This window comes from Neoroseomonas terrae, assembly GCF_018129025.1.
Lineage (GTDB): Bacteria > Pseudomonadota > Alphaproteobacteria > Acetobacterales > Acetobacteraceae > Neoroseomonas > Neoroseomonas terrae.
Window position 1 is genome coordinate 55983 of sequence record NZ_JAAEDI010000021.1, and the last position, 54495, is coordinate 110477.

Here is a 54495-nt window from a genome sequence, read left to right on the forward strand (position 1 = left end):
CGTGCCGCCATGTTCGAAGCGGCGGCGATAGTCGCCCGAGGTCGCGACGCCGAGATCGTGCAACGCCACCACATAGCCGGGTGATCCCTGCTGCCCCGGCCGCTCCAGCGCCACCCACCAGGGCGAGCCGTCCGGCTTCACGCCGCGACCGCCCAGCTCGCCGCCGATCTCCACAAGGTAGGAGGCCACGCCGACCGCCTCGAGCCCCTCGGCGACCAGATCCACCGCATAACCCTTCGCGATCCCGCTGAGATCGAGCGCGACCCTGCCGGGCTGAACCAGCCGCCCGGCAGCGTCGAAGCGGAGCCGCTGCCAGCCGACGCGGCCGAGCGCGGCGGCGATCTCGTCATCGGGCGGCGGGCCGTCATGGACCGTCGGCACGGCGCCGAAACCCCAGAGGTCCACCAGCGGCCCCATCGTCGGATCGAAGGCGCCGCCGGTCGCCGCCGCCGTCGCCAGCGCGCAACCGATGACGCTGCGGAAGCCTGCCGGCAGCATCTGGGCGCCTCCGGCCGGCAGCCGGTTGAAGCGGCAAAGATCAGAGCCGGCGCGCCAACTGCTCATCTCGGCGTTGACGCGTTCGAGCCGCCGCTCAATCGCAGGGCGCAGGCTGGCGACATCGTCGTCCATGACGCAACGCACCGACCAGGTCGTGCCCATCGTCTCGCCGTGCAGTGCCTGCACCGGCAGGTCGCGCGGCGGAGCCGGCGGGGCGAAGGCCGTCGGGATCAGAAGCTGATGCACGATGACCGTGTCAGCATCCGGACGGCCACGCCCCGCCGTGCATCACGGCAGCACCTCGAGCGTCGCGACGTAGCTGGCGTTGCGCTGCACGTTCGGGATGCCCGAGTTGCTGTCGCGCACCGAGGCGTTCACCCAGAACATGCCCGGCCCCGGCCAGGTGATGGCGAAGCTGCCGTCTTCGGCGGTGCGGATCTTCATCTCGCCGAGCTGATCGCGATAGCGGTTGCCGCCGGGGATGACGGTGACCTCGAGGTTCCCGGCCGGCTTGCCGTCCAGCATCATGCGGAAGCGCGCCGGTTCGCCCGCCACCAGGTCGTTGGGGTGGGTGATCGGCACCATCTCCAGCCCCTCGTTCAGCGGCTGCAACGCACGGTCGGTCGGCGCGCCTCGGGTGACGAAGAACTCGACGCGACGCTGGCCGTAGGTGACGCGCAGCCCCTCGGCATTCGCCGGCACCTCACGCGCGAAGGCTTCGCGCGTGCCGCGCCAGCGCCGCGGCTGGCCGTTCTCGCGCCAGGAGGCATTCAGTCCCTCGCCGGCGACCGCGATGCGATAGGTGCCGGGCTGCGTCAGACGCACGTCGAAGGTGCTGCGATAACGGCCGCGGGCCTGGTTCGCCGCCTCGCCGGCCGAACCGTCCGGCGTGACGACCGTCAGGCCTTCGAGCGGCATCGGGAAATGCTCGAAGTAGAACAGGTCGTTCGAGATCGCGGCATCGACCGTGATCCACGGGTCCTCGCCCGAGAGCACGGTGGCCGAGGGCATCATCCAGGCGCGGTGGGCAACCGCCGTGACGGGCACGGCCAGCATGGTCGCGAGCGCGACGCGCTGCAGAAGGCGGAGGTTCATGCGGATCTCCTTCATGTCACGGCGTTGATGGGGCGGATGGGGTCACGGGAGCACTTCGAGCGTCGCGACATAGCTTGCGCTGCGTTGGACGTTCGGGATGCCGGAGTTGGCGTCGCGGACCGAGGCGCTGAGCCAGAACATGCCCGGCCCCGGCCAGTTCACGGCGAAGGTGCCGTCCTCGGCGGTACGGATCTTCATCTCGCCGCGCTGGTCGCGATAGCGGTTGCCACCGGGAATGACGGTGACGTCGAGGTTCGCCGCGGGGCGGCCGTCCAGCACCATGCGGAAGCGCGCGGGCTCGCCCGCCACCAGGTCGTTGGGGTGGGTGATCGGCACCATCTCCAGCCCCTCGTTCTGCGGCTGCAGGGCACGGTCGGTCGGCGCGCCGCGGGTGACGAAGAACTCGACGCGCGGCTGGGTGTAGAAGACGCGCAGCCCTTCGGCATTGGCCGGCACATCGCGCGCGAAGGCCTCGCGCGTGCCGCGGAAGCGGCGCGGCTGGCCATCCTGCGTCCAGCGGGCGGTGAGCCCGTCGCCGGTGACGCCGATGCGGTAGGTGCCAGGCTGCGTCAGCCGCACGTCGAAGGTGCTGCGATAGCGCCCGCGCGCCTGGTTCGCCGCCTCGCCCGCCGTCCCGTCCGGCATCGTCACCGTCAGGCCGTCGAGCGCCATGGCGTTGTGGTCGAAGTAGAACAGCTCGTTCGACCGCGCGGCATCGACCGTGACCCACGGGTCCTCACCCGACAGCACGGTGGCCGAGGGCAACAGCCACGACCGATGGGCATGCGCCGCCACCGGCGCGACCAGCATGGCCGCGAGGGCGACGCGCTGGAGAAGTCGGAGCTTCATGACGATCCCCCTCCCGATCAGGGCGTGACTTGCACGGTGAAGGCGCCGAGCTCGTGGCTGCCCTGGGCGGAGCCGTTCTGCGGCGCGCTCGGCGGCCATTGGAACGGCACGCGCAGCAATTCGCGGCCCCCCACTTCGCGCGCGGCCTCGACGACGAGGTTGTATTGGCCCGGTTCCAGCGACGACAGCGGGCCGCGGGCGTCGAAGCGCACCGTATGGCGGCCGGGTGCACGCGTCGCGCCGGTGACGCCGTCGATCGGCATCTGCAAGGTGCGACCGGTGCGGCGCCACCACTGGCGCATGTCCTTCAGCCACTTCTCGCCTTCGCGGTTGCGCATGCCGACGTCGTACCAGACGGACAGGTTAGCCGCGGCCGACTGGTCGGGGCGCTCGACCCAGATGGCGACGTAGGGGCGATGATACTCCGCGACCGAAAGCTGCGGGATCTCGACCGTCACCGTGATCTCGGGGGCAGCCCAGGCCGCCGACAGCGGGGCCGCCGCGAAACCGAGCAGGGCCAGGGGGGAGGCGATGCGCATGAAGGTCCTCGGTCAGTGGATGAACAGGATGGCGAGCAGCAGCGGCGCCACCAGGCCGAGGCCCACCAGTGGCCAGGTGGCCGGCCGCGTGCGGGCATGCAGTTGCAGCAGCACGAGCCCGGTGATGCAGAAGACGAGGCAGGCGACGGCGAAGACGTCGATGAACCAGCTCCAGGCCTCGCCGGTGTTGCGGCCCTTGTGCAGGTCGTTGAGGTAGGAGACCCAGCCGCGCGTCGTCACCTCATGGGTGGCGAGGCCGCCGTCGCGCTCGATGGTCAGCCAGGCATCGCCGCCGGGCCGCGGAAGCGGCAGGTAGATCTCGTCGGGCGACCACTCGGCGGCGCGCTCCCCGGCCGTGACGCCGAATGCGGTGCCGATCCAGATGCGAAGCGCGGGGGGGAGGGGACGCTTCTCTTCGGCGGTGATCTCCGGCAGGTCGGCAAGCAGCGCCGGCGGTACCGTCGCGGTGCGGGTGGTGACCCGGGGCGAGCCCTCGATGTCGGCCGCGTGGTTCAGCGTGATGCCGGTCGCGGCGAACAGGATCATGCCGATCAGGCTGACGGCGGCGCTGATCCAGTGCCAGCGATGCAGGTGCTTCAGCCAGAAGCCGCGGCTGCTGCTGGCCCCGGCGAGCCGGCGCGGGGGAGGGGCCTGTTCCGCGGCCTGCGGCGCCGATCCATCCGGCGTGAAGGCAAGCCGCGTCACGGCTGTCCGGCCCGCGCGCAACGGCGACCTGCCCGCGTCACGCGGGCGCCGGGAAGGGTTCGCAGGGACACGGGCCGCCACATTCCATTGCCGAGGAGATGGACGCTCTTACGCGCAATTGCGAGTCAGTTGCAAGAAGGCCCGCGATGAATCACGTTGCTCCCGATATCCGCCAGCCGCGCGCAACCAGTCAGTGCCATGGCCATCTCGAACTCGGCCCGCAGCATGTGCAGCGCATGCGCAACCCCGGCCGGGCCGGCGACTGCCAGCGCGAAGACATAGGGCCGCCCGACCAGCACCGCCGTCGCCCCGAGCGCCAGCGCCTTCAGCACATCCGTGCCGCGGCGGATGCCGCCATCGACCAGCACCGGCACGCGCCCGGCGACGGCACGGGCGATGCCGGGCAGCACCTCGATCGTCGCCGGCAGCGTATCCAGCACGCGCCCGCCATGATTCGACACGATGATGCCGTCGGCCCCTTCCCGGACGGCCCGCTCGGCGTCCTCCGGCGTCATGATGCCCTTCAGCAGCAACGGCAGCCGCGTGACGGCGCGCAGGCGGGCGATATCCTCCCAGCGCGGGGCACCGGCGAGGAAGCCGTCGAACAGCAGGCTCGATCCCAGCGGCGCATGGGCGACCGGGCCAGGCTTCAGCCCGCGCAGATGCACCGCCTCGCCCAGGCTGCCGGGTGTGAAGCCGGCGCGCTGTTCGTCGTTGCGGACGCCACTGACCGGGGCATCGACGGTCACGACGATCGCCCGGGCGCCGGCCCGTTCGGCGCGGGCGGCCAGCGCGTGGGTGAAGGCGCGGTCATGCTGGATATACAGCTGGAACCACAGCGGCCCGGCCGTCGCCGCCGCGATGTCCTCGATCGCGGTATCCGATTCGGTGCTGACGACCAGCCCCGACCCGGCGGCCGCGGCGCCGATGGCCGTCGCGATTTCCCCATCCGCGCAGGCCAGCCGGTGATGCGCGACCGGTGCGAGCAGGACGGGAAAGGCGAGGGTGGTCCCGAGCAGATCCAGTCGCGTGCCCGCATCGCCACCGAACGCCGCGAGAACGCGGCCGTTCAGCGAAATGGCGTCATAGGCGCTGCGGTTCCGCCGCAGCGTCAGCCCGTCCGCCGCTGCGCCGGCGATATAGGCCCAGGCCGCCCGCGAGAGCAGCGCGCGCGCGTGGTCCTCATAGTCCGGGAGGCAGGTGACACCGGGGGGGATGGCGTAGGCGCTCGACATGATCGGTTCCTGGCGCCGCCGGATCGGGCGCGGCTTCGGATGGTGTTGCCGAAATGCCATCCGTTGCAAAGTTAGGTAACGAAGGCAGACATACCGTAATTCTATGGATTGATAGTGACTCGCAATTGCATATCCTGGCGCCGCATTGGCATCGCAGCGGCGTGAGCCGCGCCAGGAGATTAGTGACCGTGAATACCCCATCGACGCTTCGATCCGCCCTATCCGGCACAGCCTTCGGCGCGAGCCTCGCTGCCGGCTTTGCGCTGACCGCCGGCCCGGCCTCGGCGCAGACCGTGACCGCTCCTGCGCAGCCCGGAGCGCCGGTCGCCCTGCCGCAGATCAGCGTCCAGGGCCAGCAGCCCGAGAACACGCTGGAGGGCACGCTGGGCCTCGGCCGTATGCCGGGCCGCATCCAGGATCAGCCGCAGACCATCCAGGTCGTGCCGCGGGAGATCATGGATCAGCAGAACGTCACGACGCTCGGCGAGGCGCTGCGCAACGTGCCCGGCATCACCTCCTCGATCGGCGAAGGCGGCGGCGGCATCAGCGGCGACCAGCTCCGCATCCGCGGCTTCAACTCGCAGAATGACCTGTACGTGGACGGCCTGCGCGACTTCGGCTCCTTCCGCCGCGACAGCTTCACCTTCGAGGAAGTGCAGGCGCTGCTCGGCCCGTCGGGCGTGAACTTCGGTTCAGGCGCCGCGGGCGGCATCGTCAACATCACGAGCCGCACGCCGCATCTGGGCAACTCGCTCGGCGCGACCGTCACCGGCGGCATGGACTGGATGCTGCGCGCGACGGCCGATGCGAACTACCAGTTCAGCGAAACGGGCGCCTTCCGCCTGAACATGATGTACCAGCAGCAGCGCATCACCGATCGGAGCCTGCCGACGGGCGAGCGCTGGGGCATCGCGCCGTCGGTCGCCTTCGGCCTCGGCACCAACACGACGTTGACCCTCGAGTACATGTACTACCGCTATGACGAGCCGACTGATGCCGGCGTGCCGATCGTCTCGCGCGGCCCCGGGTTCATCGGGCAGCCCGTGACGGAGTACGGCGTGCCGCGCAGCACCTGGTACGGCAGCAACTTCACCGATCGCGACCAGACCACCGTCAACCGCCTGACCGCGCGCGTTCAGCACGTCGCCGCCGACTGGCTGACGGTCTACAACGACACCCGGCTCGGCTTCACCGACCGGTCCTTCAGCTTCTCCGTGGCGTCGTGCGACGCGACCTGCATCAGCCGCCTGTTCAATGGCGGCGGCACACCCCAATACGCCCTGAGCGGCGGCGGCTCGCCCTACACGCAGCAGGTCTGGGGCGTGCAGAACATCACGACCGGCGTGTTTCGCTTCAACACCTGGGCGCTTCGCCACGAGGCCACGCTCGGCGTCGACCTGTGGTATGAGAACTACGACCGGACGACCTACTCCTACACCACGGACTCCGGGCGCGGTAACTACCGCGGCAACCTCTTCGCGCCGAACAACGACCTGAACTTCGCCTATGCGCTCAGCACGGGTGCGACGGCGCAGCGCCAGAACGAGACGACGCAGGCCGCGATCTTCGCTCAGGACCGCGTCTGGTTCACGCCAGAGATCTCGGTGCTGGCCGGTCTGCGCTGGACGCGCCAGCAGTCGGACTATACCTCCTACGGCGGCACCAACCCGGTCAGCACGCTGAACGCGGACAACAGCTTCATCGACCCGCGCGTGTCCGTGATCTGGGAGCCGACGCCGGAGTACACGGTGTACGCATCCTATGCGCAGTCCACCTTCGCGCCGGGCTCGAACTGGGCCACGCAGCCGGGCCAGGCCAGCGTGAACAACTCGAACCTCGATCCCGAGCAGAACACGATCTATGAGATCGGCGCCCGTGCGAGCATCCTCGACCAGCGTCTCGGCCTCAGCGCGTCGATCTACCAGATCGAGAAGAACAACGCGACGGAGACCGACCCGGCGACCGGCGTCGTGTTCGGCTCGGGCGACCAGCAGCGCATCCGGGGCCTCGACATCGGCGTCACGGGCCGCATCACGCCCGAATGGCTGATCAACGCCCGCTACAGTTACATGGACAGCGAGACGACCTCGTCGCTGACCCAGGCCAATGTCGGCGGGCGCGTCCCGTACGTGCCGACCAACTCGGCTTCGCTGTGGACCAGCTACGACATCGCGCCGGGCACGCCGTACAACGTGACCGTCGGCGGTGGCTTCACCTGGCAGACCGATGTGTACACCAACTCCGCGAATACGTCGGAAGTGCCGTATGCCTTCTCGCTGGACGCCTTCATCCAGCACCGCATCAACGACCAGCTTCTGGTGCGCGTGAACGGCTACAACCTGACCGACAACCGCAACTACACGCAGGTCTGGACCAACCGCGCCGTCATGGGCCCGGGCCGGGCGGTGACCGCGAGCGTCGGCGTGAACTTCTGACACGCCAGCCCATCCAGGGGCACACAGGGGGAGCCGCCCGGACAGCGATGTCCGGGCGGCTTTTTTTCAGGTCGCGCCTGCCGGCCCGCCGGTGCATGACGGCGCGGCCGAAGGAGAGTTCCGCATGCTGATCCACGTTCCCAACGTCCTCACCGCCGAGGAGGTCGCCTTCTGCCGGCAGAAGCTCGACGCCGCCGAGTGGGTGGATGGCCGTGTCACGGCGGGCGACCAGTCGGCCAAGGTGAAGAACAACCTGCAGGTGCCGGAGAATTCCGCGGCGTCGCGCGAACTCGGCGACATCGTCCTGCACGCCCTCGCGCGCAGCCCGATGTTCACCTCGGCCGCGCTGCCGCTGCGGGTCTATCCGCCCATGTTCAACCGCTACGACGTGGGCATGACCTTCAACACCCATGTCGACAACGCCATCCGCAACGTCTCCGGCACGCGCATGCGCACGGATGTCTCGACCACGTTGTTCCTCAGCGCCCCCGAGGAGTACGATGGCGGCGAGCTGGTCATCGAGGACACCTACGGCGCGCAATCGGTGAAGCTGCCGGCCGGCGACATGATCGTCTATCCCGCGACCAGCCTGCACCGCGTGAACCCGGTCACCCGCGGCAGCCGCTGGGCCTCGTTCTTCTGGACGCAGTCGATGGTCGCGGATGAACGCCAGCGCCGCATCCTGTTCGAGATGGACATGTCCATCATCCAGATGCGGACGGTCGTGCCCGACGACCATGTGAGCGTGCTGGGGCTGGCCTCCTGCTACCACAACCTCATGCGCATGTGGTGCCAGGCCTGATCGCCGGCGGCGATCAGGCCTGAGTCTTGTCCTGCCCTCAGACGCCGGGCGCCGCGCATCCGCGCGGCTTGGCTTCGCGCCTTGCACTGGCAGGACGGGGATGACGCCTGGTCTGGGCGCGGTCGCGCTTCGCGCTCGCGGATCGTGGCGTGGCCGCGATCCGATCGATCCGCTCCGCGCAGTGTGATGCAGCACTTCGACGGCGTTCGGGCCGCGGCATACACTCCTGCCATGCCGCGCCCCACGCCCGCCATCGCGCGCCATCTGTTGCGCCGCGACGACGATTTCCCGCATCGCGCCGAATCGCTCGGCTTTCGCTTCCACAGCCCCGATGACCGCGAATACTGGGCGCGCGACGCCTGCTATGCCCTGACGCCCGAGGCCATCGACGCGCTGGAGGCCGCCGCGCGCGAACTCGACGGCATGATCGCCGCGGCGGTCGAACACGTCGTGCGACGTGGCGACTACGCCGCCTTCGGCTTCACCGACCGCCTCGCCGCGTTGGTCGAAGCCTCCCATCACGCCGCCGAGCCCTCGCTTTACGGCCGCTTCGACTTCCGCCTCGCTCCCGACGGCGGGATCAAGCTGTTCGAGTTCAATGCCGAGACGCCTGCCGCGCTGCTCGAAGCCGCCGTCGTCCAGCTCACCTGGTTCGAGGAGACGCCGACCGGACCGCAGACCCGCCCCGGTACCGACCAATGGAGCCGCATCGACGATGCCCTGGTGGCGCGCTGGCCCGCGCTCCGCCTGCCGAGCCTCATCCACTTCGCCGCGGAGCATGAGCGGGACGACGAGGTCGCCCAGGTCGCCTACCTCATGGCGACCGCCCGCGAGGCCGGGCACGAGGCCGCCTTCCTGCCCGTCGAGGACATCTCCTGGCAGCCGGAGGCCGGCTTCGTCACGCCGGGGGGCGCACCGTTGCGGGCCTGTTTCAAGCTTTACCCCTGGGACTGGCTGGATGCCGAGGAAGGCGGCCGGCTGCTGCCGCTCGGCCGCACCCGCTGGATCGAGCCCGCGCGGCGGATGCTGCACGCCAGCAAGGCGATCCTCGCGGTGCTCTGGTCGATGTTCCCGGGCCACCCGCTGCTGCTGCCGGCGTCGCTCGACCGCACGGCGATCGACGGGCCGGCGATCGGCAAGCCGGCCCTCGGTCTCGAAGGCCACGGCATGCGGGTGGAGGGGGTGCCGGGCGATCCGTCCACGGAGATCGCCGAAGGTTTGCCTTCCTCGCCCACGATCTGGCAACAATGGGCACCCTTGCCGGGGCATGCGACGCCGCAGGGTGACGCCTTCCCGGTGATGGGCGTGTGGATGGTCGGCGACGAGCCCTGCGGGCTCGGCATCAGGGAGGGGGAGGAGCTGGTGACGACGCTCGAGGATCGCTTCGTGCCCCATGTCGTGCTGTAGCCCGTCCCCCTGATGGCCTACCCGCCGTTCCAGCGCATTGCCGTGAAGACGCCTGCCGAAGCCGAGGCGCGGCTGCGCGAGCTCGGCATGCTCGCCCCGGCGCCGGACGGCCAGCCGTGGTGGGTGACCGACGCGGCCTATGTGATCGACGCCGCCCTGGTCGAGCGCGTCTTCACCGCCGCCACCGGCATCCAGCAGCGCTGCTACGCCGCGGTCGAGGCGCTGGTCTCCAGTGGCGACTACAATTATTTCGGGATCGCCAATCCGGCGATGCAGACCGCGATCACGCAGTCCTGGCGCGCCAAGGACTCGCCGCTCTACGGCAGGATGGACTTCTCCTTCGCGCCCGACGGCACGCCGATGCTGCTGGATTACGAGGCGGATTCGCCCTTCGGCCTCGCCGAGGCGTCCTACGTCCAGTGGGAATGGTTCGAGGCCTGGCAGGAGGCGAACCGTGCGAGCCGGGACAGCCAGGAGAACCTGATCTACGAGAAGCTGACCGCGCATCTGCCGCGCACCGGCCTGCCGCACCGCTTCGCCATCGCCTGCGGCGGCGAGACGATGGTCAACGGCAACCCGGCCGACACCGGCGAACGCTTCGATGCGGAATACCTCGCCGAGATCGCCCGCGAACTGGGCATGCGGCCCAGCATCTGCAGCATGGAACAGATCGGCTGGGACCTCGACGCCCAATGCTTCGTCGATGCGGCGGATGAGCCGCTGCAGGCGATGATCAAGATCTACCCTTGGGACTGGATGGAGGACGAGCCGAATGTCGATGTCCTCCCGCGCTGCCGCACCCGCATCCTGCCCGGGGCCTGGACGCGGCTCATGGCCGACAAGACCATGATGGCGCTGCTCTGGCACATGACGCCCGGCGCACCGAACCTACTGCCGACCTTCCTGGAACGCCCTGCGCAGCCCGGTGGTCCGCTCGTCGCGAAGCCGCGCCGCGGCTGGGATGGCGAGCATGTCACCCTGCCGGGCCAGACGCCGGGCGAGGTGCCGGAAGCCGCGATGGGCCCGCTGCTGTACCAGGCGCATTGCCCGCTGCCGGTCTTCGATGCCGGCCGCGGCCAGGTCCACGCCAACCTGTCCGTCTGGATCGTCGGCGGCGAGCCCGCCGGCATCGCCTTCCGCGAATCCTCGGGTCCGGTCACCGGGCCGGCTGCCCGCTTCGTCCCGCACATCCTGCGCGGCTGACACGCGCCAAGAAGGAACCTACCGCATGTCCGCCGCCGAGATCCTCGCCCTGTTCCCCGCCACCTTCCTGAGCTTCCTGGTCGCCTTCTCGCTCGGCGCGGTTTTCTGGGTGATCGGGCTCGTCGTCGTCTCGCTGATCACGCCGCATGCCGAACTGACGCTGCTGCGCGCCGGCAACACGCCCTGCGCGCTGGCCTTCGGCGGGAAGGCGCTCGGCATGGTCCTGCCGATCGCGGCCGTGGCGCGCACCGCCGCCGGGCCGCTGGACCAGATCATCTGGTGCATCGTCGCCGTCGCCGTGCAGCTCATTGTCCATCTGGTGCTCACGACGCTGCTGGAGGGCCGGCTGAAGGAGGAGATCGAGGCGAACGAGGTCGGCGGAGCCGCGGTCTTCATCGCCTTCATCCAGGTCGGCGCCGGCATTCTCAACAATGCCGTGATGTCGGGCTGAGCGCTGCCGATGTCCTCGTCGCCACCGCCCAGCCGCCGCCGATCGCGCACCATCCGCGCCGCGGCGCTGGTAACGATCGGCCTGGGTGCCGCCGGCTGCGACGAGACGCCGCCGGCCGACCTGCCTGACGCGACCGAGGCGCGGCTGGAGGCCTGCCGCGCCGCGCACCGCCGGCTCAGCGAGGACCCCGCGCGCTGCGACGCCCTCGAACAGGTGCTGTCACGCGAACAGGCGGAGACACGCCCGCGCTTCACGACCATCTCCGCCTGCGAGACGCTGTTCGGCCGCGGCGCATGCGAGGGCGAGACTCTCGCCGCGACCGGCCCGGGCTGGCGGCCCGCCCTGGCCGGCTGGGTGCGCGCGCCAGGGGAGATGGGCGTCGTGCAGCCGGTCGTGCGAGACAGGCAGGGCCAGGACTGGGCGCTGCCCGAACCGACGCGCCCGACGACCACCGGCGCCGTGGCTGTCCAGGCCGCACCCCGGCAGGTGTCGGCACTCGACTACAACGCGGCGTCCCGCGCGCCGCTGAATGTCAGCCTCGCCTACTACCGCCTCGCGCCCGTCTACCCCGACGACGCCGCCTGCAGCGCCGAATGGCAGAGCTGCGAGCGCTTCGACCTGCCGCTCCCGACGCGCTTCGGGACGCAGGAAGCCTGCCGCGCCACCTGGTCCCAATGCATGGAGGTTGAACTGCCGCCGGCGGCCTTGGCGATGGCGACGACCGAGGAACAGCAGCAGCAGGGCCAGTCCGGCGGCGGCACCTCCTCCGGCAGCGGCGGCCGCGTCTGGTGGGGCGGGTACAATGCCTTCTGGTACCGCAATTACGGCGGCGGCATCGGCCCCCGCTACCAGGGCTGGACCTGGACGGCGGACCGCCAGCCGACCGCGGCCTATCGCCCTGCCGTCGGCGCCGGTCCGCTGCGGGCCTGGGACAGCAGGAGCCGCTCGCTCGGCCAGGCGAGCCGCATGGGCTTCTATGGCGAGGGCACCAGCGCCCGGACGTCGGGGCCTACCGTGTCGCGACCGGCCTCGACCATCACCCGCGCGGGGTTCGGCTCGACCGGCCGCGCCTATTCATCGGGGGGCTGAGCCATGGCCGCTGCGAGGGCCCGCGAGGCATCGCCCGAAACACTTCTGACCGACGGCCAGCGCGGCATCGTCCTGGGCCTGTTCGCGGCAGGTATCGCTTTCCTGCTGGTCGGGCTGCTGCTGCGCGCCGGTGGCGCGGTGTTCTGGGCTGCCTTCGTGCTGCTGCCGCCGGTGGTGGGCGCGGTCGTTGGGCTGGTCGGTGGTGGTGTTGGCCGTCGCCTCGATGCCTGGCTGCGCGCGGGTGGCGCGCCGAGGCCGGCCGCGCAGCCCGTGCCGGCCTCCGCACTGCCGGAGCCGGTGCGCGCCGCCCTGCAGGTCGCCGCCGTGCCGGCGCTGCTGGGTGAGTTGCACCGCGCCGCCGCGACCATGCCGCGGGAGGAGAAGGCGGCCGCCGACCAGCTGCTCGGCGCCGCGGTCCGGGCCTGGAACGGCGGGGCCGGCAAGGTGGCCCTGGCGGCGCAGCTGCCGCATCTGGTGGCCGGGCTTGTGGCCGGCGGCCCCGAGGGCATCAGGGCGGCGCAGGATGCCGCCGCCCGGCTGGGAGACGCGCCGTGAACGCCGTCATCCTGCGTGCCAGGCTCTATGTCATCGGCGCGGCGGTGCTGGTCCTGCTCGGCGGGATGATGTTCGCCATCGGCCGATGGAATGCCGCCGAGAACGACCGCGCCTTCGTCGAGGCCGCGGCGCGCGCGGCCCGCATGCCCGCCCCGACCCCGCAGCCGCCGCGATACTGGGCGCCGACCGCCGGCGCGCGGCCGGGGGCGGAGGCGACGGTGCGCATCGAGGCGGCTGAGCGGCTGCGAACCATGCCGAATGCCTCGCCGTCCTCGCGGCCGCCCCAGGCACCGCAGGCGCCGCGGCCGCCGGGCAACAAGCCGCCAGTGACCACGCCATGATCCTCGCGACGCTGTTCCTCCTTGGCGCTCTGGTACTGCTGGTCCTCGCCTGGCGCGCGCTGCGCCGGCTGAATGGCGCCGCCGCGGCGGACGGGCCCGGCATGCGGATCGTGCTGAAAGCGCGGCCGGGGAAGGAAACCCCGGAACTGACGCTCGAGAGCAACGGCACCGTGATGTTCGGCCCGGTCACGGCCTCCTGGGCGCCGGACCCCACCCTGGCCCGCGCGCTTGACAATGCGGAGGGTGCCCCCGGCCGGGCCGGCGGCGCGGTGGCGGCGGGCAGCTGGCGTGTCGCTGCACTCGTGGACCTCGCGGCGGCGGATGCGCTCGGCAGCGGCCAGCCGGCGCTCGATGCGCGGCTGCGGCGCAGCCTTGGCGATTCTGCCCTGCTGCTCGAACGGGTGGATGGCGGCGCCCCGCCGGTCCTGCTGCATGGCCGGTCCCGTGAGGCCATCGGCAGCCTTGGCGGCATCGGAATGCAGCGCGAGCGTTTCGTCGACCTCCTGGCCCGGCTGGGCGAGCCGCGCGGCTTGGCGGTCGAGGTCCTGCGCCGCCGCATCCAGCGCGCCGGCTGGGGCGGTGAGCGGGCGCAGCGGCGAAGGGCCGGCTGACCCCGCCGCCTTGGAAAGCTCCGCCCCGTCCGGTAGACCCGCGGTCATCACACCCGCCACAGGCTCGGCCGGATAGAGCGCGATGCACGTCACTGAAACCGAGACCGACGGCCTGAAGCGTGGCTACGCCATCGCCATCCCGGCAGCCGAGATCGCCGGCCGGCGCGACGCGCGCCTCGCGGAGATCGCCGCGGGCGTTCCGATCGCCGGCTTCCGGCGTGGCGAAGCGCCCCGGGCCGTCATTCTGCAGCGCTTCGGCGCCTCGGTGCTGGGCGAAGTGCTGGAGGACGTCGTGGCGGAAGCGGTCCGCCGGCTGATCGCCGACCGGCGGCTGCGCCCGGCCATGCCGCCGAAGGTCGAGGTCGGCGCCTTCGCGGAGGACACCGACCTCGTCATCAACGTTGGGCTGGAATTGCTGCCCGACGTGCCGCTGCCGGACCTGTCGGACCTGCACCTCGAAAGGCTGCGCGCGCAGCCCGGCCAGGCGCATCTGGATCGCGCCCTGGCTCGGCTCGCGATGCGGCATGGCAGGTTCGAGGACCTTGCCGGCGAGCCTGCCGCGCGTGGCGACATCCTGGTCTGCGACGTGGAAGGCGGCGTCCTTCACGACCTGCTCGCGAATGGCGTGGCGCTCGGCGCGCGCGTGGGCAGCCCGGGCCTGCCCCCGACGAGCTGGTCGCTCGATGCCTCCCCCGGCCTGTCCTGCGACATCGTCGCGACGGGCAGTGAGAACGGCCTGATCTGCTTCGATGCGCGGTTGCGCGGCATGACGGGACGCGATGCCTTCCTGCGCCTCTTTCCCGCCCGCCCCAAGGAGCAGAAGGCCGCGCCGGGGCAGGTCCTGACGCTGTGCATGCGCGCGCGGGTGCTCACCGGCGAGCTTCCCACGGCCGCCCGGGTGCGGCTCGGCTTCAACGAGCGGGCGGAGGATGATTTCCTGCGCAGCGTCCGCGCCCCGGCCCAGTTGGGCGATGCAGAGATTCGCGGCAGCTTCGTGCTGACGGACGATGAGCGCCTGGCCTATGCGCGGCCGTTGTTGGACATCGGCTTTCCGCCGGGCATCGAGGTCGATGTCACCTTCCGCATCGGGCCGGCCCGCATCTTCGCCGGCGCCGAGGAGCCGGAAGCGCTGCTGTTCGCCGGCGGCAGCATGATCGCGGCGCCGATTGAGGTCGGTGCCGCCGGCGTCGGTTTCTCCAGCCAACTCGAAGGGCTCGCGCCCGGCGAAACGCGGGTGGTCGAGGCGATGCTGCCCGCCGACCACGCCGTCAGCGAACTCGCCAACCGTCGCGTGCGCCACGCCGTGACGGCCACGGGGCTGAAGCGCCGCCGCCCGCTGGCACATGGCGAAGAACTCGCGCGGGCGCTCAAACTGCCGGATACGGCGGCCATGCGGGTCGCGGTCATGCAGTCCCTCCAGCGGGAATGCGACGCGCGGTCCGGCCAGCGCCTTCGCATCGCGCTGCTTGACCGGCTGGCGGCCGGCGCGTCTTTCCCGGTACCGGAATGCTTGCTGGGGGCCGAGTTCGACCAGATCTGGCAGCGTGTGCGGCCCGGGCCGGCCGAAGGCGCGGGCGACGAGGCGCTGCGCGCGGATTACCGCGTGGTCGCGGCGCGGCGCGTCCGGCTACGGCTGCTGGTGACGCGCCTGGCCGAGGCGCATGAGGTGCAGGTGACCGAGGCGGAGATGGCCCGCGCCATCCGCCGCGACGCCGCGCGCTATCCCGGGCAGGAACGCCAGGTGCTCGACTTCTATCGCGGCAACGCTGCAGCGCTGGAGGCGCTGCGCGCGCCGCTGGTCGAGGCAAAGGTGATCGACCTGCTGATCGCGGGCGCCGCAGTGACCGACCGGGTCGTGACGCCTGAGGAACTCGGAATGGAGTAGGGGGGCGGCGCGGCCACCATGGGAGGGGACGCCGCGCCCGACGGGCCTACGCCGCGCGGACGGCTTTCAGGAACCCATCCGCCCGTTCCCGCAGCGTCGTCGCATCCCCGGACAACGCGCCGGACGCCTGGAGCACGGCGGCTGCGGACCCGCCGGTTGCATCCGCCGCCGACCGGATCCCTTCGATCCGTTGTGCGACCGTTCCGGTCGCCTCCGCGACTTGCGCAGCGGACCGCGCTATCTCCCGCGTCGTGGCCCCCTGTTCCTCCACCGCCGCGGCGATCGCTGTGGCGATGTCGGAGGTGCGGTCCACTGTGGTCCCGATGGCGCGGATCGCCTCGACCGCCTGGTTGGTCGCGCCCTGCATCTCGCTGATCTGGCGGCCGATCTCTTCGGTCGCCTTGGCGGTCTGACCGGCGAGGTTCTTCACCTCGGACGCCACCACCGCGAAGCCTTTCCCGGCCTCGCCAGCCCGGGCGGCCTCGATCGTCGCGTTCAGCGCGAGAAGGTTGGTCTGCCCGGCGATCTCGCCGATCAGGCGCACCACGTCGCCGATGCGCGACGCCGCCTCCGCCAGGCCGCGCACCGTGGAATCGGTCGCCTTGGCCTCGGCCACCGCGCGGCGCGCGACGTCCGCGGCCTCGGCGACGCGCCGGGTGATCTCCTCGACCGACGCAGCCATCTCCTCCGCCGCCGCCGCCACCGCCTGCACATCGGCATTGGCCTGCATGCCGGCCTCGGACACGGCGACTGCCTCGCGCCCAGCCTCCGCCGCTGCATCCGTCAGCGTCCGCGCGGCGTCCTGCAACTGCCCGGCGGAGGTCGCGACGGAACCCACCACCGCGCCGATATCCGCTTCGAAGGTGTCGGCAAGGCGCGCCTGCTCGGTCACGCGCTGCCAGGCGAGCATGGCGCCGACATACTGCCCCGCCGCGTCGCGCAGCGCGGAGACGTTGAGGTCGAGCATCTCCGGCCCCATCGCGACGCGCGCCTTGTGCGGCAGGTTCGCGGGGTCCGCTAGGAGCGTCCGGACCCGGTCCGGCGCCTTGTGGAACATGTCGATGCTGTTCCCCACCACGGTATCGACGGGTGCGCGGAGATGATCCTTCGTCGCCGCCAGCAGCTCGAGTGAATAGCCGTTGGCGTAGGTGATGCGGAAGTTGTCGTCCGGGTCGGCCACCATGACGCCGATCGGCATCTGCTCGATCATCTGGCCGCGGCTGAACGCCTGCCGCACCGTGACGCGCAGCTCCTCCAGCGCCTCGGCGATGCGGCCGATCTCGTCGCGCCGGCCGCGATCGGTGACGGTGACGGCGGCTTCGCCGGCCGCAATGGCGCCGATCGTGCCGGCCATGCGCCGCAGTGGCGCACCGACCGACCGCGTCAGCGCCCAGGAGGATAGCAGCAGCACGAGCGCGATGGCGCCGGCGGCGATAGCCACCAGCCTCGTCTGTTCGGCCAGCGCTTCCTCGACCGCGGCGCCGGCCTCCCCGGCGAGGCCGACCAGCCGCTCATTTGCCGCGGTGACGGCGGCAACGACCGCCTCGCGCGCCGGTGTGGCGCGCTCCGCGGTGAAGCGGTCGAGCGCGATGCCGGCATCGATCATCGCGAGCGCGCCCTGGGCGGCCTGCTCGGCGATGCGGCCGATGCGCTCCAGCTCCTCCTTCACCCGCTCCTGCGGGCCGGCGGAGGAAACGGCGCCGCGCAGATGCACGCGGGACTGCGCGGCGGCCCGGCGCGCCCGTTGTGCCTGCGCCGCCTCCCCGGTCGCGAGGTAGCGCAGCGTGGAGGCGCGCATGTCGTTCGCCCCCTGGTGGAAGGCGATGAAGCGGGTGCGGGCATCCTCCCGCACCTCGCCAGCCAGGTCGAACTCGATGGCCGCGTTCGCGCCCTCGAAGGCCTGGTCGTATTCCGAAGCGCGGGCGAGGAAGGCCTCGTCACGCGACCGGATGATGGCGATGCGCTGCTCCGCCTGCGCGCGGATCGCCGCGGCATAGGCCGTCGCGGCGTCGAGCAGCCGGTTGAGCCGCGCGCCGGAGGATTCCTCGCCGGCCGACTCGGCCGCGCGCCGGGCCAGCGTCGCCGTCTCGTCCAGCGCGGCGAGCGCGCGGTCGCGCGATGCCTCCACCTCGGCCGCGCGGTTCGCCGCCAGCATGGCCTGCACTTGGGACGGCGCCTCCGCCACCGTGCCCATCGCTTCGGTCAGTAGGCCGGAGGCCTCGCTGAGCCGCGTCTGCCGGCCCATCGTCTCGGACAGGTGTCGTCCCGTCAGTGCGACGGTGGCGGCGATGCCGCCCAGCATGGCGAGGGCGAGCAGGCTCGAGGTCAGCAGCTTCAGGCCGACCGACAGGTTCAGGAAGGCGCGCATGGAGGCCTCTCGGACGTGGGGTTTCGCCCTTGTCGCCCGGCGTGCCTTAAACGGCCGTGAAGCGCGTGGCCTCCCGCGCCTGCCAGCGGCGCCCGGCGAGCAGGAAACCCAGCACCACCAGCAGGGTGCCGCCGCCATGCCAGAACAGCACCATCAGCGCGGCCTCCAGATGATGGAACAGCGACAACCCCGCCGACGACAGCGCCGCGCCGGCCAGCCCGCCGAGAACCGCGACCGGCACCGGCCGCACCGGCCCCGCATGGCGCAGCATCCACACCATCGATGCCGCCAGTGGCACGCCCATCAGCACGATGAATCGGAAGCAGCTCCAGGCCGTGCCGAAGGCGAGCGCTTCCGGCCCAAGCCGTGCCACCTCCGCCATGCAGCCCATGCCGAGACTGCCTCCCCACAGCAGCGCGGCGGGCAGCGGCAAAAGGACCCAGTGACCGGACCGGTCGGGCAGGGCGAGCTGGAAGGCCGCCACCGCCGACAGCACCCCTGTCGCCACCATGAAGGCGAGCTGCATGGCCTCATGCGGATCCGACAGGTAGTCCATCAGGTCGTGGCGCGGCCCGACGGCAATGGTGAAGGCGCCGATCACCAGCGCCGCGAAGCCGAGCCACAGCGCCGCCCGCCGCCCTGGGGACGAGAGCCGGCGCACCGGCTGCAGCTCCGTTGCGAGCCGGCCGATCAGCTCGTCGGTCCTCACGGCGTGTCCTCCCCCGCCAGGCGCCGGCGCAGCGCCTTGAGCGCACGATGCGTGGCGATCTTCAGCGCCCCGACCGACAGGCCCGACCGTCGCGCCGCCTCGGCGAGCGGCAGATCCTCGAGCTTGGCGAGGCGCAGCGCGGTGCGCTGGCTCGCCGGCAGCGCGGCCACCGCCTCGCGCAGCTGGCCGCCGGCGATACGCGTCTCGCCGGTCTCGCCCGCGGGTGCCGCCAGCGTCTCCGCATGATCGTCGATCGGTGTTTCCCGCCCGGCGCCGCGACTGCGCCGCCGCAGCCGGTCGATGCTGCGCCGCTCGGCAATCGCGACGATCCAAGGGCGCAACGGACGAGACGGGTCATAGGCGGCGAGCGTCCGATGGATGGTCAGCAGCGCATCCTGCACCGCATCCTCGGCGTCCTGCGGGTCGCGCAGCCGCCGGCGCGCAACGGCGCGCAGCAGCGGCAGGCAATCCCGCAGCAGCCGGTCATAGGCGCGGGCATCACCCGCCTGCGCGGCGGCCATCCATGCTTCCCAACGGCCATCACTGTCGCCGGCCACGGCGCGTCCCCGATGCTGCGCCGGCAGCCTAGGCCCCGCCGATGCGGCGATGAAGGGCGGCGCCGCAGGGCAACAGGCCGCGGCGCTCATGGGGGCGGCTGGTGGTGGGATCGCGCGGTGCGGGCGCTGGCCATGGTGGTGAGGATCTCGCCATGCCGGGCCATCGAGGCCGGCTTCCTGACGTGTTTCGCCGTCACGTGCCGGGCGGTTACGCGGCATCGGTGGTTGGGCAGTCGGAAGGCCTTGCCGACTCGACCGCCAAGACGACATGGATAGGCCGTGCTGCACCTCATCAAGCTGTCTGTCGGGCCCAAGGATGTCACCGCGCTGGCGGCGCTGCAGGCCGAACGCCTGCGGACCGACCCGCCCCTGCGGGCCTGGACCCGCATGTTCCCGAAGCGGATCGACGAGATAGCCGATGGCGGCTCGATCTACTGGGTCGTCGGCGGCTTCGTCCGCGTGCGCCAGCGCGTCCTCGGCCTGCGGGAGGAGCAGTGGGACGACAACACCCCCTGCGCAGCCCTGCTGCTCGACCCCGCCCTGGTGCCTGTCGAGGCCCGGCCGATGAAGGCCTTCCAGGGCTGGCGCTACCTGAAGCCCGAGGAAGCGCCGGCGGATGTGACGACCGCGCGCCCGGCTGCGACGGGGCTGGACCGGTTGCCGCCGGCGTTGCGGCGTGATCTCGCGGAACTCTGCCTTATCTGACGGGCCTTAGGCCGTCGCGCGCCGCGGAGAGCCTGTGGTTGCAGGAATTATCCTATAACAACCAAAACGCGTTGCTATTTGTTAAGGTTCCTTCCACGGACGCGAGAGGCGGTACCTGCCAGGGTCTGTCTGTCGCAGCGGCTTATTCCCGGCAGGCCGCTGCCTGACTGACCCTTCCGCTAGGCGGGGTCTTTGGGCCCGGCTGGAGCAATCCAGCCGGGCCGATTTTATGTCTGGCGCGGGTCCGGCGCCGCTTCCGCCTCGAGCAGCGACAAGAGGCCCTCCAGCAATTGCTCGGGAGAGGGCGGGCAGCCCGGGATCAGCAGGTCCACCGGCAGCACGGCCCCGACCCCGCCATGCACGGCGTAGGAGCCCTTGAACACACCGCCATCCACGGCGCAGTCGCCCGCCGCGACGACCCAGCGCGGTTCCGGCGTGCAGGCGAGGGCGCGCTCCATCGCCTCGGCCATGTTGCGGCAGGCGGGGCCCGTCACCAGCAGCACATCGGCATGCTTCGGCGAAGCGACGAAGCGAAGCCCGAAACGCTCGAGGTCGTAGGCGACGTTCTGCAGCGCGTTCACTTCGAGCTCGCAGGCGTTGCACGAGCCGCTGTCCACCTCGCGGATCGCCAGGCTGCGGCCGAGACGGGCACGCGCCGTCGCGGCCAGCCGCTCGGCCAGCGCCGCGACGGTCGGCTGCGGGATGCCGGGGGACGGGCCGGTCAGTGGCCGGCCGACCAGCGCGCGGGCGAGGCGGGGCCAGAGCATCAGTCGCACTCCGCGATGCGCTCGGAGAAGACGAGCGTGTTGCCGAAGGGGTCGCTGATGGTCATGTCGCGCCAGCCCCAGGGCCGGTCGTGCAGGCCCGGGCGCGCGTGGCGATAGCCTTTCGCGAGCAGCTCCGCATTGAAGGTATCGACGCCCGTCATGCGGATGATCACCTTGCTGCCCGGCGTGCCGTCGCCGAAATGCTCGCTGAGGAACAGCAGAAGCGACCCGCGCGAGACTTGCGCGAAGACCGGCAGATCCGGTTCGAAGCGATGTTCCCAGTCCCAACTCATGCCGAGGAAATCGACATAGAACTCACGGGCCTTGGCGAGGTCGAAGATGCGCAGGATCGGGATGGTCTGGTCGAAGCCGATGCTCACAGGTCCACCCCCGCATAGGAACAGTTGAAGGATTTGTTGAGCAGCGGGAAGTCGGCGACGATGTTGCCCTCGATCGCCGCTTCCAGCAGCGGCCATTGCAGCCAGGACGGGTCGCGCAGGAAGACGCCGCGGATCAGCCCGCCTTCGTCCAGCCGCAACCAGGCGAGGCATTCGCCCCGGAAGCCCTCGATCAGCGCGCTGCCCTCGCCGGCCTGGGCAGGCAGGGCGACGAGCGTCTCGCCGGGCGGCAGCTCCGCCAGCAGCCGACGGACGAGGCCGATGGAGGTGCGCAGTTCCGCGATGCGCACTCGCACCCGCGCATCGACGTCACCGCCCGCTTCCACCGCGATCGCCGGCAGCAGCCAGTCATAGGGCGGATAGGCCGGCCGCAGGCGCGAATCGAAGCCGCGCCCCGATCCGCGGCCGACGAAGCCGCCGGCCGCGAAACGCGCCGCATGCGCCGGGTCGAGGTAGCCCGTGCCGACGACGCGGTCCTGCAGGCTGGCATGGCCGTCGTAGATGCGCTGCAGCACGGGGACCTCGGCCTCGACGGCGCCGAGGGCGCCGAGGATCAGCTCCGCACCGCCCGGCGCGATGTCGGGCGCGACGCCGCCGGGCAGGACGCGGTCCATCATCAGCCGATGGCCGAAGGCCGCTGCGCAGGCGCGCAGCACGTTTTCGCGCAGCAGCCCGCAGCGCGCATGGGGGAAGGCGAAGGCCGCGTCGTTGCAGACGAAGCCCCAGTCGTTCAGGTGGTTGTGAATGCGCTCCAGCTCCGCCATCACCGCGCGCAGCGCGATGGCGCGCGGCGGCGCGACGACGCCAAGCGCTGCCTCCGCGGCGGTGGCGAAGGCCCAGCTATGGGCAACCGTTGAATCGCCCGACAGCCGCGCGGCGAAACCGGCCGCGGCACGCGGCGTCCGCGCCTGCATCAGCGCCAGCAGCCCCTTGTGCTTGTAGCCAAGCCGCGCCTCCAGGCGCACCACGACCTCCCCCTGGACGTGGAAGCGGAAATGGCCCGGCTCGATCACACCGGCATGGATCGGGCCGACCGCGATCTGGTGGATGCCCTCACCCTCGACCGGCAGGAATTCCGGTTGGGGCGGCTCCGAATGCGGCATGGCGAGCGGCGCGCCAGACATCGGCCCGGCCAGTTCCCAGCGGCCATGGTCCAACCAGGGGCGCAGATCGACGGCGTCCTCGGCGGTCAGCCCCCAGAGGTCGCGGATCATGCGTTCGAAGCGAATGGCACCGGGGCGGGCAGGGGAGAGGGCCGCGTAGCGCCCGCCCTCCGCCGGCGCGGACGCCAGCAGCACGGCGCCGGTGGCGTCGTCGAGGAAGGCCGAATGCACCATGGCCGGTTCGGCCCAGAGCGCGAGCAGTGCCAGGCTTGGCTCGGCCATGAGCGCCGCCGGCAGGCGTGACCACGCTTCGGTCGTCAGCAGGAACCGATCGAAGGGCTGCGCGCCCTGAGCCTTGCCGGAGCGGATCAGGTCCTGCGCCGTCATCCGATGACCTGCGCGGCCATGGCGAGCATGCTCGCGAACCCCGCGGGCATGGCGATACCGAGCGCGGCCGCGGCCGCCAGATGCAGCCACAACGGCGTCGCCGCCGCCGCCTTGCGCCAGCCGCCCGGCGTCGCGGGCACATCCGGCGTCCGCTCCCCGAAGCACATAGCCTGCAGCACCGTGATCAGCGCCGCGAAGGCCGTCAGCATGCCCAGTGCAAGCAGCAGCGCGAGCCACGGCCATTCCGCCATTGCCGCCGACAACAGGCGGAACTCCGACGCAAAAAGCAGGAAGGGCGGCATGCCCCCGATGGCCAGGATGGCCAATGCCAGGCCCCAGCCGAGCGCCGGATGGCTCGCCACGAGACCGCTGACCTCAGCGATCTTCTGGCTCCCCTTCACCTGCGCGGCGCGTCCGACGCCGAAGAAGATCGCGCTCTTCACCAGCGAATGGCCGATCAGATGCAGCAGCCCCGCCAGCGTCGCCGCGGCACCACCGATCCCGAAGGCGAAGGCGGCGATGCCCATGTGCTCGATGCTCGACCAGGCGAAGAAGCGTCGCGCATCGCGTCGCTTCCATAACGCCAGCGCCGCCAGCAGCACCGAGGCGAGGCCGAGCGCCATCAGGAACGGCCCTGGCGCGACCGTATCGGGGTGCCCGTCGACCACCGCCTTGGCGCGCAGGATGGCAAGCATCGCTGCGTTCAGCAGCAGGCCGGACAGCACCGCCGAGATCGGCACCGGCCCTTCGGCATGCGCATCCGGCAACCAGGAATGCAGCGGCACCAGCCCGGCCTTGGTGCCGTAGCCCAGCAGCAGGAAGGCGAAGGCAAGGTTCAGCGTGGCGGGGTCGCAGCGCGCCGCCACCCCCATCAGCGCGTTCCAGGAGAGCCCCGTCGCGTCGTCGAGCAGCGGCTGCGCGGCGAGGTACAGCACGATGGTGCCGAACAGCGCCAGCGCGATGCCGACGCCGCAAAGGATGAAGAACTTCCACGCCGCCTCGAAGGCCGCCGGCGTGCGGTGCACCGCGACCATGGAGACGGTCGCGAGCGTCGCGATCTCGATCGCCACCCACATCACGCCGAGATTGTCGGCGAGCAGCGCGAGAAGCTGCGCGCCCATGAAGACCTGATAGGCGGCATGATAGGCGCGGATGCGCCAATGGTCGAAGCCTTCCCGGTCGAGCGTCGCCGCCGAGAACACCGCCGTGGTCAGCCCGATGAAGGTCGAGACCAGGATGAAGGGCAGGTTCAGCGTGTCCGTATGCGTCCAGCCATGCTGGGCATAGGGCTCCGAGGCCATCGCCAGGGCCAGCATGAACGTCATGCCGCTGACGACGACATTGGCCAGCGTCGCATGGCGGAGGTTCGGGACAGCCGCCAGTGCGGCCGCGCCGCCCCAGGCGAAGAACACGATCAGCCATTGCAGGGGCATCAACGCTGCTCCCCGCGATGTTCTTCCAGGCTGCCTGTGTCGAGCGTGTCGAAGCGCTCGCGGATCTGGAAGGCGAAGACACCGGCGACCAGCGCGATCATCAGCACCAGCGCGGCGGTGGACAGTTCCACCACCAGGGGCATGCCCGCCACGCCGACCGCGGCGAGGATAAGCCCGTTCTCCAGCGAGAGCAGTCCGACCACCTGGCTGATGGCGTTGCGCCGCGTGATCATCATCAGCATGCCGAGCAGCACGACGGACATGGCGAGCGCCAGCGTCTCCCGCGACAGCAGCCGCGCACCCTCGGTCGCCGGCAGCGTCACCAGGATGCACAGCCCGACCAGCGCGACGCCGGCGATCATCGACGGCCCGACCCCCAGCGCCGTCTCGACCGTGCGGTGCAGGTTCAATTCCCGCACCAGCCGGTGCAGCGCGAGCGGGATGAGCACGCCCTTCACCGCCAGGGCCAGCAGCGCCGTCAGGTAGAGCCCCGGCGTGCCCTGCGCATAAGCCGCCCAGGCCGCGGCCATCGCCAGCAGCGTGCCCTGCGTCGCGAAGGCGTTGATCACCGCCCCGATGCGCCGCTGGTACAGCAGCACGAATGACAGCAGCAGCACCGCCCCGCCCAGCAGGTGCGACAGATCGTAGGAGAGCTGACCGAACCTCACGCCAGCCCCGTCGAGACGAACAGCAGGACCGCGCCGAGCAACCCGAGCAGCAGCGCCGCGCCGAGGAATTCCGGCACGCGGAACACGCGCATCTTCGCGATCGCGCTTTCGAAGGCCGCCAGCCCCAGGGCGAGACCGCCGATCTTCACCGCCCAGGCCCCGAGCCCGACGATCCAGAGATGCGGCGCCGACCCCGCCGGCGCCTGGCCGAGGGGCAGGAACACCGTGGCCAGCAGCCCCAGCCACAGCAGCAGGCGGAGCTGCGCCGCATACTCCCACAGCGCGAGATGCCGGCCCGAGGACTCCAGGATCATCGCTTCATGGACCATCGTCAGTTCCAGATGCGTGGACGGATTGTCCACCGGGATGCGCGCGTTCTCGGCGATGGCGACGGCGAGAAGCGCGACCAGCGCGAGGCCGAGCGAAACCCGCAGTCCTAGTCCGCCATCGCGGAAGGACCCGCCGATGGCATCGAGGTTGGTGGTGCCCGCAAGGATCGCGAGCGTCAGCACCGCCATCACCAGCGCCGGCTCGGCCAGCGCCGCGAAGGACATCTCCCGCGACGCGCCGAGCCCGCCGAAGGGCGAGCCGACATCCATCCCGGCCAGTGCCATCGCGACGCGCCCGAGCGCCAGCAGCCCTGCGATCAGGATGAGGTCCGACAGCGGCGCCAGCGCCATGCCGCGCGCGAAGGACGGCACCAGCGCAATCGCCGCGACCGCCGCCCCCGCGGCCAGATAGGGCGCAGCGAGCGACACGGCGGAGGCGTTCTCTGCCAGCACGGGCCTCTTGCGCAGCAGCTTCAGAATGTCCCGCAAGGGCTGCAATGGATGCGGACCGCGCCGCCCCATCATCCGCGCCTTCAGCCAGCGCACGACACCCGTCAGCAGCGGCGCGGCGGCCAGCGCCAGGGCGACGTGCAGCAGCTGCGACAGGACGGACCAGACCGCTGCCATCTCAGCGCGCCCCGATCCAGGCGAGCAGGGCCAGCATCAGGACCACGGCGCCGAAGGTCAGGCCCAGGCATTGGCGGATCGAAAGGGCACGCAGCCGCTCGGCGCGCGCCGCGGCGGCCTCGCGCCAGCGGGGCAGGGGGCCTTCCAGCGTCTCCAGCGCCGGATCGGCGAAGCCGGATCGCAGCACGGCTGCGCGGGTCTCGCCCGGGCCGGGCATGGTGACGGTCTCATGCGCGGCCAGCAGCCCTTGGCCCAGCATCCGTCGCAGCGGCTGGGCGAAGCCCGCGGCACTCGGCTGGCCGGCGGGATCACCGAAGGGGAAATGCGGCGGCGCGGCGATGAAGCCACAATCCCAGGCGGGTCCGCGCTGCACGCCTGCCGGGGCGCGTCGCCGCACCAGCCAGACCGCCAGTCCCACGGCAGCCGCGACAAGCAGCGCCACCGGTACCGGCCAGTACCGCGCCCCGCCATCGCCGGCGCCGATCGCGAACCAGCCCGCCCGCGGCGCCGCGGTGCCCGAGACCAACCGCAGCGCCGGTTCCGCGAGGTCCAGCACCGGGCCCGGGAACAGTCCGAGCAGCAGTGTCAGCCCCGCCGGGACCAACAGGGCGATGCGCGCGGCACCCGTGCTCTCCTCGGCCCCTGCCGCGCGCGGGGTGCGCGGCCGGCCAAGGAACACCAGTCCCCAGAACCGCACCATCGCCGCCGCGGCCAGCGCCGCGGCCAGTGCCGCCAGTGTCGTCGCGGCCGCCACGCCCATCTGGAAGGCGATGTCGCCCACCCGCCAGGCCGTGAGCAGCGCCTGCAACAGCAGCCATTCGGACGCGAACCCTGATAGCGGCGGTAGCGACGCAGCGGCCGCCGCCCCGATCAGCGCCGCCCAGGCGGTGACCGGCATGCGGTGGATCAGCCCGCCCAGCCGGTCGAGCCGCCGCGACAGCGCGCCGTGCAGCACCTCGCCCGCCACCAGGAACAGCAATGTCTTGAACACTGCGTGATTCAGGGCGTGCAGCAGCGCCGCGCCGCCCGCGAGCGCCGCCAGCGCCGGCAGGTCCGCCCCCCGGAAGGCCAACGCCAGGCCGAGTCCCACCGCGATCAGCCCGACATTCTCGATCGTCGAACAGGCGAGCAGGACCTTGCTGTCCTCCTCGAGCGCCGCGCGCAATGCGCCGATCACCGCCGTGGCGGCGCCGAGGGCGATCAGCGGTGTGCCCATCCAGAAAGGCTGTGCCGGCCCCATGAGGTCGAAGATGAAGCGCGCGATCACGTAAAGCGCGACCTTGGTCATCGCCCCGGACATCGCGGCTGATACGTGGGTCGGCGCCGCCGGGTGGGCGAGCGGCAACCACACATGCAGCGGCGCGAGCCCGGCCTTGGAGCCCGCGCCGGCCAGCAGCAGCGCCAGCACGGCGGCGGCGCGCGCCCCTTCCGGCGGGTCGTCCCGCAGGGCCGCGAAGGCGACGTCGCCGGCCCCGCCGGCCAGCAGCCCGAAGCCCAGCATGAGGCACAGCCCGCCGAGCCCCGCGAAGCCCAGATAGATCCGCGCCGCGCGCTGGTTCTCCGCCCCCGCCCCGTCACGCGCGACCAGCGCCCAGGAGGCGAGGGACATCGCCTCGAACCCCAGCAGCAGCGTGAAGCCATCAGCAGCCAGCAGGGTCAGCACCATGCCGGCGACGAAAATCGGCCAGGGCAGGAGGTCGCGGGCCGGCACCGGACCGTATGCCCCGCCCAACGCGAACAGTCCGGCGCAGCCGACCGACAGCCCGACCGGCAGCAGGAACCATGACGACAACGCATCGAGCGCCAGCCGCATCGGTCCCCATGGCGGTCCGAAAGGCAGGTCCAGCGTTGCTGGTCCGCCCAGCAGCCCGACAACGCCGCCCGCCGCCAGCAGGAAGCCCGCAAGCGCCGTCGCGCCATGCAGCAGCCTGCCACCATTCGCCGCTCGAGCAAGCGGCACCGCCGCGGCACCAAGCGCGGCGAGCAGGCCGACCAGCAGGGCAAGGGCCGTCAGCATGGACGGCGATGGTCCCGAGTCACCCGTGGAGAATAGAACCCCCCGACCCCCCGCGGCCAGCCCGATGCAATTTGCATCGTCCCGCCGCCGGGTCTAAGGGGGCTGGCTTCACGATCCGCCGAATCCGAGTGAAAAATGGGGGAGACGGGTACCATGCGTCGCCAGGGGGGGCCGCCGCGCGGCTCCGTCGAACAGTAGAATGCGCGCATTGCTGGCCTTCAGTCGCGGCGTTGACGCGATGAACGACATCTTCGGCCGCATCGCGGACTGGGCGGTGCTCGCCGCCTGCGCCATCAGCGCCGGCAACGCTTTCATCCGCTACGGCCTGTCCATGTCCTCCAATGCGTGGCTCGAGGTGCAGTGGTACCTGTTCGCCGCGACGGTCATGCTGGGCGCGGCCTATACGCTGAACCGCAACGAGCATGTCCGGGTGGACCTCGTGTATGGCAGCGTCTCGGCACGGGCGCGGCTGTGGATCGACATCCTCGGCATCATCTTCTTCCTCCTGCCAGGCATGGTGCTGCTCGCCTGGATGACCTTCCCGTTCTTCTGGGATTCCCTCATCCGCGGTGAGGGCTCGCCCAATGCCGGCGGGCTGCTGCGCTGGCCGGTGAAGATCCTCATGCCGATCGGCTTCGCGCTGGTCAGCCTGCAGGGCCTGTCGGAACTGGTGAAGCGCATCGCCACGCTGCGGGGCGTGGACCCCGCGACCGCCCATCTCGCCGAATACCACCGGCCGGAGCAGTGATCCCATGCTGAGCCTCGAGATCATGCCGCCGCTGATGTTCGGCGGGCTGGTGGTGTTCCTGCTGATGGGCTTCCCGGTGGCCTTCTCGCTGTCCGCGGTCGGCCTGTTCTTCGGCTTCCTCTCGATCGAGATGGGGTTCTTCACCACCGCGTATCTCGGCAATCTGCCGCTGCGCGTCTTCGGCATCCTGTCGAACGACCTGCTGCTGGCGATCCCGTTCTTCACGCTGATGGGCGCGATCCTCGAACGATGTGGCCTGGCGGAGGACCTGCTGGAAGGCACCGGGCAGCTATTCGGAAAGGTCCCGGGCGGGCTCGCCTACGCCGTCATCCTGGTGGGCGCGGTGCTCGGCGCGATCACCGGCACCGTGGCCGCGAGCGTCATCGCGATGGGCATGATCTCGCTGCCCATCATGATGAAGTACGGCTACGACATGCGCATCGCGACCGGTGTCATCGCGGCGTCGGGCACCATCACGCAGGTCATCCCGCCATCCCTCGTGCTCATCGTGCTCGGCGACCAGCTCGGCAAGTCGGTCGGCGATATGTATGCCGGCGCGATCGGGCCGTCCTTCCTCCAGATCTTCCTGTTCATCGCCTTCATCGCCGGCGTGTCCTTCTTCGCGCCGCACAAGGTGCCGCCGCTGCCGCCCGAGGCGCTGGCCCCGCGCGGCTGGTCGCTGTGGTGGCGCGTGCTGAAGGGCATGGTGCCCTCGATCGTGCTGATCTTCCTCGTGCTCGGCACCATCTTCATGGGGCTCGCGACGCCGACTGAGGCCGGCGCGATGGGTGCCGTCGGCGCCGTCGTGCTCGCCATGATCAACCGGCGCTTCTCCTGGCGCCTGCTGCGCGAGGCGATGTCGAATACCATGCGCATCACGGCGATGGTCATCTTCATCCTGATCGGTGCGACCGTGTTCTCCCTGGTGTTCCAGGGCGTGGATGGCAGCCACTGGATCGAGTACCTGCTGTCGCACCTGCCGGGCGGTCAGACGGGTTTCCTGATCTTCGTCAACGTCTTCATCTTCTTCCTGGCCTTCTTCCTCGACTTCTTCGAGATCGCCTTCATCGTCATCCCGCTGCTGGTGCCGGTGGCGACCAAGCTCGACATCGACCTCGTCTGGTTCGGCGTCCTGCTGTGCATCAACATGCAGACCTCGTTCATGCATCCGCCCTTCGGTTTCGCGCTGTTCTACCTGCGCGGCATCGCGCCGAAGACCGTGCTGAGCCGCGACATCTATTGGGGCGCGGTGCCCTGGCTGTGCCTGCAGCTCCTGCTCGTCGCCATCGTCATCGCCTGGCCGCAGAGCGTCACCTACTGGCTCGACCGCGGAACAGGCGTCGATCCGTCCACCGTGCGCATCGAGGTGCCGCTGCCGGACAATACCGACGACGGCGCCGTGCCGGTGTTCCGATAGCCGGGATCGTGATGACGCAGGGGCGGATCGACCGCGCGCTGTCGATCGCGTCCTATTGGTCGACGCGAGACAGCTTCACCGGGGGACGCGCGCTGCCGTAGCGGCGTTCCCCACCATCAGGCATTCGCCCGGGAAGCCATGACTGCCGTACCGCTGGCCGGGACAACCAGATTCCGCATAGCCAGCTTGCCGGAGGCCGACCTCGCGCGGTCCGAATAATTGTTGGGCAGGTGCGGCACCCAGCACTCTGCCGCTGCCGTCATCCGCGCGGGGTCGATCGGGATGGCGTAGCGCGAGCGGAACCCCGGCGGCACGTTCTCCCAGCACAGGCCCATCGCCGATCTCTCGCGTGTGCCGACGCTGCGAACCTCCGCGCTCGTCGCCAGGCCGAAGGACGCCGTCCCGACGTACTCGGCAGCAAGTCCGTGGTCGAGGACGTAGATGGCGCAGTAGGGGTTCCGATGCGTGACGAAAAGGTAGGGCCCGAGCTCGATCGTCCTGAGCTGCTCGAACGGCATGGCGCGCTGGACGTCGGTGCAGCGCATTTCCTGTCCTTCGATGCTGTACTCCACCCGCACGAAGGACGGAATGAGCCCGAAGCCGGCGAGTGCTGGCCGAGCCTCCAGGAAGTAGCGGAAATTCGCGAAGCCGAAGCGCATATCGTCTTCGAGATAGACGAAATGCGTGTATGGCGATTCCGGCCGCAGGAAGACGTCCTGGATCAGCGGCTTGTGCGCCCAGGCGAGTTCGAACGGGTGAGCGAGGTCGCGGCAGCGCTGAAAGGTCACGCTCGCGTGGCGCGGCAGCGTCCCGGCCAGGATCTCCCGCAGCTTGCCGAGCGCGTCGTCGGGAACGTCGTTGATCATGACCCGGATATCGATGCGACGGACGGCGAAATCGGCCAGTGCCCGCACGACGTCCAGCAAGTAAACCACGCGCTGCGGAACGAAATGAAAGGTGATGGCCACGAGGAGCGAGCAATCCCCGGGCATCCGCGATTCGGCCATCGGCACCTTCCGACCCTGCGCAGCGCACTCGGCCGCGTGATGCGACCAGGCGTTCATGCTAGTCGCCCGGCCCCGCGGGGGACAAGCTGGCGGCGCTGCTACCAGCGGGGGCCGCGTGGCTCCGCGAGCCTCGCCAGCGCCGGGGCCACGTAGGCCGCGACTTCATCGTAGTTGCTGATCAGGCGGCGCTTGTCGGGCGCGGTCGGCCGCATGCGGATCGGTCCGAACAGCCCCGCCGCCGCGTCGGCGTCGAGCCCGAGCGCGTCCCCGAGCTTCTCGACGGCCGCAGGCGCGATCCGGTCCCCGTCGATGAAGTGCGGATAGGTCAGTTCGATGCAGCGCCGGTTGCCGCGGAAGGCCTCGCGCACCAGTTCCCGCGTACGGGCGACCGGCAGCACGTAGTGCAGCGCCCGCTCAGGGTCGAGCACGATGGGCGCTTCCTCCCGCGCCGCGATGTCCTGGTCGGTGTGATAGAGGTTGCGGGTCTGCGCGATGATGTTGCTGGCGAAACAGGCCAGGATATCCTCGCGGACCAGATGCACCACGAGGAAGCCGCGGGCGCGGAAATAGCCCATCAGGAAGTTCCGCCACGGCAGCCCAACCGGATAGGTCCACAGCGGCGATAAAACGCCGAGATTGTCGTACATCACGTCGAAGTGCAGCCAGTCGCGGTCGATTGCCGCGTGCAGCCCGGCGAAGTAGTCGTCGAGGAAGGCGGTCATCTCCTCCTGCGAGAAGCCGAAATCCGGGCGGGCGCCGAGATGCGCCGCCCAGGCGCGGGTCACGCTCGACACCGGGTTGTTCGGCAGGAATATCTCGTAGACCGAGCGCACCAGCGCGCCGGCGTTGAGCGACTGCGCGAAAGCCTTTGTGCCGCTGCGCTGGGTGGCGATGGTGACGACGGTCCGCGCGGCGAGGGGCTCCGGCAGGGTCAACAGGTCTTCTCCCGAGGTGGTGAATGCTCTCGTCCGCGCCGGCCGCCGGTCACGCATGGGACAGCCGCGCCGGACGCAGGGGCCGCAGGATCGCACGCCGCGTGCAGCGGCGAAAGCCGCCGACGCCGTGCTTAGGGGTAGGCGCCAGCCGGCCCATCCCGCATAGTCCGGCCCGTTGTGCGGTGCATCAGGACCCGCGCGGAGCAGCAGCAGGGGAACAGGGTCGGCGCGTGGCAAGGACCGTCGTCCATCTGAGCACGACCGCCGGTGGCGGGGCGGGGCGGGCGGGACGGCGGGCGCATCTCGCCGCGCGGCAGGCCGGCCTGCTCTCCGCCTTCGCCTTCACCGACGGTTCCGCCACCGCGCCCGACGACGTCGTGCTGCGCCCCGTGCCCGCCGAGGACCCGGGCGAGGCCGCGCTGGCGGCCGTGCTGCGGGACCGGGTGCAGTGGGGCGTGGTGCAGACCGCCCGCTCCGATGCCGGCAACACGCTGTTCTCCATCGCCCATCCCGGCCTGGCCGTGGACCGGCAGGCGCTGGTCGCGGCGGCCGACATCCTGCACCTGCACTGGACCTCCTGGTCGGTCCAGCCGGCGACACTAAGGCGGTGGCTAACCGAAGGCCGGGCCGTGGTCTGGACGCTGCACGACCTCTGGCCGATGACCGGCGGCTGCCACTACCCGGCGGGCTGCGAGCAGTACCGCACCGCCTGCCTGACCTGCCCGCAGCTCCATGATCCCTGGTCCCTGGCACCCAATGCCTTCGCCGAGAAGCGCGCCGCCTGGTCGGCCCCCGGCCCGCTGATCGTCGCGCCCTCGCGCTGGATGGCGGAGCGCGCGGCGGAAAGCGCGATCCTCGGCGGCTGCCGCATCGCCGTTGTCCCGAACGCGATCGAGACGGAGCATTTCGCGCCGCGCGCCGATCGACAGGCGTTACGCGCCGCCTTCGGCATCGGCCCGGCGGATCTGCTGCTGGTGCTCGGCGCCTACGACAATCGCGAACACCGCAAGGGCGGCGCGCTGCTGGTCGAGGCGCTGCGCCGGCTGCACGAGGATGGCCGCCTCGCCGCCGCACTGCCGCCCGGTGCCCGGGTGGCGCTGGCCGGCTTCGGCCGCTCGCCGCTGCCGGCCTGGGAAGGATTGACCACCCTGGCCTTCGGCGAGGTCACCGAGGACGCCGTGCTCTGCGACATCCTGGGCGCGGCCGACCTCGCCTGCATTCCCTCGCTCGAGGACAATTACCCGAACATCGCGCTGGAGGCGCTCGCCTGCGGCACGCCCTGCCTCGCCACGCCGGTCGGGGGGCTCCCGGAAATGGTGCGCGAGGGCAGCAGCGGTCTCATTGCCGCCGCCGCCGACCCGGATGCGCTGGCCGAGGCGCTGCTGCGCTTCGTCACTAGCCACCATCGCGATGCCGGCCTGCGCGCCGGCGCCCGCGCGCAGGTGGAGGCCGAGAACGCCCTTCCGGTAATCGGCGCGCAGCTTGCCGAGTTGTACGAATCCGTCGCCGCCCCGCGCCGCCTGCCGCCGCCGAACGCCGCCGCCCATGCGCGCGCCGTCCACGCCTTCGGCCAGGCGCCGGTCGCTGTCTGCGCCCGGCCGGCCGCGCCCTTCCTCCGCTTTCCGGCCAACATCCTGCTGCGCAAGGAAGGTGGCCCGGCCGTTGCCATGATCGAGGCCCCCCCCGACCCGCCGACCCGCACCGGCATGCGGCTGCTCGCCCTGCATACGATCCACGGCCATCACGGTGCGCGATCCGGCCCCTATCAGTTCCTGCGCCATCTGCCCGAAGGCATCGCGGCTGAGATCCGCGCCACGCCGCTAGGCGCCGGGCTCGCCGGCCCGCAGGCCGAGACCTACCGCGCCTGGGGCCGGCTGCTCGGGGCCGTGCCCTTCGGCCAGCAGGGCAACGCCTGGCTTGCCGAGGCCGAGCTGCTTGCCGCCTGCGCCGCGACGCCGACCGACGTAATCCACGCCATCGACGGCGAACTCGCCCTGTCGCTGCTGCCGCGGCTTCCGGCGCACCTTTTCGCCGGCGCCCGGCGACCCGCCATGGCGGCGACGTTCCACCAGCCGCCGGCGTTGCTCACCGGCATGGTGAACGCCGCGCTGCTCACGCGGCTCGATGCCATCATTCTGCTTTGCGAGGCGCAGCGCGAGGCCATGCCCGCGGCCGTGGACCCCGCCCGGGTCCACATCCTCCCCCACGGCATCGACAGCGGCTTCTTCACCCCGGGTCCGCGTGCAGCCGGGCCGGGTTTCCGCCTCCTCATGGTCGGCCACTGGCTGCGCGACCACGCCGCCGCCTTCGCGGCGCTCCACCTGCTGCGCGGGGCCGGGCTCGACGCCAGCCTGCGCCTGATCACCCATGCGCCGCCCGGCGGCATCCCTCCCGGCGTGACGGTCGAGGCCGGGCTGACCGACGAAGCGCTGCGCCAGGCTTATCGCGATGCCGACGCGCTGCTGCTGCCGCTGACGGATGCAACGGCCAACAACGCCATCCTCGAAGCCATGGCCTGCGGACGGCCGATCGTGACGACCGATGTCGGCGGCGTGGCGGAGATGACGGCCGGCGCCGCGCTCCTGGCGCCTCAGGGCGATGCGCGGGCGCTGGCCGACGCGGTGCTCGGCCTTGCGGCCGATGCGGGGCGGGCCGGGGCAATAAGCGTGGCGGCGCGGGTGCGGGCGGAGGCGTTGGACTGGCGGCATGTCGCGGCGGGGCATGCGCGCGTGTACGCGGCACTGGCCGCGGGGGGGCGGTGATGCGCGACGGGCGATCGGAGAGGGGCGTCGCCCCTCTCCGGACCTCTCCCCACCAAAGGCCGAAAGGCCTTTGGAAACCTCCATTTGCCGCCCGGCGAGGCGGTGTGGCTGTCGTGGGTGACGCCAACCGGGCCCGGCGCGGGGAATGGGGTTCAATCTCTTGCATCTCCGTGAGTACCACCATTCGCGAAGCCGACACCTGGCACCAGGCCCTGCGGAGACGTGATTCCCGCGCTGCGGCCCCAATGCGCAGGTGCTCGTCTCGCGCCTCCGTTCGCCCGTGTCGCCAGGCGCCATGTCAAGGTTTCCAAAGGCCTTTCGGCCTTTGGTGGGGTGGGGTTCGGGGAGGGGCAAGGCCCCTCACCGTCTGCCCGTGACCGGTCTCCTCGTCCTCCCGCCCGCCTCCTGGCGCCCTGCCGCAGCAGGCGTCGCCGCCACCTTCCGCCCACCTGTCACGGGTGGCTTCGCTGTCATTGCCGCCGGCTGGCCGGAGCCCGGCGACGCCCGGCTCATCGCCTCCGACGCGCCTCCCACGCCGTTCCGGCCCTTCGCGGCGGCCGCCTTCTGCGCGGCCACCGCCGAGGAAGGTGCGGTCTTCACCATCGAGGCGCCGGCACCGCCGTCGCAATGCCGGGTGCTGTTCGTGCCGCGCCCGCACAACTCGCCGTCCCTAGCGCTCCTCGCCCCGCGGGCCGTTCGCAGCCCGGCGCACGGGCACGCCTACGATCTCGATGCCGGACGAGCGAGGGTCGGGACTTCGCTGGCGGCGCAGGAGATCGACACCGCGCTCGGCATCGCGGCGGAGATGCTGCTCGCGGCGCGGGATGCCGAGGCGACGCGGCAGGCCGTCATTGCCATCCTCGCGCATCTCGCGCGGTATCCGCTGGCGCGCAGCCCGGCGCTCGGCGCCTTCGCCGCCGCTCTTGTCGAATAGGTTCCATGGCCCTCGTCATTCTCGACCCCAACCTCGAAGGCGAAGCCGGGCACCACCTGGCCTACGACATGGCGATCGCGCGGGAAGCGATGGCACGCGGGGAGGCAGTGTCGATCGTCGCCAACCGGCGGTTCACCACCGCGGCGATCGACGGCGTGCGGTTCCTGCCGCATTTCTCCACGAGCACCTATGCCGAGCTGCACCCCGACCCGGTCACGGGCGCGGCGGATGACTGGCGGTTGCTCAACGACCTGTTGCAGTCGGAACTCGCGCTGCTGCCGCGCAGCGAGTTCCGGCCCGGCGACGCGGTGCTGGTGCCGACGGCGACCGAGAATCATCTCGCCGGCTACATCGGCTGGATGAAGGGCTTCGATCCGCTGGAGGCGCCGCTTTTCTTGCTGCACCTGATGTTTTCCTCAGGCGTCACGGTGGACGCCGAGGGAAGGCAGGTGGTCGAGGAGCCGCTCCGCGCGCTGTTCTACCGCCTGGCCGAGCGGGCGGCGCTGGAGGCCGGGCCGCCGGTCCATCTGTTCGCCAGCGGCGGGCAGCATGCGGCGGAATTCAGCGCGCTGTTCGGTCGCCCGGTGCCGGCGCATCCGCTGCCGATCTGCCCGCAACCCGGTCCCGACCACCCGGAGCCGCTGCGGCGGGCGCTGCTGTTCGCGGGGGATGCGCGGGTGGACAAGGGCGTGGCGCTGCTGCCCGACCTGATCCCGCGCCTCGCCAGCGAGCATCCGGACTGGCGGCTGGTCGCGCATGTGAACGGCAACTCGGCGTGGGGCGAGGCACGGGCAGCCGTCGCCGCGCTGCAGGCTCTGCCCGAGCATTGGCCCGCGCTTGAACTCGCCGGCGGACGGCTCGCGCGGGATGATTACCGTGCCCTGACGCGGGACGTGGGGATCGCGCTGTTCCCCTATGATCCGGTGCTGTACCGGCGGAAATCCTCGGGCGTGCTGTGGGAGGCGATCAGCCTCGGCACGCCGGTCGTCGTCCCCGCCGGCACCTGGCTGGAGAACGAGGCGCGCTACTGGGGTGCTGGCCATGTCGCCTATGACGGCGACAGCGCCGAGGCGATCGCAGCCGCCTTTGCCACCGCTCTGCCTCGCATCGGGGAGTTGTCGGCGCTGTCGGCAGAAGCCGGCAGGCGGTATCGGGCGGCGAACGGCGCCGGCGCCCTGATGGACCAGATCGCCGGGCTTTGGGTGCGCCAGAAAGCCGCGGCGAGCCTTGTCGCCCGGCCGGCGACGATGGCCGTCGACCTGGCGCGGCTCGACGGCGGCTGGCACCGCATGGAGCAGGTCGAGGGTCGCCCGGCGCGCTGGGCGACGCAGGAGCCCGTCATCGCCTTCGATTGGCCCTTCGATATGCCGTGGCAGCTCGACCTCACCCTTCTGTCCTTCTTCGGCGCCGAGCAGTTGGACCGCACCGAGGTTCGTTCCGGTGACCAGCCCATTGCCGTGACGTGGCAGCGGGAAGGTCGCGGCGCGCGCCTGACGCTGCGCGGACCGGGGCCGGGGCGGGCGAGGCCGCGCATCGACCTGCGGCTGCGCCTGCCCTTCACCTACCGGCCGCAGAATGAGGCCCGGGATCTGGGCGTGTTGGTCGGGGACATGCAGGTGGGTCCTGCGCCGGGCAGCGGCGGCGCGAACGACGCCACGGCGCTGCCGGCGATGCGCGTCGATGGCATGGCGGCGGCTGGCGGCGGGTGGGCGGTGGCAACGGGCATCGGCGGCGAGCTGATGGCCATGCCGGACCGTCCCTGCCTGGTCGCCTTCCGCCTGCGCTGCGACCCGGCGTCTCCGCCGCCGGAGGTGAGGGTGCACCTCGCCGGCGCTACGGCGGCGCTGCCGCTGTCGGCGGAAGCCGGCGGGTGTTGGCTCGGTACCGTCACGCTGCCGCCGGCGCTGCTGCGCGCGGGGGGCGAGCGGATGCGCTGGAACCTCCAGGCTGAGCCCGTCGATGGGCAGGCGGTGACGCTGCTCTCGGCCGAGGTCTCCGTGCTGGCCGGCACGACGCGGCCGGCTGCCGCGGCCGGGATGGCGTTGCCCTCGCCGGCGCCCGAACCACCCCTGACCGGGCCGCGCTTGCGGTGGGACCTGTCGGAGGGCGTCGGGCCGGTGGAAGGGCCGTTCGCGGAACTGGGCGTGCCCGCCGGCGTTCGCTGGATCGTGGCCCGCACGGCGCAGCTTGCCGTGGAGACGAATGCCGCGGGACCGGCGCGGCTGACGCTGCGCTATCGCTGCCTGCTGCCGCGCCTGGGCATGCGCGTCACGCTGGATGGCGGTGCGACGAGCCTCGTCGATATCGAGGGCGGCGGTTTGCGGCAGGCGGGCGAGATCGAGCTGGACGTCACGCTGCGCGGGGGGATGAACGAGATCGCGCTGGCCTTCGATGGCGCGGTGCGGGAACCGGGCACGGGGCGCGACCTCGTGCTGTTGATCGAGCAGGCGCGGTTCGGCACTTGAGAACTTACCGCATCGCCCCCTTCAGCACCGTTCCCACCTCCTCGAGGATGGTTGGGTCGTCGATCGTCGGCGGTACGGCGTAGTCGTCGCCATCGGCGATCCGGCGCAGCGTCGCGCGCAGGATCTTGCCGGAGCGGGTCTTCGGCAGGCGGATGACGACGCGGGCTTCCTTGAAGGCCGCGACCGGGCCGATGCGGTCGCGGACCATGGCGACCAGCTCGCGGCCGATCTCCGCTTCGGCCTTCGTCACGCCGGATTTCAGCACGACCAGGCCGAGCGGCACCTGCCCCTTCAGCGTATCGCGCACGCCGACCACGGCGCATTCGGCAACATCGGGATGCGCGGCGAGCACTTCCTCCATCGCGCCGGTGGACAGGCGATGGCCCGCGACGTTGATGATGTCGTCGGTGCGGCTCATCACCCAGACATAGCCGTCCTCATCGATCAACCCGGCATCGGCGGTCGAGTAGTGGCCCGGGAAGGCCGAGAGATACGCCTCGCGGAAGCGGTCGTCGGCGTGGAACAGCGTCGGCAGGGATGATGGCGGCAGGGGCAGCCGAACGGCGAGGGAGCCGATCTGGCCGGGCGGGACTTCCCGGTTCGCCTCGTCCAGCACGACGACGTCGTATCCCGGCGCCGGCTTGCCGCCGGAACCCGGCTTCGTCGGGAACAGGCCGAGGCCGCGGAAATTGCCGGTGATGGTCCAGCCCGTCTCGGTCTGCCACCAATGGTCGACGACCGGCTTGCCGAGCAGGCGCTGCGACCAGGTGACGGTGTCCGGGTCGCAGCGCTCGCCGGCGAGGTACAGCGCGTCCAGTCGAGACAGGTCGTGGCGCCGCATCAGCGCGCCGTCCGGGTCTTCCTTCTTGATGGCGCGGATCGCGGTCGGCGCGGTGAACAGCACCTTCACGCCATGCTGCGCGCAGACGCGCCAGAAGGTGCCGGCATCGGGTGTGCCGACCGGCTTGCCCTCGAACAGCACAGTCGTGCAGCCGGCGAGCAGCGGCGCGTAGACGATGTAGGAATGGCCGACGACCCAGCCGACATCGGAGGCCGCCCAGAACACGTCGCCGGGCCCGACGCCGTAGACCAGGGACATGGAGTTGTGCAGCGCGACCGCGTGGCCGCCATTGTCGCGCAGGATTCCCTTCGGCGCCCCGGTCGTGCCGGAGGTGTAGAGGATGTAGAGCGTGTCCGTCGCCTCGACGGGGACGCACGGGTGTGGCGCGGCTGCGTCCATCGCGGCGAGCAGATCGGCATCGCGACCGGGCGTCAGCGCGCAGGGGTGTTCGGCGCGCTGCAGGATCAGCACCGCATCCGGCTTGTGTGGCGATAGGCCGATCGCGGCGTCGATCAGCGGCTTGTAGGCGACGACGCGGCCGGGTTCGAGCCCGCAGGACGCGGTGACGATCGCCTTCGGCGTCGCATCGGCGATGCGGGTGGCGAGCTCGGCCGCCGCGAAGCCGCCGAACACCACCGAATGCACGGCACCGAGACGCGCGCAAGCGAGCATGGCGATGGCCGCTTCCGGCACCATCGGCATGTAGACGATGACGCGATCGCCCTTGGCCACGCCGCGTGCCGCCAGCGCGCCGGCCAGCCGCGCGACGCGGTCGAGCAGGTCGGCATAGGTGATGGTCTCGACGCGCCCGGTCATCGGGCTGTCCCAGATGATGGCGGGCTGCAGCCCACGGCCGGCGGCGACGTGACGGTCGACGGCGTTGTGGCAGGTGTTCAGCTGCCCGCCGGGAAACCAGCGGCCATAGACGCCGAGGGAGGGATCGAAGATGCGCGCGGGCGGCGTGTCCCAATCGATGCCGCGTGCGGCGGCGGCCCAGTAGCCCTCCGGGTCGCGGCGCCAATCCGCGATGGTCGCATCGTAGCCTGCGGCGGCATCCATGGCGGCGTTTCCTGTCGTTGTCATCCCCGTCCCGCCGAGCCTGGACCGGCCGGCGCCGGGCAGGCAAGGGCCGGCAAAGAAAGGGGCGGCGCCGGTTGCCCGGCGCCGCCCCCTTCACGTCCGCACGGCCATCAATGCCGGACGGTGTCGCCTGCGTAGATGTCGCGATCCTTCGTCTCGGGTACGAAGAAGATGCCGATCACGACAGTCATCAGCGCGATGACGATCGGGTACCAAAGGCCGAAATAGACGTCGCCCGTCTGCGCGATCATGGCGAAGGCCGTCGCGGGCAGCAGCCCGCCGAACCAGCCATTGCCGATGTGATAGGGCAGCGACATCGAGGTGTAGCGGATGCGCGTGGGGAACAGTTCCACCAGTGCCGCCGCAATCGGGCCGTAGACCATGGTCACGTAGATGACGAGCAAAGTCAGTACGCCGATCAGGACGGCCGGTTGTTCGCGGAAGATGTCGAAGGGGTTCGACATCCGGACCACCGACGGGTTGGCCGCCGCCGGATAGCCGGCGGCCGTCAGCGCCGCGGACACCTGGCGGTTGAAGGCCGCCGCCGCGGGCCCGCGCTCGGCGGGAGCCATGTTACGCAGCTGCGGCGCCTCGATCATCGTGTTGTTGATCCGCACGCCGGCGCCGGCGCGCCCCGCCGCCTCCTCGACCGAATAGTTTACCGACGCGCGGGCCAGGGCGGCCTTGGCGATGTCGCAGGCATTGGTGAACTGCGCCGTGCCGGTCGGGTTGAACTGGAAGGAGCAAGTGGACCGATCCACGACAACCTGTACGGGGATGGTCTGGTGTGCGCGGTGCAGGTCCGGATTGGCTTCCGCGCTCAGCAGCTTGAACAGCGGGAAGTAGGTTAGCGCCGCGATCAGGCAGCCGCCGAGGATGATCGGCTTGCGGCCGATCTTGTCGGACAGCCAGCCGAAGAACACGAAGCCGCCCGAACCGAGCAGCAGCGACCAGGCGATCAGCATATTGGTGGTGAAGCTGTCCACCTTCAGCACCTGGCCGAGGAAGAACAGCGCGTAGAACTGGCCCGTGTACCAGACGACCGCCTGGCCGGCGACGAGGCCGAGCAGCGCGAACAGCGCGATCTTCGCATTCTTCCACTGGAAGAAGGCTTCCGTCAGCGGCGCCTTGGAATGCGTCCCTTCCGCCTTCATGCGCTGGAAGGCCGGGCTCTCCTCCATCTGGAGCCGGATCCAGACCGAGATGCCGAGCAGCAGGACGGACACCAGGAACGGAATGCGCCAGCCCCAGGCGGCGAAGGCCTCGGGGCCCAGCGCGATCTGGGTGAACAGGATCACGAGCAGCGAGAGGAACAGACCGGCCGTCGCCGTGACCTGGATGAAGGAGGTGTAGAAGCCGCGCCGGCCCTGAGGCGCATGTTCCGCCACATAGGTCGCCGCGCCGCCGTACTCGCCGCCTAGGGCGAGCCCCTGGAGCATGCGCAGGAGAATGAGGATGACCGCGGCCGAGATGCCGATGCTCGCGGAGGTGGGCAGGATGCCGACCAGGAAGGTCGAGGTGCCCATGATCACTATGGTGATGAGGAAGGTGTACTTCCGCCCCACCAGGTCGCCCAGCCGGCCGAACACCAGAGCCCCGAAGGGCCGCACCAGGAAGCCGGCGGCGAAGGCCAGCAGCGCGAAGATGTTGCGCGTAGCCTCGTTGAACATTGGCTGCCCGTCAGCGCCGAGCGGATTGAAGAAGTTCGCGCCGATCACCGCCGCCAGCGAACCGAACAGATAGAAGTCGTACCATTCGAACACGGTGCCGAGAGAGGATGCGATGATGACCTTGCGCTCCTCCCTCGTCATGGGACGAACGGCTTCGTCAGCCTTCATCGTCGCGGAGCTCATGGACTTCCCCCTCCGGCTTTGCCGGCCTTGTGTCGTTGTGCCGGTCTCGACCCAAGCCACACGCGCCGGCCCCGATCGACGAATCCAACCGGTTAATTGCGCCCAAAGCCATGGCCCAACGCAAGCATCAGCTTTTCCGCCGCGCGATTTTCGCACGGGCGATGCTGCGAGAGCGCAGGGTACCGGGGATTGAGGGACGGAAGCGGCCCCTCGATTACTTGGTTACGAAGGCCTTTTCGAGCACGTAAGTACCCGGCGCGTGGTTCGAGCCTTCCTGGAAGCCGCGTGCCTCGAGGATCGCCTTCATGTCGCGGTTCATCGCTTCCGACCCGCAGAGCATGACCCGGTCATGCGCCGGATCGAGCCCCGGCAGGCCGAGATCGGCGAAGAGGCGGCCGGACTCGATGAGGGTGGTGACACGGCCCTGGTGGTGGAACGGCTCACGCGTCAGGGAGGGATAGTAGACGAGCTTCCCGGCGACGATCTCGCCGAGGAACTCATGCGCCGGCAGTTCGGTCTCGAACAGGGCGCGATGCGCCAGTTCCCTGGCCTCGCGCACCGTATGGACGACGACGACCTTCTCGTAGCGGTCATAGACGTCGGGTTCGCGCGCCAGCGACAGGAAGGGCGCGAGCCCCGTTCCGGTCGCCAGCAGCCACAGCGTCCGGCCGGGCAGCAGGTTGTCGGTGACCAGCGTTCCGGTCGGCTTCCGGCCGATCAGCACGATATCGCCCACCGCGACATGCTGCAGCCGCGAGGTGAGAGGGCCCTCCTGCACCTTGATCGAGAGGAATTCCAGTTCCTCGTCCCATGTCGGGCTCGCCATGGAGTAGGCGCGAACCAGCGGCTTGCCGTTCACCATCAGTCCGATCATCGCGAATTCGCCTGCGCGGAAGCGAAACGCCGTGTCCCGCGTGCAGCGGAACGAGAATTGTCGGTCGGTCCAGTGATGCACCCAGGTCACGCGCTCCCCGAAGAAGGCAGGGGGAATGGCGGGCGCGGCAGTGGGCATGGCGGCATCGTTCATGACAGGGATGTTGTGCTGCGCTGCGGCAATCTGTGCAACAGGAATGCCACCATCTTGTGCCGCGGCTGACGCGCGGCTTTCCTGCCCGCCATGCAGGACCTGCCCCCGGGGATCCCCGCCGATCCCGAGACCACCCCGCCCGTCGGCCCTCGCGTCGATGTCACGCCTCGCCCGCTGCCGCCGCGCGTGCCGCATCGCGGTGTGTCGGTGGATCTGGAGCCCCTTCATGTGCGCCACGCGCCCGAGTTGTTTCTCGCCGCGCAGGGCCAGCCGGGCGACGATTCCTGGGCATATATGGGTTACGGCCCCTTCGCCGCCGAGGCCGCCATGCGCAGCCACGTCGGCGCGATGGCATCGGCGCACGACCCGATGGCCTGGGCCGTCCGGCCCCATGTGACGGGCACCGCCGACGGCTGGCTGACGCTGATGGAGATCTTCCCGTCGAGCGCGCATATCGAGATCGGCAACATCTGGTTCTCGCCCCGCATGCAGCGGTCCCGCGCGGCGACCGAGGCGATGTTCCTGCTGATGCGCCATGCGATGGACGAGCTCGGCTATCGCCGCCTGACCTGGAAGTGCAACGCGCTCAACATGCCGTCCCGCCGCGCCGCCGATCGTCTCGGCTTCACCTATGAGGGTACGCTGCGCAACGTGCTGGTGGTGAAGGGCCGTAGGCGCGACACCGCTTGGTTCTCCATCCTCGATGAGGAATGGCCGGCCCGCCGGGACGCCATCGCCGCCTGGCTGGACGCGGCCAACTGGGGGGCAGACGGCAGGCCGAAGCGGAGCCTCGCGACCTTCCGCGCGTGATTTCGTGGAATGGCGGCCGCATTTCCGCTACATGACGGGATGGAAACGCTGAGCGGGAGGAAACCGCCATGGCCGACCCGTCACTCGGTGAGATCGTTAGCTGGGCCTTCATCCTCGGCACGATCGTTTTTGTCGTCGCGCAGCGGCTCGGTGCGGGCCCGGCCGTGGTGGCGGCGATGCTGGTCGCGCTGGGCACCAAGGCCGCGCTGCTGAACCTGAACTGAGGTCACGGCGCGGGGGAGCTCCCCGGCATGCCGATCGCCGCCTGAACACTGTCCCGCCACTGCCGCCGCAGCGTCACACCGATGTAATCCACGCGCGCTACCCCCGCGCCGCTTTTGCATTTCGGGGGTTCCATGCGCCGACTTCTTCTCGCCACTGCCATACTGGCCGCCGGTCCGGCCCTGGCCGACCAGCGCTTCGAGGCGACGCTCGCCGGCCACGCCGTGCTGCCGGCGGCGACCTTCGTCGCGCCCCCTGAGGGCGCGCCGCCGGGCTTCGCCGTTTCCGGCCGCTTCACGGGCGCCGGCAATGTCCGCAACGAGCAGGTCGGCAGCGCGCCGGGCGATACCGGCCCGGCCTATGGCAGCCGCCGCACGGGGCTCTCGCTGCCCTTCAACGGCCAGCCGGTGCAGGGCTTCTCGGGCATCAAGCCCGTCGCCAACGAACCGGGCGCCTATTGGGTGCTGACCGACAACGGCTTCGGCAACCGCCGCAACAGCGCCGACGCGCTGCTGATGTTCCACAAGGTGCGGCCGGACTTCCGCACCGGCCAGGTGACCGTCGAGCGCACCATCTTCCTGTCCGACCCGAACCGGGTGATTCCCTTCCCGATCGTGACAGACGCGACGCCGACCCGCGTGCTGACCGGCGCGGATTTCGACCCGGAATCCATCCAGCCCATGGCCGATGGCAGCTTCTGGATCGGCGAGGAGTTCGGACCCTTCCTGATCCATGTCGATGCGCAGGGGCGCGTGCAGCGCGTCGTCGAGACGATGCTCGACGGCCAGCCGCTGCGCTCGCCAGACAACCCCGCCTTCTCGATCCCGGCGACACCGACGCAGGGCGTGCCGTTCCGCGTGCGTCGCTCGGGCGGGTATGAGGGCATGGCCGCCTCGCCGGACGGGTCGCGGCTCTATGCCCTGCTCGAACAGCCGCTCTACGCCCCGAATTCCGACCAGGCCGAGGGCGCCTTCCTCCGCATGCTGGAATTCGACACGGCCCGCGCTGCCTGGACCGGCCGCACCATGCGCTATCGCCTTGAGCCCGGTGCGACGGCGATCGGCGACTTCAACATGATCGACGACCGCCGCGCGCTGATCATCGAGCGTGACAACGGGGAGGGCGATCCGGGCCTCGCCTGCGCGCAGGGCCAGACCTCCAGCGCCGAGCGCCCCTGCACGCCGGCCCCGGCGCGGCATAAGCGCATCTACCTGGTCGACCTCGGCGACGTTGATGCGGACGGCTTCGTGCGCAAGATCGGCCATATCGACCTGATGGCCATCCGGGACCCGAACGGCGTCGCGCGGCAGCGTGGGGACCGGCCGGCCAATGCGCCGAACGACCGCTTCACCTTCCCGTTCTTCACCATCGAGGACGTGGCGATGGTCGATGCCGACCACATCATTGTCGCCAACGACAACAACCTGCCGTTCAGCGCCGGCCGCCACCTGACGCGCGCCGACGACAATGAGTTCATCCTGCTGCGCGTGCCGGAATTCCTGCGCGCCCGCTGACCGGGACGGCATCGTATCGGGCGGCCCTCCGCCCGGTACGTGCCACAGCGCGGTCGCGTGGGCGGCCACAGCCGGCGATCGCCGGCATCGGCCGACGTGCATGACGTGACCGCATCGAACATTGTGATCCTCCGTGGATGCGGCAGCGCCTCTCTCCGGTTGTCAGCGCGGCACGGCTGCTTCACCCTTACGTGACCAGCGACGGGGGATACACATGACGGACGATCCGGTGGGCGCCTTCGTGCCCGGCACGCGGGTGCAGCGCGCCGGCGCCGCAACCGGACCGCTCGTTGGCTTCTCCTTCGCGGTCAAGGATCTGTATGACATCGCCGGCGATGTTACCGGCTACGGCAATCCGGACTGGGCCCGGACGCATGGGCCTGCGACCGGCGACGCGGTCGTCGTCACCGCGCTGCTCGAGGCCGGCGCGCGGCTCGCCGGCAAGACCAAGACGGTCGAACTCGCCTATGGCCTGACCGGGGAGAATGTCTGGTACGGCACGCCGACCAACCCGGCGGCGCCGGACCGGTTCCCGGGCGGTTCGTCCTGCGGCTCGGCGGCGGCGGTCGCGGCCGGGCTGGTCGACATCGCCATGGGCTCCGACACCGGCGGGTCCGTGCGAATTCCCGCCTCCTATTGCGGCATCTACGGCATCCGGCCGTCCTGGGGCGCGGTCAGCCTGACCGGTGCCTGTCCGCTCGGTCCGGCTTTCGACACCGCCGGCTGGTTTGCCGCCACGGCCGGGATGTTGCGCCGCGCCGGGGACGTGCTGCTGCCGCCCGCCGGCACCGTGGCGGCCACGGGGCCGCTGCTGAAGGTTCAGGACGCCTGGGTCAATGCCGAGCCCGCGACGGCTGCTGCCCTCGCCCCGGCGCTGGCCGCCGCGGAGCGCCTGTGCGGCCCGGCGCTGCCTATCCATCTGGCGCCCGAAGGGCTTGGCGCATTGTACGAGGGCTTCCGCTGCGCCCAGGCCGCTGAGGCCTGGACGAGCCTCGGCCCCTGGATCGAGGCGACGGGCCCGAGCTTCAGCCCGGCGGTGAGGGACCGTTTCGCCGCGGCGAAGGCGATGGACCCCGCCAAGGTCGCCGCCGGCCGTGCGCTGCGCCGGGTGATTCAGGCCCGCCTGGGCGCGCTACTGGCCGGCGGGGCGGTGCTGGTCTATCCGACATCCCCGATGCCGGCGCCGCTGCTGAGCGCGAGCCCGGCCGACCAGAATGCGGTGCGGGAGAAGACCATGGGTGTGACGGCAATCGCGGGCCTCGGCGGCCTGCCCGAGGTGACGCTGCCTGCCGGCCGGGTGCAGGGTGCGCCGGTTGGGCTGTCGCTTGTCGGCGCGCCGGGCACCGACCAGTCGTTGCTCGCCCTCGCCGTGGCGCTCGCCCGCGCCGCCGGGTTGCCCGCATGACCGCGCAGCTGCGCGACGCCACCTCGGCCGATATCCCGGCGATCGCCGCGATCTACGCTCACCACGTCCTGCACGGCACCGGCACGTTCGAGGAAGTGCCGCCGGACGACGCCGAGATGGCCGACCGCATCGCGAAGGTGCAGGCGGCGGGCTGCGCCTGTCTGGTGGCCGAGCAGGACGGGCTGGTGCTCGGCTTCGGCTACTTCGCGCCGTTCCGCGGGCGTGCCGCCTATCGCTTCACCGCGGAAGACTCGATTTACGTCCGCGACGACATTCGCGGCCAGGGCGTGGGCAAGGCGCTGGTGGCCGAGCTCCTCGCGCGGGCGGAGGCCATGGGCATCCGCCAGATGGTCGCCGTGATCGGCGATTCCGAGAATGTCGGCTCGATCGGGCTGCACGTCTCGCTGGGCTTCCGCCAGGTTGGCGTGCTGAAGGCCGTGGGGATGAAGTTCGGCCGCTGGGTCGACGTGGTGCAGATGCAGAAGGCGCTGGGCGAGGGCGACCGCACCCTGCCTTCCTGAGCCGCGTTGCGTGGCGCGTCGCAGCCCACCATCTAAGGATGGAGCGCGACGGAGACATCGACCCATGCCCGCGACCGACCCCAAGGCATTCATCGAGCGGGCGATGCTCGATCCACCCTCCGTCTTCGCGACGCCGGAGGCGGTGCTGGCGGAGGATAGGCTGAGCAAGCAGCAGAAGATCGAGATCCTGCGTCGCTGGATGAATGATGCGGCGAGCGTGTCGGTCGCCGTGGAGGAAGGCATGCCCGGCAACGAGGACGCGCTGGCGCGGCGGGTCGTCCTGGCCTTGCAGCAGATCGCGGGCCCGCTCGACCTCGAGCATTCTGGACCGAACAAGCAGCGCGGCCTGCCGCGCGACGCCGTCGAGCCCGACGGCGGCTAACCATCCGGCGGGCGTGTAGAGTTACCATCACGTCGTCGGCAAGCGCGGCCTCGACCGCTGCGCGCTTCTGGCCGCTGGGTCGATGTCGTGCAGATGCAGAAGGCGCTGGGGGAAGGGGAAAGGACCCTGCCCCCTGGCTGACAGGCGCCGCGCCGCGGATCAGGCCGCCCAGCCGAGTTCCCGCATGGCCCAGCCGGCATTCCAGACCTTGGTCATGTGCCGGATACGGCCATCCTGGAACTGCATCGCATAGACATAGTCCGTGTCGGTGTGCTTGCCGGTCGGCGCCATCGGACCGCCCGGGCCCGTATGCGTGCCGTGAAACGTCGCGACGGCCACGACGCAGTCCTGCGCCGCGTCCGTGACGAAGGCCTTCAGCGTGTAGCGGCCATCCGGGATGAACCCGATCAGCCCCTGCATCCAGTCGCAGTAGTCGCGCAGGCTGCGCGTGTCGGCCAGCGGTTCGGCCTGTGCGGCGAAACTGGCGTCGGGGTGGCAATGGGCGGCGCAGGCGGCCCAGCCCTTGCCGGCCTCACAGGCCTCGAAGAACGCGGTTGCGGTCTCGGTGATCGATGCCATGGCGCGTCTCCCTTTCGGAGCGGGCGCAGGAGCCGTCTCCTGCGGCCATCGGCATCCTGGCAGCGAATTCGATACGATGGGCGATTATCCGGGTGCGACGCGGAAGCGCGAGGCCGTCAACGGGTCGTGCGCCAAGGCGTACTCGACCTCCGCGCGGCCGGCCGGCGACGCGCCCACGACCAGGACGCGCTCGAACCAGCCGCTGCGGCCGCGCACCCGGCTCTGGAACAGCCGGTCGAGCGCTATGGCAGCGCCGCTGCGCCCGGCGCAGCAGGCGCATCCCACGGCGTGGTTGACGGTCGGCAGGAAGCTGTCGATGACCAGGGCGGCGGTGCCGGCAGGCGGTTCTCCCTCGGCGAGCACGGCCGCGGGCCGGGCGGCGGCGAGCGCACCCGCCAGCGCCTCGGCGTCGGGGAGCACGGTCAGCGGTATCCGGGCGTCGATCGACCAGGCCATGATGTGCTGGACATAAGGATATCTTTATGACTATGTCCAGCCCATCATGGATGAGCTGCTCACCCAACTTCGCGCAGCGGCCGAGCCAACCCGGCTTCGCCTGCTCGCGCTCTGCGCGCGCGGCGCTTGGTGCGTGTCGGATCTGGTGGCGATCCTCGGGCAATCCCAGCCGCGGCTATCGCGCCACCTGAAGCTGCTGGTCGAGGCCGGGCTTCTCGCACGCACGCCCGAAGGCGCCAATGCCTGGTTCCAGGTGCCGCCGGAGGCCGACCTCGCGCGCCAGATCCTGGCACGGCTGCCGGAGGACGATCTGCTGCTCGCCGCCGATCGTCGTGCCGCCGCCCGGCTGGCCGCCGAGCGCGCGCGCGCGGCCTCGGATTCCTTCCGCCGTCACGGCGCCGATTGGGACGAGATGCGCGCGCTGGACCTGCCCGGCGCCGAGATCGAGGCGGCACTGTTGGATGCGCTGCCGGCGCAGGTCGGCCGGCTGCTGGATATCGGCTGCGGCACGGGCGGGCTGCTGGAGCGGCTGGCGTCGCGCATCGAGGAAGGGCTGGGCGTCGATGCCTCCCGCGACATGCTCGCGCTGGCGCGGACCCGGCTCGCCGAGCGCGGCGTGCCGCATGTCGCGGTGCGGCAGGCCGATATGTACCGGCTGCCGCTCGCCGATGGATCCTTCGACGCGGTCACGTTGCAGATGGTGCTGCATTATGCCGAGGACCCTGCCGCGGCGCTGACCGAAGCCGGGCGCGTGCTGAAGCCGGGTGGCGTGCTGCTCCTGGTCGACCTCGCGCCGCATGACCGCGCCGATCTGCTTGGCGCCCACGCGCATCGCTGGCCGGGCTTCGACGATGCCGAGATTGCGGGCTGGCTCGGTGCGACCGGCTGCGTGCCGGCGCGCAGCCTGACGATTCCGGGCGCGCTGCCCGTCCGCCTCTGGGTCGCGGAACGCAAGACCCATCCTGCTTTGACCGCCTGAGGCTGTTGTCCATGTCCCGTCCCCACCTGCTCGATGCCCTGCGCGACCGCGTGCTTCTGTGTGACGGCGGCATGGGCAGCCGCGTGCAGGTGATGGACCTCGACGTCGATCGCGACTTCTGGGGGAAGGAGAACTGCACGGACGTGCTGGTGCTGTCGCGCCCGGATGTCGTGCGGGAGATCCATCGCGGCTATTACGAGGCCGGCGCCGACATGGTGCTGACCAACACCTTCGGCGGATCGCCGGTCACGCTCGGCGAGTTCGAGCTGGAGGATCGCGCCTTCGAGCTCAACAAGAACGCCGTTGAGATCGCGCGCGAGGCGGCGGAGAGTTTTGCTGATGGCCGGCACCGCTGGGTGATCGGCGACATAGGCCCGGGGACGAAGCTGCCGAGCCTCGGCAATATCGCGTATGACGCGCTGGAAGCGGCGCTGCTCGTGCAATGCCGCGGCCTGATCGCCGGCGGTGCCGACGCGCTGCTGACCGAGACGAACCAGGACACGCTGTTCATCAAGGCCGCCGTCAACGCCGCGAAGATCGCGAAGGCGGAAGCGAAGTCCGACGTCCCGGTCTTCGTGCAGGTGACGGTCGAGACGACCGGCACGCTGCTGGTCGGCCCGGATATCGGCGCGGCGGCGGCGGTGGTGCATTCGCTCGACGTGCCGCTGATCGGGCTGAACTGCGCGACGGGGCCGCAGGAGATGGCGGAACATGTCCGCTTCCTGTCGCAGAACTGGCCGGGATTCGTCTCCTGCCAGCCCAATGCGGGGCTGCCGGAACTGGTCGATGGCAAGACTCATTACCCGCTGGGCGCGGCGGAACTCGCCAGCTGGATGGAACGCTTCGTCACCGAGGATGGCGTGAACCTGATCGGCGGTTGCTGCGGCACCTCCACGCCGCATATCCAGGCGCTGGATGCGATGCTGCGGAAGCTCGGCGGCGGCGCGCATCGCCCGGCGCCGGTCGCGCGGAAGTCGTTCTGGGTGCCGTCGGTCGCCTCGCTCTACACCGCCGTGCCGCTGCGCCAGGAGAATGCGTATTTCTCCATCGGCGAACGCTGCAACGCCAACGGGTCCAAGGCGTGGCGGGAACGCCAGGCGGCCGGCGACTGGGATGGCTGCGTCGCGATGGGGCGCGAGCAGGTGGGGGAGGGGTCGAACTCCCTCGACATCTGCACCGCCTTCGTCGGCCGCGACGAGATGGCCGAGATGAACGAGGTCATCAAGCGGTTCACCTCGTCGGTGAACGCGCCGCTGGTCATCGATTCCACCGAGACGCCGGTGATCGAGGCCGCGCTGAAGCTGCATGGCGGCAAGCCGATCATCAACTCCATCAACTTCGAGGATGGCGAGGGCCATGCGACGGATCGCATGATCCTAGCGAAGAAGTTCGGCGCCGCAGTCATCGCCCTGACGATCGACGAAGTCGGCATGGCGAAGACCGCCGAGGACAAGCTGCGCATCGCGACGCGGCTGGTGGAATTCGCCTGTGACATGCATGGGATGCCGCAGTCGGACCTGCTGATCGATCCGCTGACCTTCACCATCGCGACGGGCAATGAGGACGACCGCAAGCTCGGCCAGTGGACGCTGGAAGGCATCCGCGCGATCCGGGAGAAGTTCCCGGACATCCAGATCATCCTGGGCCTGTCGAACATCTCCTTCGGCCTGAACCCCGCCGCACGGCATGTGCTGAACTCGGTGTTCCTCGATCATGCGGTGAAGGCCGGCATGACCGGCGCCATCGTGCATGTGTCGAAGATCAAGCCGCTGCACCTGATCCCGCCCGAGGAGGTGCAGGTCGCCGAGGACCTGATCTTCGACCGCCGCCGCGAGGACTACGACCCGCTGCAGAAGATGCTGGAGATCTTCTCCGGCCGGAAGGCGGCCGACAGCACCAAGAAGGTCCGAGCCGAGACGGTCGAAGGCCGGCTCAAGGACCGCATCGTCGATGGCGACCGCAAGGGGCTGGACGACGAGTTGGCCGATGCGCTCGCCAAGGGCATCGCGCCGCTGTCGATCATCAACGACGTGCTGCTGGACGGCATGAAGGTGGTGGGCGAGCTGTTCGGCGCCGGCAAGATGCAGCTGCCCTTCGTGCTCCAATCCGCGGAGACGATGAAGGCCGCCGTCGCCTATCTCGAACCCCACATGGAACGCATCGCGGGGCAGGAGAAGGGGACGATCGTGCTCGCCACCGTGAAGGGTGACGTGCACGACATCGGCAAGAACCTCGTCGACATCATCCTGACGAACAACGGCTATCGCGTGGTGAACCTCGGCATCAAGGTGCCGCTGGCCGACATGGTCGCCGCCGCGAAGGAGCACCGCGCGCATGCCATCGGCATGTCCGGCCTGCTGGTGAAGTCCACCGTGGTGATGCGCGAGAATCTCGAGGAGATGTCACGCCAGAACCTCGACATTCCGGTGATGCTCGGCGGGGCTGCGCTGACCCGGAACTATGTCGAGGAGGATTGCGTGAAGTCCTATGCCTCGGGCCGCGTCGCCTATGCGCGCGATGCCTTCGACGGGCTGCACCTGATGGACAAGGTCGTCGGCAACGGCTTCGACGACTACCTGGCCGCGTTGCAGGCGAAGCGCGTCGGCAAGTCGCGCAACGAACGCCGCACGCTTGGCACGGCGGATCCGCGCGGCTTCGCGCCGGTGGACGTCAACACCGTCCAGACCCGCCGCCGCCGCGTGAACACCGAGACGAAGACGCCCGCCCCGCCCTTCTGGGGCGCCCGCGTCATCGAGGCCGCGCCCAAGGCCATCGTGCCCTTCATCAACGAGCGCAGCCTGTACCAGTTCCAGTGGGGCTTCCGGAAACAGGGCCGCTCGCTGGAGGATTTCCTCGGCTGGGCGAAGCAGGAGCTGCGCCCGGTGCTGCAACGCATGCTGCGCATCACCGGCGAGCAGAACATCCTCCGGCCCCAGGCCATCTACGGCTACTGGAAATGCGCGGGGCAGGGCAACGACCTGATCCTGTTCGAGGAAGATGGTGTGACCGAAGCCACCCGCTTCACCCTGCCGCGCCAGCCGAAGGAAGACGGCGAGTGCATCGCCGATTTCGTGACCGACGTGGATGACGGCCGCGACGTGATCGGCCTGCAGGTCGTGACCGTGGGCCAGAAGGCGTCCGACGTCGCGCGGGAATGGTTCGAGGAGAACCGCTACCAGGACTACCTCTACCTCCACGGCCTGTCGGTCGAGATGGCCGAGGCCATGGCCGAATACGTCCACAAGCGCATCCGCGCCGAATGGGGCTTCGCGGGTGAGGATGACCGCGACATGGACAGGATGCTCCAGCAGGGCTACCGCGGCGGCCGCTACTCCTTCGGCTACCCGGCCTGCCCGCGGCTGGAGGACCAGGTGCCGCTGCTGAAGCTGCTCGGCGCCGATCGGATCGGCGTCACGATCAGCGACGAATGGCAGCTCCACCCCGAGCAATCGACCAGCGCCATCGTCCTGCATCACCCGCGCGCGAAGTACTTCTCCGTCTAGGCGGGGGCGGGTAAACCCCGCCTATGGTGGAAGGCAGGTTGAATCGGGCGGCGACGCTGGCCATCGGCAGCGTCGTGGTGTCGCTGGCGGTGCTCGCGCTGAAGACGCTCGCCTGGTGGCTGACCGGGTCGGTCGCGCTGCTGGCCGATGCGCTGGAGAGCATCGTCAATGTCGGCGCCGCCATCGCGGCGCTGGTCGCCGTCACCTATTCCGCCCTGCCGGCCGACGACAACCATCCTTATGGTCACGCCAAGGCGGAGTATTTCTCCGCCGTGCTGGAAGGCGCGCTGATCATCGTCGCGGCGCTGCTGATCCTGAACGAATCCTGGAAGGCGTTCCTGGCCCCGCGCGCCCCCGAGCAGGCCGGGCTCGGCCTTGCCATTTCGGCCTTCGCCAGCGCGCTGAATGCCGGCTGGGCGACACTGCTGATGCGCCGGGGCCGGGCCATGCGGTCCCCGGCGCTGATGGCGGATGCGCGCCATCTCTGGTCGGACGTCATCACCTCGATCGGCGTCATCATCGGCGTTGGGCTCGTGGCCATGACGGGCCTTCTCTGGCTCGATCCGCTGGTCGCGGCACTGACGGCGCTGAACATCCTGTTCTCCGGCTTCCGGCTGGTGCGCGAAAGCGTCGGAGGGCTGATGGACGAGGCAGTGGCGCCGGCGACCATGGAGCGTATCCGCGCCATCGTCGCCGAACAGGCGGAAGGCGCGCTGGAGGCGCATGACCTCCGGTCCCGCCACGCCGGCCGCTTCACCTTCCTGGAATTCCACCTGGTCGTGCCGGGCGCGATGACCGTGCGCGAATCTCACGACATCTGCGACCGGATCGAGGCCGCGCTGAAGGCTGAGTTGCAGACCGCGATCATCACCATCCATGTCGAGCCGGAGGGCAAGGCCAAGCAGAAGGGCGTGCCTGTCCTGTGACCGCGGGGCCGCGCCGCCGCGCCCGCCCGGACCGCGAGCCGATGCTGGACGTGGCGCCGGGCGGCGGCACGGAAGGTCGCGCAGCGCTGGCGCGGCCGGGCCGCGCCGCATTCCGGCGCGCGGTCACCGTCACAGGCTCGGCCGCACTCCACGCCGCGGCACTTGCGGCGCTGGTCTTCTGGCCGATCAGCGACCCGGTGGAGGAACCGGGGCAGGTCGGCAGCGTCGCCCTGGTCTTCGCGGAAACGGTGGCCGAAGCCGGCGGGGGCGGGGTGCCGCCGGCACCACCCGCGCCGCCGGCGCCACCGACACCGCCCGCCCCGGCTGCGACGCCGGCGGCTCCACGGCCACCTTCGCCGCC

Annotated in this window: 48 protein-coding genes and 1 pseudogene (1 of these 49 cut by a window edge); 26 read left to right on the plus strand and 23 right to left on the minus strand. The window is 70.6% G+C overall.

Annotated elements, in window-relative coordinates; genetic code table 11:
- The 6 genes from GXW78_RS19200 to GXW78_RS19225 all read right to left on the minus strand — a co-directional run.
- Window positions 1-744: the 5' portion of an FAD:protein FMN transferase gene (locus GXW78_RS19200; RefSeq protein ID WP_211870510.1), read on the minus strand. 246 nt of this gene lie to the left of the window's left edge; only the first 744 of its 990 coding nucleotides appear in the window; its start codon is at window positions 742-744; the stop codon falls past the left edge of the window.
- A gap of 42 nt (window positions 745-786) precedes the next feature.
- Window positions 787-1593 carry a DUF4198 domain-containing protein gene (locus GXW78_RS19205; protein WP_211870511.1) on the minus strand — a complete coding sequence of 269 codons (807 nt, stop codon included), beginning with the start codon at window positions 1591-1593 and terminating at the stop codon, window positions 787-789.
- Between the two features lie 42 nt (window positions 1594-1635).
- Window positions 1636-2442: a DUF4198 domain-containing protein gene (locus GXW78_RS19210; protein WP_211870512.1), complete on the minus strand. Its 807-nt coding sequence runs from the start codon at window positions 2440-2442 to the stop codon at window positions 1636-1638.
- Window positions 2443-2459: 17 nt separating this feature from the next.
- Window positions 2460-2981, minus strand: a complete 522-nt coding sequence (locus GXW78_RS19215; protein WP_211870513.1) for a DUF2271 domain-containing protein — start codon at window positions 2979-2981, stop codon at window positions 2460-2462.
- Between the two features lie 12 nt (window positions 2982-2993).
- Entirely contained in the window at window positions 2994-3686 is a 693-nt protein-coding gene (locus tag GXW78_RS19220; protein WP_211870514.1) for a PepSY-associated TM helix domain-containing protein, read from the minus strand.
- Between the two features lie 125 nt (window positions 3687-3811).
- Window positions 3812-4921, minus strand: a complete 1110-nt coding sequence (locus GXW78_RS19225; RefSeq protein ID WP_211870515.1) for an alpha-hydroxy acid oxidase — start codon at window positions 4919-4921, stop codon at window positions 3812-3814.
- A gap of 188 nt (window positions 4922-5109) precedes the next feature.
- On the opposite strand from GXW78_RS19225, the gene GXW78_RS19230 reads away from it, so the two are divergent.
- The 10 genes from GXW78_RS19230 (at window position 5110) to GXW78_RS19275 (ending at window position 15700) form a co-directional block, all read left to right on the plus strand.
- Window positions 5110-7356: a TonB-dependent receptor gene (locus GXW78_RS19230; protein WP_338147791.1), complete on the plus strand. Its 2247-nt coding sequence runs from the start codon at window positions 5110-5112 to the stop codon at window positions 7354-7356.
- A 124-nt stretch (window positions 7357-7480) separates the two neighbouring features.
- The gene (locus GXW78_RS19235) at window positions 7481-8158 is read left to right on the plus strand and encodes a Fe2+-dependent dioxygenase (protein ID WP_211870517.1); all 678 of its coding nucleotides are present in this window, start codon (window positions 7481-7483) and stop codon (window positions 8156-8158) included.
- Window positions 8159-8389: 231 nt separating this feature from the next.
- Window positions 8390-9565 (plus strand): glutathionylspermidine synthase family protein, encoded by a 1176-nt coding sequence (locus GXW78_RS19240; RefSeq protein ID WP_246522402.1) that lies wholly within the window; start codon window positions 8390-8392, stop codon window positions 9563-9565.
- Between the two features lie 12 nt (window positions 9566-9577).
- A complete protein-coding gene (locus GXW78_RS19245) occupies window positions 9578-10768 on the plus strand; it encodes a glutathionylspermidine synthase family protein (protein ID WP_211870519.1) in 1191 nt (396 codons plus the stop codon).
- Between the two features lie 25 nt (window positions 10769-10793).
- Window positions 10794-11219: a DUF350 domain-containing protein gene (locus GXW78_RS19250; protein WP_211870520.1), complete on the plus strand. Its 426-nt coding sequence runs from the start codon at window positions 10794-10796 to the stop codon at window positions 11217-11219.
- A gap of 9 nt (window positions 11220-11228) precedes the next feature.
- On the plus strand, window positions 11229-12308 hold the full coding sequence (locus tag GXW78_RS19255; RefSeq protein ID WP_211870521.1) for a DUF1190 domain-containing protein: 1080 nt from the start codon (window positions 11229-11231) through the stop codon (window positions 12306-12308).
- A gap of 3 nt (window positions 12309-12311) precedes the next feature.
- Window positions 12312-12863 (plus strand): hypothetical protein, encoded by a 552-nt coding sequence (locus GXW78_RS19260; RefSeq protein WP_211870522.1) that lies wholly within the window; start codon window positions 12312-12314, stop codon window positions 12861-12863.
- Window positions 12860-13204: a hypothetical protein gene (locus GXW78_RS19265; RefSeq protein WP_211870523.1), complete on the plus strand. Its 345-nt coding sequence runs from the start codon at window positions 12860-12862 to the stop codon at window positions 13202-13204. Before GXW78_RS19260 ends, GXW78_RS19265 begins: the two co-directional genes overlap by 4 nt.
- Window positions 13201-13815 carry a hypothetical protein gene (locus GXW78_RS19270; RefSeq protein WP_211870524.1) on the plus strand — a complete coding sequence of 205 codons (615 nt, stop codon included), beginning with the start codon at window positions 13201-13203 and terminating at the stop codon, window positions 13813-13815. The genes GXW78_RS19265 and GXW78_RS19270 overlap by 4 nt, the downstream gene beginning before the upstream one ends.
- 82 nt (window positions 13816-13897) lie before the next feature.
- Entirely contained in the window at window positions 13898-15700 is a 1803-nt protein-coding gene (locus tag GXW78_RS19275) for a trigger factor (protein ID WP_211870525.1), read from the plus strand.
- A gap of 46 nt (window positions 15701-15746) precedes the next feature.
- On the opposite strand, the gene GXW78_RS19280 is transcribed toward GXW78_RS19275, so the two are convergent.
- Genes GXW78_RS19280 through GXW78_RS19290 form a run of 3 tightly spaced genes read right to left on the minus strand, consistent with a single transcriptional unit; the run spans window position 15747 to window position 19298 of the window.
- Entirely contained in the window at window positions 15747-18068 is a 2322-nt protein-coding gene (locus tag GXW78_RS19280; RefSeq protein WP_211870526.1) for a methyl-accepting chemotaxis protein, read from the minus strand.
- Between the two features lie 46 nt (window positions 18069-18114).
- Window positions 18115-18777 carry an NrsF family protein gene (locus tag GXW78_RS19285; protein WP_211870527.1) on the minus strand — a complete coding sequence of 221 codons (663 nt, stop codon included), beginning with the start codon at window positions 18775-18777 and terminating at the stop codon, window positions 18115-18117.
- On the minus strand, window positions 18774-19298 hold the full coding sequence (locus tag GXW78_RS19290; RefSeq protein WP_246522403.1) for a sigma-70 family RNA polymerase sigma factor: 525 nt from the start codon (window positions 19296-19298) through the stop codon (window positions 18774-18776). The genes GXW78_RS19285 and GXW78_RS19290 overlap by 4 nt, the downstream gene beginning before the upstream one ends.
- 315 nt (window positions 19299-19613) lie before the next feature.
- Here GXW78_RS19290 and GXW78_RS19295 point away from each other — a divergent pair, with 315 nt between their 5' ends.
- The gene (locus tag GXW78_RS19295; RefSeq protein ID WP_211870529.1) at window positions 19614-20039 is read left to right on the plus strand and encodes a DUF1489 family protein; all 426 of its coding nucleotides are present in this window, start codon (window positions 19614-19616) and stop codon (window positions 20037-20039) included.
- A 227-nt stretch (window positions 20040-20266) separates the two neighbouring features.
- Here the strand turns inward: GXW78_RS19295 and GXW78_RS19300 are convergent, their stop codons facing one another.
- Genes GXW78_RS19300 through GXW78_RS19330 form a run of 7 tightly spaced genes read right to left on the minus strand, consistent with a single transcriptional unit; the run spans window position 20267 to window position 27768 of the window.
- Window positions 20267-20806: an NADH-quinone oxidoreductase subunit B family protein gene (locus GXW78_RS19300; RefSeq protein WP_211870530.1), complete on the minus strand. Its 540-nt coding sequence runs from the start codon at window positions 20804-20806 to the stop codon at window positions 20267-20269.
- Window positions 20806-21186 carry a glyoxalase superfamily protein gene (locus tag GXW78_RS19305; protein ID WP_338147793.1) on the minus strand — a complete coding sequence of 127 codons (381 nt, stop codon included), beginning with the start codon at window positions 21184-21186 and terminating at the stop codon, window positions 20806-20808. The genes GXW78_RS19300 and GXW78_RS19305 overlap by 1 nt, the downstream gene beginning before the upstream one ends.
- On the minus strand, window positions 21183-22694 hold the full coding sequence (locus GXW78_RS19310) for a hydrogenase large subunit (RefSeq protein ID WP_211870531.1): 1512 nt from the start codon (window positions 22692-22694) through the stop codon (window positions 21183-21185). Before GXW78_RS19310 ends, GXW78_RS19305 begins: the two co-directional genes overlap by 4 nt.
- Window positions 22691-24127 carry a hydrogenase 4 subunit F gene (locus GXW78_RS19315; protein ID WP_211870532.1) on the minus strand — a complete coding sequence of 479 codons (1437 nt, stop codon included), beginning with the start codon at window positions 24125-24127 and terminating at the stop codon, window positions 22691-22693. The genes GXW78_RS19310 and GXW78_RS19315 overlap by 4 nt, the downstream gene beginning before the upstream one ends.
- Window positions 24127-24795, minus strand: coding sequence for a hydrogenase-4 component E (locus tag GXW78_RS19320; RefSeq protein WP_211870533.1), 669 nt, complete (start codon window positions 24793-24795; stop codon window positions 24127-24129). Before GXW78_RS19320 ends, GXW78_RS19315 begins: the two co-directional genes overlap by 1 nt.
- On the minus strand, window positions 24792-25751 hold the full coding sequence (locus GXW78_RS19325; RefSeq protein ID WP_211870534.1) for a respiratory chain complex I subunit 1 family protein: 960 nt from the start codon (window positions 25749-25751) through the stop codon (window positions 24792-24794). The genes GXW78_RS19320 and GXW78_RS19325 overlap by 4 nt, the downstream gene beginning before the upstream one ends.
- A gap of 1 nt (window position 25752) precedes the next feature.
- Entirely contained in the window at window positions 25753-27768 is a 2016-nt protein-coding gene (locus GXW78_RS19330) for a proton-conducting transporter transmembrane domain-containing protein (RefSeq protein ID WP_211870535.1), read from the minus strand.
- Between the two features lie 238 nt (window positions 27769-28006).
- On the opposite strand from GXW78_RS19330, the gene GXW78_RS19335 reads away from it, so the two are divergent.
- Together GXW78_RS19335 and GXW78_RS19340 are read left to right on the plus strand one after the other, a co-directional pair.
- The gene (locus GXW78_RS19335; RefSeq protein WP_246522406.1) at window positions 28007-28516 is read left to right on the plus strand and encodes a TRAP transporter small permease subunit; all 510 of its coding nucleotides are present in this window, start codon (window positions 28007-28009) and stop codon (window positions 28514-28516) included.
- A 4-nt stretch (window positions 28517-28520) separates the two neighbouring features.
- Entirely contained in the window at window positions 28521-29933 is a 1413-nt protein-coding gene (locus GXW78_RS19340) for a TRAP transporter large permease (RefSeq protein WP_211870537.1), read from the plus strand.
- Window positions 29934-30049: 116 nt separating this feature from the next.
- On the opposite strand, the gene GXW78_RS19345 is transcribed toward GXW78_RS19340, so the two are convergent.
- Together GXW78_RS19345 and GXW78_RS19350 are read right to left on the minus strand one after the other, a co-directional pair.
- Window positions 30050-30940, minus strand: coding sequence for a hypothetical protein (locus GXW78_RS19345; RefSeq protein WP_211870538.1), 891 nt, complete (start codon window positions 30938-30940; stop codon window positions 30050-30052).
- Between the two features lie 98 nt (window positions 30941-31038).
- Window positions 31039-31875 carry a hypothetical protein gene (locus tag GXW78_RS19350; RefSeq protein ID WP_211870539.1) on the minus strand — a complete coding sequence of 279 codons (837 nt, stop codon included), beginning with the start codon at window positions 31873-31875 and terminating at the stop codon, window positions 31039-31041.
- A gap of 230 nt (window positions 31876-32105) precedes the next feature.
- Here GXW78_RS19350 and GXW78_RS19355 point away from each other — a divergent pair, with 230 nt between their 5' ends.
- From GXW78_RS19355 to GXW78_RS19365, 3 genes are all read left to right on the plus strand, one after another.
- Window positions 32106-34637 (plus strand): glycosyltransferase, encoded by a 2532-nt coding sequence (locus GXW78_RS19355; RefSeq protein WP_211870540.1) that lies wholly within the window; start codon window positions 32106-32108, stop codon window positions 34635-34637.
- 373 nt (window positions 34638-35010) lie between these two features.
- Window positions 35011-35571, plus strand: coding sequence for a hypothetical protein (locus GXW78_RS19360; RefSeq protein WP_211870541.1), 561 nt, complete (start codon window positions 35011-35013; stop codon window positions 35569-35571).
- A 5-nt stretch (window positions 35572-35576) separates the two neighbouring features.
- A complete protein-coding gene (locus GXW78_RS19365; protein WP_211870542.1) occupies window positions 35577-38036 on the plus strand; it encodes a glycosyltransferase in 2460 nt (819 codons plus the stop codon).
- Window positions 38037-38040: 4 nt separating this feature from the next.
- Here the strand turns inward: GXW78_RS19365 and GXW78_RS19370 are convergent, their stop codons facing one another.
- The 3 genes from GXW78_RS19370 to GXW78_RS19380 form a co-directional block, all read right to left on the minus strand.
- Window positions 38041-39936, minus strand: a complete 1896-nt coding sequence (locus GXW78_RS19370; RefSeq protein WP_211870543.1) for an AMP-binding protein — start codon at window positions 39934-39936, stop codon at window positions 38041-38043.
- Between the two features lie 131 nt (window positions 39937-40067).
- Complete coding sequence (locus GXW78_RS19375; RefSeq protein ID WP_211870544.1) at window positions 40068-41810, minus strand: MFS transporter; 1743 nt, start codon at window positions 41808-41810, stop codon at window positions 40068-40070.
- Window positions 41811-42024: 214 nt separating this feature from the next.
- The gene (locus tag GXW78_RS19380; RefSeq protein ID WP_211870545.1) at window positions 42025-42837 is read right to left on the minus strand and encodes a ferredoxin--NADP reductase; all 813 of its coding nucleotides are present in this window, start codon (window positions 42835-42837) and stop codon (window positions 42025-42027) included.
- Window positions 42838-42927: 90 nt separating this feature from the next.
- Here GXW78_RS19380 and GXW78_RS19385 point away from each other — a divergent pair, with 90 nt between their 5' ends.
- From GXW78_RS19385 to GXW78_RS19410, 6 genes are all read left to right on the plus strand, one after another.
- A complete protein-coding gene (locus tag GXW78_RS19385) occupies window positions 42928-43647 on the plus strand; it encodes a GNAT family N-acetyltransferase (RefSeq protein WP_211870546.1) in 720 nt (239 codons plus the stop codon).
- A 68-nt stretch (window positions 43648-43715) separates the two neighbouring features.
- The gene (locus GXW78_RS19390) at window positions 43716-43871 is read left to right on the plus strand and encodes a hypothetical protein (RefSeq protein WP_211870547.1); all 156 of its coding nucleotides are present in this window, start codon (window positions 43716-43718) and stop codon (window positions 43869-43871) included.
- Window positions 43872-44003: 132 nt separating this feature from the next.
- Window positions 44004-45383, plus strand: coding sequence for an esterase-like activity of phytase family protein (locus tag GXW78_RS19395; protein ID WP_211870548.1), 1380 nt, complete (start codon window positions 44004-44006; stop codon window positions 45381-45383).
- 214 nt (window positions 45384-45597) lie between these two features.
- On the plus strand, window positions 45598-46788 hold the full coding sequence (locus tag GXW78_RS19400; protein ID WP_211870549.1) for an amidase: 1191 nt from the start codon (window positions 45598-45600) through the stop codon (window positions 46786-46788).
- Window positions 46785-47309 (plus strand): GNAT family N-acetyltransferase, encoded by a 525-nt coding sequence (locus tag GXW78_RS19405; RefSeq protein WP_211870550.1) that lies wholly within the window; start codon window positions 46785-46787, stop codon window positions 47307-47309. Before GXW78_RS19400 ends, GXW78_RS19405 begins: the two co-directional genes overlap by 4 nt.
- 64 nt (window positions 47310-47373) lie before the next feature.
- The gene (locus GXW78_RS19410) at window positions 47374-47691 is read left to right on the plus strand and encodes a hypothetical protein (protein WP_211870551.1); all 318 of its coding nucleotides are present in this window, start codon (window positions 47374-47376) and stop codon (window positions 47689-47691) included.
- Between the two features lie 159 nt (window positions 47692-47850).
- Here the strand turns inward: GXW78_RS19410 and GXW78_RS19415 are convergent, their stop codons facing one another.
- Together GXW78_RS19415 and GXW78_RS19420 are read right to left on the minus strand one after the other, a co-directional pair.
- The gene (locus GXW78_RS19415; protein WP_211870552.1) at window positions 47851-48270 is read right to left on the minus strand and encodes an ester cyclase; all 420 of its coding nucleotides are present in this window, start codon (window positions 48268-48270) and stop codon (window positions 47851-47853) included.
- An 84-nt stretch (window positions 48271-48354) separates the two neighbouring features.
- Window positions 48355-48726: a hypothetical protein gene (locus tag GXW78_RS19420; protein WP_211870553.1), complete on the minus strand. Its 372-nt coding sequence runs from the start codon at window positions 48724-48726 to the stop codon at window positions 48355-48357.
- Window positions 48727-48772: 46 nt separating this feature from the next.
- Here GXW78_RS19420 and GXW78_RS19425 point away from each other — a divergent pair, with 46 nt between their 5' ends.
- From GXW78_RS19425 to GXW78_RS19440, 4 genes and pseudogenes are all read left to right on the plus strand, one after another.
- Window positions 48773-49705: an ArsR/SmtB family transcription factor gene (locus GXW78_RS19425; protein ID WP_211870554.1), complete on the plus strand. Its 933-nt coding sequence runs from the start codon at window positions 48773-48775 to the stop codon at window positions 49703-49705.
- An 11-nt stretch (window positions 49706-49716) separates the two neighbouring features.
- Window positions 49717-53208, plus strand: a complete 3492-nt coding sequence (gene metH, locus GXW78_RS19430) for a methionine synthase (protein ID WP_211870555.1) — start codon at window positions 49717-49719, stop codon at window positions 53206-53208.
- Window positions 53209-53231: 23 nt separating this feature from the next.
- Window positions 53232-54134, plus strand: a complete 903-nt coding sequence (locus GXW78_RS19435) for a cation diffusion facilitator family transporter (RefSeq protein ID WP_211870556.1) — start codon at window positions 53232-53234, stop codon at window positions 54132-54134.
- Window positions 54131-54495 (plus strand): annotated as a pseudogene (locus GXW78_RS19440) (hypothetical protein); the annotation flags it as partial. The gene GXW78_RS19435 and the pseudogene GXW78_RS19440, both read left to right, overlap by 4 nt.

Excerpts from the sequence above, each read along its gene's own strand:
- GXW78_RS19205 (WP_211870511.1), bottom strand. The coding sequence starts at position 1,593 with ATGAACCTCCGCCTTCTGCAGCGCGTCGCGCTCGCGACCATGCTGGCC.
- GXW78_RS19210 (WP_211870512.1), bottom strand. The coding sequence starts at position 2,442 with ATGAAGCTCCGACTTCTCCAGCGCGTCGCCCTCGCGGCCATGCTGGTC.
- GXW78_RS19215 (WP_211870513.1), bottom strand. The coding sequence starts at position 2,981 with ATGCGCATCGCCTCCCCCCTGGCCCTGCTCGGTTTCGCGGCGGCCCCG.
- GXW78_RS19225 (WP_211870515.1), bottom strand. The coding sequence starts at position 4,921 with ATGTCGAGCGCCTACGCCATCCCCCCCGGTGTCACCTGCCTCCCGGAC.
- GXW78_RS19235 (WP_211870517.1), top strand. The coding sequence starts at position 7,481 with ATGCTGATCCACGTTCCCAACGTCCTCACCGCCGAGGAGGTCGCCTTC.
- GXW78_RS19240 (WP_246522402.1), top strand. The coding sequence starts at position 8,390 with ATGCCGCGCCCCACGCCCGCCATCGCGCGCCATCTGTTGCGCCGCGAC.
- GXW78_RS19245 (WP_211870519.1), top strand. The coding sequence starts at position 9,578 with ATGGCCTACCCGCCGTTCCAGCGCATTGCCGTGAAGACGCCTGCCGAA.
- GXW78_RS19250 (WP_211870520.1), top strand. The coding sequence starts at position 10,794 with ATGTCCGCCGCCGAGATCCTCGCCCTGTTCCCCGCCACCTTCCTGAGC.
- GXW78_RS19255 (WP_211870521.1), top strand. The coding sequence starts at position 11,229 with ATGTCCTCGTCGCCACCGCCCAGCCGCCGCCGATCGCGCACCATCCGC.
- GXW78_RS19260 (WP_211870522.1), top strand. The coding sequence starts at position 12,312 with ATGGCCGCTGCGAGGGCCCGCGAGGCATCGCCCGAAACACTTCTGACC.
- GXW78_RS19270 (WP_211870524.1), top strand. The coding sequence starts at position 13,201 with ATGATCCTCGCGACGCTGTTCCTCCTTGGCGCTCTGGTACTGCTGGTC.
- GXW78_RS19275 (WP_211870525.1), top strand. The coding sequence starts at position 13,898 with ATGCACGTCACTGAAACCGAGACCGACGGCCTGAAGCGTGGCTACGCC.
- GXW78_RS19280 (WP_211870526.1), bottom strand. The coding sequence starts at position 18,068 with ATGCGCGCCTTCCTGAACCTGTCGGTCGGCCTGAAGCTGCTGACCTCG.
- GXW78_RS19290 (WP_246522403.1), bottom strand. The coding sequence starts at position 19,298 with ATGGCCGCCGCGCAGGCGGGTGATGCCCGCGCCTATGACCGGCTGCTG.
- GXW78_RS19300 (WP_211870530.1), bottom strand. The coding sequence starts at position 20,806 with ATGCTCTGGCCCCGCCTCGCCCGCGCGCTGGTCGGCCGGCCACTGACC.
- GXW78_RS19310 (WP_211870531.1), bottom strand. The coding sequence starts at position 22,694 with ATGACGGCGCAGGACCTGATCCGCTCCGGCAAGGCTCAGGGCGCGCAG.
- GXW78_RS19315 (WP_211870532.1), bottom strand. The coding sequence starts at position 24,127 with ATGCCCCTGCAATGGCTGATCGTGTTCTTCGCCTGGGGCGGCGCGGCC.
- GXW78_RS19325 (WP_211870534.1), bottom strand. The coding sequence starts at position 25,751 with ATGGCAGCGGTCTGGTCCGTCCTGTCGCAGCTGCTGCACGTCGCCCTG.
- GXW78_RS19330 (WP_211870535.1), bottom strand. The coding sequence starts at position 27,768 with ATGCTGACGGCCCTTGCCCTGCTGGTCGGCCTGCTCGCCGCGCTTGGT.
- GXW78_RS19335 (WP_246522406.1), top strand. The coding sequence starts at position 28,007 with ATGAACGACATCTTCGGCCGCATCGCGGACTGGGCGGTGCTCGCCGCC.
- GXW78_RS19340 (WP_211870537.1), top strand. The coding sequence starts at position 28,521 with ATGCTGAGCCTCGAGATCATGCCGCCGCTGATGTTCGGCGGGCTGGTG.
- GXW78_RS19345 (WP_211870538.1), bottom strand. The coding sequence starts at position 30,940 with ATGGCCGAATCGCGGATGCCCGGGGATTGCTCGCTCCTCGTGGCCATC.
- GXW78_RS19365 (WP_211870542.1), top strand. The coding sequence starts at position 35,577 with ATGGCCCTCGTCATTCTCGACCCCAACCTCGAAGGCGAAGCCGGGCAC.
- GXW78_RS19370 (WP_211870543.1), bottom strand. The coding sequence starts at position 39,936 with ATGGATGCCGCCGCAGGCTACGATGCGACCATCGCGGATTGGCGCCGC.
- GXW78_RS19375 (WP_211870544.1), bottom strand. The coding sequence starts at position 41,810 with ATGAGCTCCGCGACGATGAAGGCTGACGAAGCCGTTCGTCCCATGACG.
- GXW78_RS19380 (WP_211870545.1), bottom strand. The coding sequence starts at position 42,837 with ATGAACGATGCCGCCATGCCCACTGCCGCGCCCGCCATTCCCCCTGCC.
- GXW78_RS19385 (WP_211870546.1), top strand. The coding sequence starts at position 42,928 with ATGCAGGACCTGCCCCCGGGGATCCCCGCCGATCCCGAGACCACCCCG.
- GXW78_RS19390 (WP_211870547.1), top strand. The coding sequence starts at position 43,716 with ATGGCCGACCCGTCACTCGGTGAGATCGTTAGCTGGGCCTTCATCCTC.
- GXW78_RS19395 (WP_211870548.1), top strand. The coding sequence starts at position 44,004 with ATGCGCCGACTTCTTCTCGCCACTGCCATACTGGCCGCCGGTCCGGCC.
- GXW78_RS19400 (WP_211870549.1), top strand. The coding sequence starts at position 45,598 with ATGACGGACGATCCGGTGGGCGCCTTCGTGCCCGGCACGCGGGTGCAG.
- GXW78_RS19405 (WP_211870550.1), top strand. The coding sequence starts at position 46,785 with ATGACCGCGCAGCTGCGCGACGCCACCTCGGCCGATATCCCGGCGATC.
- GXW78_RS19410 (WP_211870551.1), top strand. The coding sequence starts at position 47,374 with ATGCCCGCGACCGACCCCAAGGCATTCATCGAGCGGGCGATGCTCGAT.
- GXW78_RS19415 (WP_211870552.1), bottom strand. The coding sequence starts at position 48,270 with ATGGCATCGATCACCGAGACCGCAACCGCGTTCTTCGAGGCCTGTGAG.
- GXW78_RS19420 (WP_211870553.1), bottom strand. The coding sequence starts at position 48,726 with ATGGCCTGGTCGATCGACGCCCGGATACCGCTGACCGTGCTCCCCGAC.
- GXW78_RS19425 (WP_211870554.1), top strand. The coding sequence starts at position 48,773 with ATGGATGAGCTGCTCACCCAACTTCGCGCAGCGGCCGAGCCAACCCGG.
- metH (WP_211870555.1), top strand. The coding sequence starts at position 49,717 with ATGTCCCGTCCCCACCTGCTCGATGCCCTGCGCGACCGCGTGCTTCTG.
- GXW78_RS19435 (WP_211870556.1), top strand. The coding sequence starts at position 53,232 with ATGGTGGAAGGCAGGTTGAATCGGGCGGCGACGCTGGCCATCGGCAGC.